The organism is Williamsia sp. z71, from assembly GCF_059553375.1.
This window is the reverse complement of sequence record NZ_JCANWX010000004.1, coordinates 170,435-227,115: the sequence shown is the minus strand read 5'-3', so window position 1 is coordinate 227,115 and position 56,681 is coordinate 170,435. Positions and strand designations below refer to the sequence as shown.

The 56,681-nt window shown below is 64.0% G+C and carries 57 protein-coding genes and 1 pseudogene (2 of these 58 running past the window's edge); 35 read left to right on the top strand and 23 right to left on the bottom strand.

Annotated features, from left to right (window positions below):
- Nucleotides 1–756: the 3' portion of an ABC transporter substrate-binding protein gene (locus AC51GR_RS11770; RefSeq protein WP_496324830.1), read on the top strand. 255 nt of this gene lie to the left of the window's left edge; the window shows 756 of its 1,011 coding nt (coding positions 256–1,011); its start codon lies beyond the left edge, outside the window; its stop codon occupies nt 754–756.
- Between the two features lie 71 nt (nt 757–827).
- On the opposite strand, the gene AC51GR_RS11765 is transcribed toward AC51GR_RS11770, so the two are convergent.
- Nucleotides 828–1,916 (bottom strand): acetamidase/formamidase family protein, encoded by a 1,089-nt coding sequence (locus AC51GR_RS11765; RefSeq protein WP_496324829.1) that lies wholly within the window; start codon nt 1,914–1,916, stop codon nt 828–830.
- A 250-nt stretch (nt 1,917–2,166) separates the two neighbouring features.
- Between AC51GR_RS11765 and AC51GR_RS11760 the strand changes: the two genes are divergently transcribed.
- The 17 genes from AC51GR_RS11760 to AC51GR_RS11680 all read left to right on the top strand — a co-directional run bounded on the left by AC51GR_RS11760 (nt 2,167) and on the right by AC51GR_RS11680 (nt 20,847).
- Complete coding sequence (locus AC51GR_RS11760; protein WP_496324828.1) at nt 2,167–3,060, top strand: VOC family protein; 894 nt, start codon at nt 2,167–2,169, stop codon at nt 3,058–3,060.
- A complete protein-coding gene (locus AC51GR_RS11755; RefSeq protein WP_496324827.1) occupies nt 3,038–4,330 on the top strand; it encodes a hypothetical protein in 1,293 nt (430 codons plus the stop codon). Before AC51GR_RS11760 ends, AC51GR_RS11755 begins: the two co-directional genes overlap by 23 nt.
- A complete protein-coding gene (locus AC51GR_RS11750) occupies nt 4,306–5,082 on the top strand; it encodes an IclR family transcriptional regulator (RefSeq protein WP_496324826.1) in 777 nt (258 codons plus the stop codon). The genes AC51GR_RS11755 and AC51GR_RS11750 overlap by 25 nt, the downstream gene beginning before the upstream one ends.
- 310 nt (nt 5,083–5,392) lie before the next feature.
- Nucleotides 5,393–6,202 (top strand): IclR family transcriptional regulator, encoded by an 810-nt coding sequence (locus tag AC51GR_RS11745; protein ID WP_496324825.1) that lies wholly within the window; start codon nt 5,393–5,395, stop codon nt 6,200–6,202.
- A gap of 184 nt (nt 6,203–6,386) precedes the next feature.
- Nucleotides 6,387–7,229: an ABC transporter permease gene (locus tag AC51GR_RS11740; protein ID WP_496324824.1), complete on the top strand. Its 843-nt coding sequence runs from the start codon at nt 6,387–6,389 to the stop codon at nt 7,227–7,229.
- On the top strand, nt 7,222–8,103 hold the full coding sequence (locus AC51GR_RS11735; RefSeq protein WP_496324823.1) for an ABC transporter permease: 882 nt from the start codon (nt 7,222–7,224) through the stop codon (nt 8,101–8,103). Before AC51GR_RS11740 ends, AC51GR_RS11735 begins: the two co-directional genes overlap by 8 nt.
- Before the next feature lie 31 nt (nt 8,104–8,134).
- Nucleotides 8,135–8,902 (top strand): ABC transporter ATP-binding protein, encoded by a 768-nt coding sequence (locus AC51GR_RS11730; protein ID WP_496324822.1) that lies wholly within the window; start codon nt 8,135–8,137, stop codon nt 8,900–8,902.
- Nucleotides 8,903–9,055: 153 nt separating this feature from the next.
- Nucleotides 9,056–10,741: an asparaginase domain-containing protein gene (locus AC51GR_RS11725; RefSeq protein WP_496324821.1), complete on the top strand. Its 1,686-nt coding sequence runs from the start codon at nt 9,056–9,058 to the stop codon at nt 10,739–10,741.
- Nucleotides 10,742–10,772: 31 nt separating this feature from the next.
- Nucleotides 10,773–11,837, top strand: a complete 1,065-nt coding sequence (locus AC51GR_RS11720) for an LLM class flavin-dependent oxidoreductase (protein ID WP_496324820.1) — start codon at nt 10,773–10,775, stop codon at nt 11,835–11,837.
- Between the two features lie 45 nt (nt 11,838–11,882).
- A complete protein-coding gene (locus AC51GR_RS11715) occupies nt 11,883–13,229 on the top strand; it encodes an NtaA/DmoA family FMN-dependent monooxygenase (RefSeq protein ID WP_496324819.1) in 1,347 nt (448 codons plus the stop codon).
- Between the two features lie 86 nt (nt 13,230–13,315).
- On the top strand, nt 13,316–14,107 hold the full coding sequence (locus AC51GR_RS11710; protein ID WP_496324818.1) for a UTRA domain-containing protein: 792 nt from the start codon (nt 13,316–13,318) through the stop codon (nt 14,105–14,107).
- Between the two features lie 239 nt (nt 14,108–14,346).
- Complete coding sequence (locus AC51GR_RS11705; protein WP_496324817.1) at nt 14,347–15,357, top strand: ABC transporter substrate-binding protein; 1,011 nt, start codon at nt 14,347–14,349, stop codon at nt 15,355–15,357.
- Nucleotides 15,358–15,363: 6 nt separating this feature from the next.
- Nucleotides 15,364–15,822 (top strand): (2Fe-2S)-binding protein, encoded by a 459-nt coding sequence (locus tag AC51GR_RS11700; protein ID WP_496324816.1) that lies wholly within the window; start codon nt 15,364–15,366, stop codon nt 15,820–15,822.
- Nucleotides 15,819–19,139: a molybdopterin cofactor-binding domain-containing protein gene (locus tag AC51GR_RS11695; RefSeq protein ID WP_496324815.1), complete on the top strand. Its 3,321-nt coding sequence runs from the start codon at nt 15,819–15,821 to the stop codon at nt 19,137–19,139. Before AC51GR_RS11700 ends, AC51GR_RS11695 begins: the two co-directional genes overlap by 4 nt.
- Entirely contained in the window at nt 19,136–19,648 is a 513-nt protein-coding gene (locus tag AC51GR_RS11690; RefSeq protein WP_496324814.1) for a hypothetical protein, read from the top strand. The genes AC51GR_RS11695 and AC51GR_RS11690 overlap by 4 nt, the downstream gene beginning before the upstream one ends.
- Complete coding sequence (locus tag AC51GR_RS11685; protein WP_496324813.1) at nt 19,645–20,235, top strand: thiamine pyrophosphate-dependent enzyme; 591 nt, start codon at nt 19,645–19,647, stop codon at nt 20,233–20,235. The genes AC51GR_RS11690 and AC51GR_RS11685 overlap by 4 nt, the downstream gene beginning before the upstream one ends.
- Nucleotides 20,236–20,391: 156 nt before the next feature.
- Nucleotides 20,392–20,847, top strand: coding sequence for a hypothetical protein (locus AC51GR_RS11680; RefSeq protein WP_496324812.1), 456 nt, complete (start codon nt 20,392–20,394; stop codon nt 20,845–20,847).
- Here the strand turns inward: AC51GR_RS11680 and AC51GR_RS11675 are convergent.
- Together AC51GR_RS11675 and AC51GR_RS11670 are read right to left on the bottom strand one after the other, a co-directional pair.
- Nucleotides 20,792–22,138 (bottom strand): competence/damage-inducible protein A, encoded by a 1,347-nt coding sequence (locus tag AC51GR_RS11675; RefSeq protein ID WP_496324811.1) that lies wholly within the window; start codon nt 22,136–22,138, stop codon nt 20,792–20,794. The two genes, AC51GR_RS11680 and AC51GR_RS11675, sit on opposite strands and share 56 nt — an antisense overlap.
- 579 nt (nt 22,139–22,717) lie before the next feature.
- Nucleotides 22,718–23,149 carry an STAS domain-containing protein gene (locus AC51GR_RS11670; RefSeq protein ID WP_496324810.1) on the bottom strand — a complete coding sequence of 144 codons (432 nt, stop codon included), beginning with the start codon at nt 23,147–23,149 and terminating at the stop codon, nt 22,718–22,720.
- 520 nt (nt 23,150–23,669) lie between these two features.
- Between AC51GR_RS11670 and AC51GR_RS11665 the strand changes: the two genes are divergently transcribed.
- Nucleotides 23,670–24,350 (top strand): GAF and ANTAR domain-containing protein, encoded by a 681-nt coding sequence (locus tag AC51GR_RS11665; RefSeq protein WP_496324809.1) that lies wholly within the window; start codon nt 23,670–23,672, stop codon nt 24,348–24,350.
- Nucleotides 24,351–24,377: 27 nt separating this feature from the next.
- Here AC51GR_RS11665 and AC51GR_RS11660 read toward each other — a convergent pair whose 3' ends face one another.
- The gene (locus tag AC51GR_RS11660) at nt 24,378–25,961 is read right to left on the bottom strand and encodes a phytoene desaturase family protein (protein WP_496324808.1); all 1,584 of its coding nucleotides are present in this window, start codon (nt 25,959–25,961) and stop codon (nt 24,378–24,380) included.
- Nucleotides 25,962–26,196: 235 nt separating this feature from the next.
- Here AC51GR_RS11660 and AC51GR_RS11655 point away from each other — a divergent pair.
- Both AC51GR_RS11655 and AC51GR_RS11650 read left to right on the top strand, forming a co-directional pair.
- Nucleotides 26,197–26,397 (top strand): annotated as a pseudogene (locus tag AC51GR_RS11655) (SDR family oxidoreductase); the annotation flags it as partial.
- Nucleotides 26,398–26,751: 354 nt separating this feature from the next.
- Complete coding sequence (locus AC51GR_RS11650) at nt 26,752–26,979, top strand: hypothetical protein (RefSeq protein WP_496324807.1); 228 nt, start codon at nt 26,752–26,754, stop codon at nt 26,977–26,979.
- 30 nt (nt 26,980–27,009) lie between these two features.
- On the opposite strand, the gene AC51GR_RS11645 is transcribed toward AC51GR_RS11650, so the two are convergent.
- The gene (locus tag AC51GR_RS11645) at nt 27,010–27,150 is read right to left on the bottom strand and encodes a hypothetical protein (protein WP_496324806.1); all 141 of its coding nucleotides are present in this window, start codon (nt 27,148–27,150) and stop codon (nt 27,010–27,012) included.
- Between the two features lie 49 nt (nt 27,151–27,199).
- Nucleotides 27,200–28,303, bottom strand: a complete 1,104-nt coding sequence (locus tag AC51GR_RS11640; protein ID WP_496324805.1) for an Rv2629 family ribosome hibernation factor — start codon at nt 28,301–28,303, stop codon at nt 27,200–27,202.
- 273 nt (nt 28,304–28,576) lie between these two features.
- Here AC51GR_RS11640 and AC51GR_RS11635 point away from each other — a divergent pair, with 273 nt between their 5' ends.
- The 4 genes from AC51GR_RS11635 (at nt 28,577) to AC51GR_RS11620 (ending at nt 33,828) form a co-directional block, all read left to right on the top strand.
- The gene (locus AC51GR_RS11635) at nt 28,577–29,398 is read left to right on the top strand and encodes a GAF and ANTAR domain-containing protein (protein ID WP_496324804.1); all 822 of its coding nucleotides are present in this window, start codon (nt 28,577–28,579) and stop codon (nt 29,396–29,398) included.
- A gap of 326 nt (nt 29,399–29,724) precedes the next feature.
- On the top strand, nt 29,725–30,873 hold the full coding sequence (locus tag AC51GR_RS11630) for a zinc-dependent alcohol dehydrogenase (protein ID WP_496324803.1): 1,149 nt from the start codon (nt 29,725–29,727) through the stop codon (nt 30,871–30,873).
- Between the two features lie 10 nt (nt 30,874–30,883).
- The gene (locus AC51GR_RS11625; protein WP_496324802.1) at nt 30,884–31,450 is read left to right on the top strand and encodes a hypothetical protein; all 567 of its coding nucleotides are present in this window, start codon (nt 30,884–30,886) and stop codon (nt 31,448–31,450) included.
- A 248-nt stretch (nt 31,451–31,698) separates the two neighbouring features.
- On the top strand, nt 31,699–33,828 hold the full coding sequence (locus AC51GR_RS11620; RefSeq protein ID WP_496324801.1) for a catalase: 2,130 nt from the start codon (nt 31,699–31,701) through the stop codon (nt 33,826–33,828).
- A gap of 11 nt (nt 33,829–33,839) precedes the next feature.
- On the opposite strand, the gene AC51GR_RS11615 is transcribed toward AC51GR_RS11620, so the two are convergent.
- Entirely contained in the window at nt 33,840–34,226 is a 387-nt protein-coding gene (locus tag AC51GR_RS11615) for an ankyrin repeat domain-containing protein (protein WP_496324800.1), read from the bottom strand.
- 87 nt (nt 34,227–34,313) lie between these two features.
- Nucleotides 34,314–35,174, bottom strand: coding sequence for an LLM class F420-dependent oxidoreductase (locus AC51GR_RS11610; RefSeq protein ID WP_496324799.1), 861 nt, complete (start codon nt 35,172–35,174; stop codon nt 34,314–34,316).
- A gap of 131 nt (nt 35,175–35,305) precedes the next feature.
- Between AC51GR_RS11610 and AC51GR_RS11605 the strand changes: the two genes are divergently transcribed.
- Nucleotides 35,306–35,923: a hypothetical protein gene (locus AC51GR_RS11605; protein ID WP_496324798.1), complete on the top strand. Its 618-nt coding sequence runs from the start codon at nt 35,306–35,308 to the stop codon at nt 35,921–35,923.
- A gap of 69 nt (nt 35,924–35,992) precedes the next feature.
- On the opposite strand, the gene AC51GR_RS11600 is transcribed toward AC51GR_RS11605, so the two are convergent.
- From AC51GR_RS11600 to AC51GR_RS11590, 3 genes are all read right to left on the bottom strand, one after another.
- Nucleotides 35,993–36,271: an SHOCT domain-containing protein gene (locus AC51GR_RS11600; RefSeq protein WP_496324797.1), complete on the bottom strand. Its 279-nt coding sequence runs from the start codon at nt 36,269–36,271 to the stop codon at nt 35,993–35,995.
- A gap of 21 nt (nt 36,272–36,292) precedes the next feature.
- The gene (locus AC51GR_RS11595) at nt 36,293–36,736 is read right to left on the bottom strand and encodes a DUF6325 family protein (RefSeq protein ID WP_496324796.1); all 444 of its coding nucleotides are present in this window, start codon (nt 36,734–36,736) and stop codon (nt 36,293–36,295) included.
- Between the two features lie 322 nt (nt 36,737–37,058).
- Entirely contained in the window at nt 37,059–37,322 is a 264-nt protein-coding gene (locus tag AC51GR_RS11590; protein WP_496325052.1) for a DUF6480 family protein, read from the bottom strand.
- 507 nt (nt 37,323–37,829) lie between these two features.
- Between AC51GR_RS11590 and AC51GR_RS11585 the strand changes: the two genes are divergently transcribed.
- The gene (locus AC51GR_RS11585; RefSeq protein WP_496324795.1) at nt 37,830–38,366 is read left to right on the top strand and encodes a hypothetical protein; all 537 of its coding nucleotides are present in this window, start codon (nt 37,830–37,832) and stop codon (nt 38,364–38,366) included.
- 53 nt (nt 38,367–38,419) lie between these two features.
- Here the strand turns inward: AC51GR_RS11585 and AC51GR_RS11580 are convergent, their stop codons facing one another.
- Entirely contained in the window at nt 38,420–39,001 is a 582-nt protein-coding gene (locus AC51GR_RS11580) for a TetR/AcrR family transcriptional regulator (RefSeq protein WP_496324794.1), read from the bottom strand.
- Nucleotides 39,002–39,089: 88 nt separating this feature from the next.
- Here AC51GR_RS11580 and AC51GR_RS11575 point away from each other — a divergent pair, with 88 nt between their 5' ends.
- Nucleotides 39,090–39,923, top strand: a complete 834-nt coding sequence (locus AC51GR_RS11575) for a TauD/TfdA dioxygenase family protein (protein ID WP_496324793.1) — start codon at nt 39,090–39,092, stop codon at nt 39,921–39,923.
- A 78-nt stretch (nt 39,924–40,001) separates the two neighbouring features.
- Nucleotides 40,002–40,601: a carboxymuconolactone decarboxylase family protein gene (locus tag AC51GR_RS11570; protein WP_496324792.1), complete on the top strand. Its 600-nt coding sequence runs from the start codon at nt 40,002–40,004 to the stop codon at nt 40,599–40,601.
- Between the two features lie 129 nt (nt 40,602–40,730).
- Here AC51GR_RS11570 and AC51GR_RS11565 read toward each other — a convergent pair whose 3' ends face one another.
- The 7 genes from AC51GR_RS11565 to AC51GR_RS11535 form a co-directional block, all read right to left on the bottom strand.
- Nucleotides 40,731–41,150, bottom strand: a complete 420-nt coding sequence (locus AC51GR_RS11565; protein ID WP_496324791.1) for a hypothetical protein — start codon at nt 41,148–41,150, stop codon at nt 40,731–40,733.
- A gap of 31 nt (nt 41,151–41,181) precedes the next feature.
- Nucleotides 41,182–41,907, bottom strand: a complete 726-nt coding sequence (locus AC51GR_RS11560) for a hypothetical protein (RefSeq protein ID WP_496324790.1) — start codon at nt 41,905–41,907, stop codon at nt 41,182–41,184.
- 142 nt (nt 41,908–42,049) lie between these two features.
- On the bottom strand, nt 42,050–42,856 hold the full coding sequence (locus AC51GR_RS11555) for a CbbQ/NirQ/NorQ/GpvN family protein (protein WP_496324789.1): 807 nt from the start codon (nt 42,854–42,856) through the stop codon (nt 42,050–42,052).
- Between the two features lie 20 nt (nt 42,857–42,876).
- Entirely contained in the window at nt 42,877–44,409 is a 1,533-nt protein-coding gene (locus AC51GR_RS11550) for a nitric oxide reductase activation protein NorD (protein WP_496324788.1), read from the bottom strand.
- A 335-nt stretch (nt 44,410–44,744) separates the two neighbouring features.
- Entirely contained in the window at nt 44,745–46,289 is a 1,545-nt protein-coding gene (locus AC51GR_RS11545) for an HNH endonuclease signature motif containing protein (protein ID WP_496324787.1), read from the bottom strand.
- Between the two features lie 149 nt (nt 46,290–46,438).
- Nucleotides 46,439–47,086, bottom strand: coding sequence for a TetR family transcriptional regulator (locus AC51GR_RS11540; RefSeq protein ID WP_496324786.1), 648 nt, complete (start codon nt 47,084–47,086; stop codon nt 46,439–46,441).
- Between the two features lie 101 nt (nt 47,087–47,187).
- Entirely contained in the window at nt 47,188–47,814 is a 627-nt protein-coding gene (locus AC51GR_RS11535) for a vitamin K epoxide reductase family protein (RefSeq protein WP_496324785.1), read from the bottom strand.
- A 130-nt stretch (nt 47,815–47,944) separates the two neighbouring features.
- Here AC51GR_RS11535 and AC51GR_RS11530 point away from each other — a divergent pair, with 130 nt between their 5' ends.
- From AC51GR_RS11530 to AC51GR_RS11520, 3 genes are read left to right on the top strand one after another with little or no spacing between them, the layout of a single operon-like run.
- On the top strand, nt 47,945–48,865 hold the full coding sequence (locus tag AC51GR_RS11530) for a TIGR03564 family F420-dependent LLM class oxidoreductase (protein ID WP_496324784.1): 921 nt from the start codon (nt 47,945–47,947) through the stop codon (nt 48,863–48,865).
- Nucleotides 48,866–48,911: 46 nt separating this feature from the next.
- Nucleotides 48,912–49,538 (top strand): PaaI family thioesterase, encoded by a 627-nt coding sequence (locus AC51GR_RS11525; RefSeq protein ID WP_496324783.1) that lies wholly within the window; start codon nt 48,912–48,914, stop codon nt 49,536–49,538.
- A complete protein-coding gene (locus AC51GR_RS11520; protein ID WP_496324782.1) occupies nt 49,528–50,094 on the top strand; it encodes a PaaI family thioesterase in 567 nt (188 codons plus the stop codon). Before AC51GR_RS11525 ends, AC51GR_RS11520 begins: the two co-directional genes overlap by 11 nt.
- Here the strand turns inward: AC51GR_RS11520 and AC51GR_RS11515 are convergent.
- Nucleotides 50,085–51,377: an amidohydrolase family protein gene (locus tag AC51GR_RS11515; RefSeq protein WP_496324781.1), complete on the bottom strand. Its 1,293-nt coding sequence runs from the start codon at nt 51,375–51,377 to the stop codon at nt 50,085–50,087. The two genes, AC51GR_RS11520 and AC51GR_RS11515, sit on opposite strands and share 10 nt — an antisense overlap.
- Before the next feature lie 263 nt (nt 51,378–51,640).
- Between AC51GR_RS11515 and AC51GR_RS11510 the strand changes: the two genes are divergently transcribed.
- Nucleotides 51,641–52,459 (top strand): NAD(P)-dependent oxidoreductase, encoded by an 819-nt coding sequence (locus tag AC51GR_RS11510; protein WP_496324780.1) that lies wholly within the window; start codon nt 51,641–51,643, stop codon nt 52,457–52,459.
- 18 nt (nt 52,460–52,477) lie between these two features.
- Here the strand turns inward: AC51GR_RS11510 and AC51GR_RS11505 are convergent, their stop codons facing one another.
- The 3 genes from AC51GR_RS11505 to AC51GR_RS11495 all read right to left on the bottom strand — a co-directional run bounded on the left by AC51GR_RS11505 (nt 52,478) and on the right by AC51GR_RS11495 (nt 55,601).
- A complete protein-coding gene (locus AC51GR_RS11505; RefSeq protein WP_496324779.1) occupies nt 52,478–53,839 on the bottom strand; it encodes a cytochrome P450 in 1,362 nt (453 codons plus the stop codon).
- 41 nt (nt 53,840–53,880) lie between these two features.
- Nucleotides 53,881–54,741, bottom strand: a complete 861-nt coding sequence (locus tag AC51GR_RS11500; RefSeq protein ID WP_496324778.1) for a mycofactocin-coupled SDR family oxidoreductase — start codon at nt 54,739–54,741, stop codon at nt 53,881–53,883.
- A gap of 80 nt (nt 54,742–54,821) precedes the next feature.
- Nucleotides 54,822–55,601 carry an SDR family NAD(P)-dependent oxidoreductase gene (locus AC51GR_RS11495; RefSeq protein WP_496324777.1) on the bottom strand — a complete coding sequence of 260 codons (780 nt, stop codon included), beginning with the start codon at nt 55,599–55,601 and terminating at the stop codon, nt 54,822–54,824.
- A 172-nt stretch (nt 55,602–55,773) separates the two neighbouring features.
- Here AC51GR_RS11495 and AC51GR_RS11490 point away from each other — a divergent pair, with 172 nt between their 5' ends.
- Both AC51GR_RS11490 and AC51GR_RS11485 read left to right on the top strand, forming a co-directional pair.
- Nucleotides 55,774–56,589: a cyclase family protein gene (locus tag AC51GR_RS11490; protein WP_496324776.1), complete on the top strand. Its 816-nt coding sequence runs from the start codon at nt 55,774–55,776 to the stop codon at nt 56,587–56,589.
- Nucleotides 56,586–56,681, top strand: the 5' portion of a protein-coding gene (locus tag AC51GR_RS11485) for a thiamine pyrophosphate-binding protein (RefSeq protein WP_496324775.1). The gene runs 1,572 nt beyond the window's last position; 96 of the gene's 1,668 nt are visible here — the first part of the coding sequence; it begins with the start codon at nt 56,586–56,588; its stop codon lies beyond the right edge, outside the window. The genes AC51GR_RS11490 and AC51GR_RS11485 overlap by 4 nt, the downstream gene beginning before the upstream one ends.

The window sequence follows — 56,681 nt, the reverse complement described above, 5'->3', positions numbered from 1 at the left end:
GGTATCGCAGCATTGCAACCCGGTGAGGTGAATCTGGCATTCACAGATCCATTCAGCGTCTTCCGTGCCGATGCGCAGGGCATCGATCTCACTGTTGTCAGCGGTGCCTACACCAGCGCCCAGCCGCCGGCGCCCGAGGCCGGTGGTGTCGCGGTGAAGAAGGGATCGGACATCTCCGGCGCCGCTGACCTGGAGGGCAAGACGGTCGCCGTCAACGAACTCGCCGGCATCAACCAGATCATGATCGAGAACTGGGTCCGCGAAGCCGACGGTGACCCCTCCAAGGTCGAGTTCGTCGCACTGCCTTTCCCCGAACTGGGACCGGCCGTCGTCTCGGGCCGGGTCGACGCAGGCCAGCTCCCGGCCTCGGCCCTGGCCATGAACGCCGACGCACTGGTCTCCATCGGCAACGCGTTCACCTCGGCGGAGGGTGGCTACGCGATCTACGCGACGTACACGGGTATGACCGGCTGGATCGAGGATCATCCGGGCGTGGAAGAGAAGTGGCTCGCGGCGATGAACGACTCGATCGAACAGATTCACGACCCTGCGAACGAGGCAGAGTCCTTCGAGATCGCCAGCGCCGTCTGTAAGACGCCGGCCGCAACGTTGCTGGAACTGCCCGGGAACACGATCACGTCGTCGATCGACATGGCGGTCCTGGCGGATATGGCCCAGATGGCGCGCGACTCGGATCAGCTCGACAGCACGCCCGACCTCGAGTCCCTGGTCAACCCGGGTGCCCAGGTCGGCTGAGGCCGACTCCCGATCGGCAGCGATGGCCCCCGGAGATCCGGGGGCCATCGCCGCTGGTGCCGGGTTCTGTTCTAGACCCAGGCCGGGAAGTCGGCCTTGCGGATCAGGCAATGCACGCCCTTGACGTCGTCGACGACCTGACTGACCACGAAATCACCTGCGGCGCTGAGATATAGGTAGGCGATGGACTCCGGGACGAAGGCGACCTGGCTGAGCAGCCGGATCGACTCACGAACGCACTTCTTCATGGCTTCGTTGAGATCTTGATCCAATCCCATGGCGATCCAGTGGGTGGGGGTCTCGCCGAACGGTCCGTCGATGGCCCCGGTGGCCGGATAGGCCTGCGGGGCAGAGAGAACCGTCAACCGGACGGTCGTGCGCAGGGAAGCCTCGAGCGCGGTCAGCGAGACCTCGCCGTTGCCCTGTGCGAAATGCGGGTCACCCATGTAGTAGCCGGCGCCGTCGACCTGGACCGGTAGGTACATCGTCGATCCCAGTCCCAGGTCGCGGACGTCCAGGTTGCCGCCGTGCGCGCCGGGCGGGATGGTGTTGAGGGCGACCTCGGTGTCGGCGGTCAGTCCGGACAATCCCATGAACGGGCTGAGCGGGAAGGTGATTCGCCGGGTGTCGCCCCAGCGCATCGTTGCGGTGAACTCGTCGACGTCCGCGGTGCAGAACTGGCTGATGATGGGTACGGGCTCACCGGTCTCATCGCTGACCGGCCGTTCGCCGGCCAACGCGCCCAATCCGTGACGGCTCGAGACGACTCCGTAGGGCACCCGCGGTGTGAGGTCCAGATACTCGATCTTGAGGATGTCGCCCGGCTTGGCGCCGTCGACGTGAATTGGTCCGGTGACAACGTGTGGGCCGTCCGGCCCCCTGGTGTGCACCACGTCGGATGCGGCGAGTTCGACCAGGTCCTCCAGGACGTCGCCGGCCGGCACACCGTGGGAAGCGAAGTAGGACAGGGGGTCCCGCCCCTGGTCTTCCATCAATCCCTCGTGAGAGATCGTGTCGATGGTGACCGTTTGGCCGGAGGCGATGGTGAGAACGGGTTCACGGTCCGGAGTCGGCAACCTCCCCCACGACACCGTCTTGGGGGAGGCGGCCACGTAATGATCGCCGAGGCGTTCCCCGGAATGTGGTTGCAAGATGGGCATGGAGGATGAACCTTTCGAGCGGGGAGATGGGAATGGGGAGCGAGCGTCCGGTGGCGGGGCGGGAGTTCTCGCCCCGCCATGGACGTTAGTGACCGATCGCTGCCGTTAGGTTACGTACGTGTTGCAATACGAGACGATGTCCCGCATTGCTTGACGGCACGTTCTGCGGCTTTTACCCTTTTCGTATCCGCTGGTGAACGGTGGTCACCCGTGGGCGTCAACGGCTTCCACGCATACGAAAGGCAGGGTCGTGTCCGAACCAGGCATCAATCGCAGGCGGGGTCCGGCAGGTGTGGCATTCGTGCGCCTTGCGGTCCCAGACATGGTCGCCACCATCGAATTCCTCGAATACCACGTCGGCCTTGCCACCGAGGGCCGCGACGAGTCCCATGCCTACCTGCGGGTCGGCCTGGAACATCACAGTATCGAACTGGTCTCCGATCCGTCACTGACCGAGTTCCGTTACGACGGTGTGGGTTTCCACGTCGCCGATGAAGATCTCGCGGATCTGCGGACGCGGGTCGCCGAGTCGGGACACGAGATCCTGCCGCTGACTGATGGGACGAAAGGGCTGTGTCAGGACGGGTTTGCCGTCCGCGACCCCAACGGCACCCTGGTCGAGTTGTTCACCGGTTTCCTCGAGTACGCGGAGGAGCCGTGGCCGGACCTGCGGCCGCAGCGGTTGGTCCACCCGTTCATCGTGACCGACAAATACGAACAGACACTTGCCTTCTACCTCGATGTCCTCGGATTCCTGCCGTCTGACCATGTCGAAGACTTCACGGCTTTTCTGCGCTGTGAAGACCGCTACCACCACAGCCTGGCGATCCGTCGCAGCACCAAGTTCGCCCTGGAGCACCTGTGCTTCATCATGGGCGACATCGACGGGGTGATGCGGCGTCGTGCACGCGCCCAGTACAAGGGCGTGAAGATTCTGGGTGACGTGGTGAACCACTCGGCGTCGACCTCGATCGCGTTCTATCTGTTCGACGAAAAGCATGGGCCCCGTTACGAACTCTGCGACGGTCACCGCGTCTTCAGTCCGGAAGAACATGAAACGCACCGTCCGCGTCGTCTCAAACGGGATCCGCGCAACATCGACATCTGGCGTGCGGAGGCCGATGACCGGACCTGGGCACACTGACTCTGTAGACGGCTTCGCCGCCGAAGAAGTCGACAGCCTCATCGGAGCGATCGGTGTCCTCACGGGGCAACCGACACCGCGGGGTGAGGAGCGGCAAACGGCGTATGCGCTCGCGGTGTGGGCCGGACGCCGCTGGCCGGCGTTGTCCTTCACGGTCGACGAGATCGGCCGCACCGGCGCGAACCTGGTGTGCTGCACACGGGCTCCGTCGCGCGATGACCTGCTGCTGTACTCCCACATCGACACGTCCCTGACGGGAATCGGGTCGCGGGATCACGAGGTCACCGGTTCGTGGGTCGACGCGTCGCCGGGATTCTCCCGACAGGCAGATACGGTCTCGGCTTTCGGTCTCGGGGTGGCGCGCGGGCCGGCGGCGTCCGCATTGATCGGATTCGCCCGGGCCGCAGCGTTGTTGCCGTCAGCCGCGCCACGCTCCTTACGGCTCGTACTGGCCGGTGGCGGAACACATGAGAACACACTCGGTGAGCGTCCCGGTTCTGCCGACGCGGCCTACAGCGGCCTGGCGCGCCATCTCGAGGCCCACCCCCGACCAGGTGCCGCGATCGTGGCGAAGTGTGGTCCACCCGGGGTCCTCTGGGAGGAGCCGGGCGCCGGATATCTACGCATTCGGGTGTCGGGCCGACGGGGCGCGGTGTTGAGCCGCGATCATGCACAGCCGCCCGGTGGTCTCCCGATTCACATCGGCGCGATGTGCACCGCATTCGAGGAGTGGCGACTACGGCTGACGCGCGACGGCCATCGTGACGGTCAGATCGGGCGTGAGGCGGGGATCGGCGCGGTCCGGACGGGTTCGGTTCGTAAACCCGATCTGCTGCCCACCCATGTCGATCTCTACGCGTACCTCGTGACGCTGCCCGGTGATGTCGTCGCCGACCTGGCCGCCGATCTCTGTTCGGCGATGTGCCGCGCCTTCGTGGGAAGCCCCCTCGAGGGCTGCACTGTCGCAGTGGAGCTGACGACGCCGCAGGCCTCGGGCGTCACGCCGCGAGATTCTGTGTTCGTGAACACGGTGCGCGCAGTGTGGCAGAGTCACCACGGAAGATGCGTCCCCGATGTGACCGGCTGGACCGGATCCACGGACGGTGCGCTGCTCCGCGAGGCCGGTGTCGAAACCGTCCGGACGGGGCCGGTTAGTGTTGCTGACGACAACGATGCCGATCGCGACGTCATGCGCGTCAGCGAGCTGATGCGCTTTGCGCATATCTACGCCGACATCGGTGGCAGATGGGCAGCTGGAGAGAAGAGGTGACGGTGGTGGCCAAGACACCGGAGGAAAAGGGTGCGCCAGTCATCCAGGCGGTCGAACGTGCCGCTGTCATCCTCTCTGCCTTCACTCCGGCTCGGCCGAGGCTGTCGCTGAACGAGATCACGGCGGCGCTGGGCACCAGCAAGGCGACCGCGCATCGATATACCAAGGCGCTGCGCGAGGTGAACCTGCTCCGCTATGACCCCACCGAAACGGTGTATTCACTTGGCCCGCAGGTGCTCACGCTCGCGGCTGCGGCTCGGTCCGGACTGCCGGTGATCAAACTCGCCGAGCCGTTGATGGAGCAACTCCTGCGGGAGGTCCAGGAGACGGTTGTGTTGAGTGTGTGGGACGGCGAGAGCCCCATCGTGGTTGCCTCCAACGACAACACCGATCACGTGGCGCGTGTCGCCGTGCGCCTCGGTGCCAGGCTGTCTCCGACCGCGTCCGCACAAGGGCGGGTGTTCTGCGCCTTTCTCCCCGACGAGGAGGTGCCGATGCTGCGCCGGGAAATCCAGTCCGATCCCGAGTTCGCCGCCGAGTTGGTGCGCATCCGCCAGAGCGGGGTATCGGTCAAATCTCCTGTTGTCAACGGACTTCGCACGCTGGCCGCTCCCGTGTTCCAGGCCGACCACGTTGTCGCGGCACTGGCCGTGGTGGCGACGTCGGTCGCGAGTGATGAGCAGGTCCAGCGAAACATCGACGCGCTCCGCAGCAGCGCCGAGCGTCTGTCGGCGGCCCTCGGCAACGCATGAGGTGCGTCGGGCATTCGCTGTCCGGCGATTGACCTTGCCGTGGTCCGGTGGTCTGAAGTGGTGTCCGGATCGGCCGGATTGTTACGGCGCTGATACGAAGTGCGATTCATATTGCGAGATGGTGTCCCACATTGACGCATGAGTGGCAGAGACTTTAGCCTCCCAATAGGACGATGTCGCGCATCGTGGTCTTTCCTGCATTCGGGCGGGGCTGCGCTCACCCGGTCGGCATCAACGGAGAGGAACCATGTGCGGTATCGAGTCGTAGCAGCCACGGACGTCCATCTGGCAGGGGTGCAGGGGGTCGGTCATGGCCGATGACCCCACGGTGACGTTCCCGACCCCGACCCCGACCCCGACCTCGGACCCCGGGACGGAACCGGAGCCCGAAGCCAAGGCCCTGCCAGCCATTCAGGCCGTCGAACGAGCGGCGACGATCCTCGCGGCATTCACGCCTCAGTGTCCTCGGATGAGCTTGGGGGAGATCACTGTTGTGCTGGGCACCAGTAAGGCCACGGCACACCGCTACACCAAGGCACTGCGGGATGCGAACCTCATTCGCTTCGATGACGGCGAATCGATGTACTCGTTGGGGCCTCATGTCATGACGCTCGCTGCGGCAGCCCGCGCCGGCCTGCCGGTCATCAAGAGCGCCGAGGTGCATATGGAGAAGTTGCTCGCCGAGGTTCGCGAGACGGTGGTCTTGAGCGTCTGGGATGGTGAGAGTCCAATTGTCGTGGCCACCAACGACAACACCGAGCAGGTGGCGCGGGTGACGGTGCGCGTCGGTGCGCGGCTTTCTCCGACGGCCTCGGCGCAGGGCCGGGTCTTCTGTGCGTTCTTACCCGAATCGGAGGCGGCGATGGCGCGTGTGGAGCTACGCACGAACCCCGAGTTCGCCGAGGAGCTCCAACGTATCCGGTCCACGCACGTGTCGGTGAAATCGCCTGTGGTCAACGGATTTCGGACCCTGTCGGCACCGGTCTTCGCCGGCGACCGTATCGTGGCGGCGCTGGCGGTGGTGGCCACGTCTGTGTCGGTCAGCGGAGACATCGATCGGCATATCGCCGCCCTCAAGTCCGCTGCGGAGGCCTTGTCCGCCGAACTCGGACCCGGTTGATTGCCCGGGCTCCGATTCCGGGGCGGATTCGCACGTTACGGGCGTGAGACACGCTGGTAAATCCTGGGATTGGGTAGCCGCTGCGGATTGACAGTACAGCCGCGCCTTGGTCGAATTGTCTCGTAGTGCGAGACATTGTCTCGCAGCAACTCCGACGCAATAGAGGGCGCACCCCATGATCACGATGACGTCGCAACAAGAGGTTGCCTCGCACGCGAAGCCCTCCGCGGGGGTCCGCACTGCCGGTGGCCTGCGAAAGGTGATGAATCCGGCTCGGGTTCGTGCCGTCGGTCTGGGCGCCCTCGGGATCGTCACCCTGCTGGCGGCGTGGACCGTGGTCGTCGCACTGGGCGTCGTGCCGTCGAGTTCTCTGCCATATCCCTCGGCGGTTGCCGCGCGCCTGCCCTCGTTGTTGACCGATGGTGAGTTCCTCTCGAGCCTCGGAGACACGATGTGGGCGTGGCTCGCCGGGTTGGTGCTCAGCTCCGTGACCGCCGTCGCGGTGGGGTTGCTCATCAGCACGATCCCGTGGCTGACATTACCGGCCACGCTGGCGGTCAACGTCTTTCGCTCGATTCCGGCGACGGCACTGATCCCGGTGGTGATCCTGATCTTCGGTCTCGGTATGGACATGAAGGTGTCCGTCGCGGTGTATGCGACGTTCTGGATCGTCCTGATCAACACCATGTACGGTGTCGCATCAACGGAGCCGATGCGTAAGGACGCCGCCCGATCCATGCAGTGGGGTTGGCTCCGGACACACGCCTATGTGACATTGCCGAGTGCGCTGCCGTCCATCGTCATCGGCTTGCGCATCGCGTCCGGTGTGGCGTTGGTTGTGGTCATCAGTGCCGAATTGCTCGGTGCCAAATCAGGTTTGGGAACCCTGATGGTCCAGTACCAGCAGGCGCTGAGGATCGACGTGGTGTACGCGATGCTGCTGGTGATCGGTGTCATCGGGATGGCTGTCTACACAGTTCTCGTGCGAATCGAGAAGACTTCGATGAAGTGGGTGCACATTGTCTAGCATCACCGAGGCAAGACCGGAATTGGTTGTCACGCGGCCGACGGCGGTGCGGCGGAGATCCCGGACCACCTTCGCCGTTGCCCGGCGGGTCCTGAGTTCGATCTGGGCGCTGTGGCTACTCGTGGCACTGCTCATCGCCTGGGAGTTGTTCGCACAGAACTCGCCGACGGTGTTCTTTCCGCCGTTGAGCGATGTTCTCGAGCAATTCCGCAAGGACTGGCTGTCGAGCGATCCGTCGATGTTATTCCTCTCGAGTGAGTTCTACGACACCGTCCCGGTCAGTCTCGGGCGGCTCGCGGCAGGATGGGGCCTGGCCGCAGTCGCCGGCGTCGTGTTCGGCATGGCGCTGGGACGCAGTCAAATCCTCTCGGGGATGTACAACCCGATCGTGCGGTTCTTCATGTCCTTGCCGAACGCCGCGTTGTTGCCGATCGTGTTCCAGATCTTCGGCCCCAACAGCTCGATGAACATCTTCCTGATCTTCTTCGGCACGGTGTGGCTGATCGTGGTCAACACCGCAGACGGTGTCGCCGGCGTCGACCCACAGTGGATTCGGAGTGCCCGGAGTATGCAGCTCGGGAAACCGGACCTCTACCGGCGGGTGCTGTTGCCTGCAGCGATGCCGCAGATCATGGCGGGCCTGCGGGTGAGCATCGGTATCGGGCTCATCTTGATGATCATCTCGGAGCTATATGCGACGACAGCCGGGTTGGGCTACAACGTCATGGTCTATCAGCAGACGTTCCAGTACCGGCAGATGTGGTCCGCCTTCCTGTTGATCGCGGTGCTGGGTATCGCGCTGAACGCCATCATGACCACCGTCGAGAAGCGGGTTCTGCGCTGGCAGCGCCGCAGTTCTTTGCGCGACCTGTAGACGATCACCGACAACGCACACAAGGAGAGTCATGAAGCTTCGAATCGACGGGGTCACCAAGACGTATGGTGAGCGTTTGGCGCTCGCCTCCACCACCGTAGCGATCGGCGAGGAGGAGTTCGTCTCGATCGTCGGACCGTCGGGATGTGGCAAGTCGACCCTGCTGATGATGATGGCGGGTCTGCTTTCGCCGACCAGTGGCCAGGTGATGCTCGGTGACCAGCGGGTCGACGGTCCTCCGTTCGGTCTGTCCGTTGTGTTCCAGGACTACAGCCGATCATTGTTCCCCTGGATGACCGTTCGGAAGAATCTGGTCATGGCTGCGGCTGCCTACAAATTGCCGAAATCGGAAGTGGCCCAACGTGTCGAACATGCGCTGACATCGGTGGGCCTGCCTGGGCAGGGTGACATGTACCCGTGGCAGATGTCGGGTGGGATGCAGCAACGCGTTGCGATCGCGCGAGCGCTCGTCGTCGAACCCAAGGTGATGCTGATGGACGAGCCGTTTGCCGCCGTCGACGCTCAGACGCGTGCTGACCTCGAAGACCTGGTATTGAGGGTCCGTGATGAGTACAAGGTCACGATTGCCTTCGTCACCCACGACATCGACGAAGCGGTCTACCTCGGGGATCGCGTGCTGGTCCTGGCGGCACACCCGGGTCACCTGGTCGCAGACATCCCGGTGGATCTCGGTCACGCCCGAGACCAGGTGAGCACCAAACTGAAACCTCGATTCGCCGAGCTGCGCACCGAGGTCTTCCAGCTCGTCATGCGGCCTGCAGAGCCCGTTGTCGTATGACCGCGTCCGCGAGGCAACTGGCGGGTGGCGTAAGTACCCCGCGGTTGACCGCAAATGCCTGCACACAGGCCCAGGGGTGACCGTCGGGATGGCGTAACCAGTTGCGCGGCAGCGCTTTACACGCCCGCAACACTGCTGGGATTAACTGTCACCATGAGTTCAGAAGACCAGTCGAGCGCGAAGAGGAAACCGCGGATCGCGGTGTTCTCCGGCCCGCGGGCAACCATTCAGAACAGCGGCGTGTTGAGGACAAGTGATTCCGTACGCCGGGACCGAGGGCTGCCGGGATCGGGGGCCGGATTCGACACCATTCGGTCTCAGCGCCTCGCGGCCTCCGCAACGGTGTACGTCGAAGCGCTGTCGGCACACCCGCTGGAGCAGGATGCCGCCGAAACACATTCCGAACCAGACGGTTTCGTCGATCCGGTGACCGGCGAGTTCAGTACGACGTCGGGGGTCGACGGTATCCCCGTATACCGGGTGACCGTCCGGCCCTCGGATGGCCCCTATCTGCTGCCCTACGCCGGACGCCAATCGGATGGCCGCCCGTGGGACACGGGATTCACCTCGGCGGGGGAGCCGCGCCAACAGTTCTATCCCGATGCGTCGCAGATCTTTTCCGAGATCGATCGATTCGGGATCGACGAGTTCGGATACAACAATCTACTCGGCGGTCTCGCGGACTTCGACTTCGTGCGCGCAGCTCCGTCGGGTGGTTACACCAAAGGGCTTCCCGCGGCCTCCCGCACCGACATCGGTGACGGCGACATCTCGCCCGAGGTGCTGGGCGAAGACTACTTTCCTTACAAGCCGACCCGGCACGAACCGGCTCTGCCCACGCTGGCGCGTCTGACCAATGCGGTTGCTCAGACCCTCGGCGGAGATGACTACGACGGAGGCATCTGGCTCGAGGGGAGCCCAACTGCCGAAGAGACGCTGTACTGGCTGAACCTGCTGATCGACACGCGGACTCCCATCGTGGGCAACGCATCCCAGTATCCCCATGGGGTCATCGGTAACGACGGCGACCACAATCTGATCCAGTCGACGAAGTACATCGCCTCGCGTGTGTGGGCCGATGCGGCCGGCGCGGACCGAGTGGGTGTCGTGATGGTGCAGAACGGGCAGATCTTCACATCGCGCGAGGTACAGAAAGCCGATGCGCGTCCCGGCGGCTACATCGCCACCGGTGGACACGGCGGCATCGTCGGGAACACCGTCTGGGACCCGGTGTTGTCGTTCATCCCGGTGGCGCGACACACCCACAACTCGGCAGTGCGCCTGACCGCGCTTCCCGACTCTGTGCAGGGTGTCAGTTCCGTCGACGGATCGACTGTCCTGGTGGATGTTCCGATCAAGGATGCCGACGGGAATCTCCTCGAGGCGGCACTGCCGAAGGTCACCATCAACCGATACGCCAACTTCGGCGCCGATGACTTCTCGGACTCCGTCGATGGTGAGGTCGAGGTGCTGGCCCGGATCAGGGCGAATCTGACGCGGTACCCGCTGTCGGGTTTCATCGCGGAAGGATCGTCGCCGTACGGGGGATTGTACGAGTCGCTGCTTGCCGCGATGAAGCTGGCGGTCTACTCGGGGATTCCGGTCGTCGCGGTGGGGCGCGGTGGCGGAGGCTACGTTTCGCGATATGGCGGGCAGGGCGGATTGTTCGTCACGGCAGGCAATCTCACCGCGACCAAGGCGCGCATGCTGTTGATGGCATGTCTGCTCAAGTTCGGCTGCGTGCCCCCGGCCGTCGATCCACAGTGCCCGACCGATGAGGAAATCGACGCGATCAGGGTGAAAGTACGCGCATACCAGGCTGTCTTCGACACACATTGAACCAACACCAACCGCACGGAAGAAGCTGACGATGAAGTATGGAGTTTTCCTCCCCGTGGGCAACAACGGCTGGGTGCTGTCGCGAGATTCACCCCAGTACATGCCCACCTACGATCTGAATCGCCGGATCGTCGCCAAAGCCGAAGAACTCGACTTCGCATTCGCCTTGTCGATGCTGAAGTACCGGGGGTTCGGCGGGGCGACGGCGCACTGGGACAACACGGTCGACCCGTTGGCGCTGACCTCGGCGTTGTGCGCCGTCACCTCGACCATCAAGCTCTACGCGACGGTCTCGCCGTTGACCATCAACCCACTGGTGGCCGCCAAGACCGCGGCGACACTCGATGATGTGTCGGGCGGCCGTTTCGGACTCAACCTGGTCGCCGGCTGGAATCAGGCCGAGTACCAGCAGATGGGTGCATGGCCGGGGGAGGACTACTACAGCGTGCGCTACGACTGGCTCTCCGAGTTCACCCACATCGCCAAGACGTTGTGGGCCCAGGGTTCGGCGACATTCCACGGCAGATACTTCCAGGTCGACGACGCCCGATGCCTGCCCAAGCCGGCCGGTCACATCGACCTGGTCTCGGCGGGTTCGTCACCCCGAGGTCGACGCTTCGTCGCCGAGTACGCCGACTACCACTTCGGTGCCGGCTCGACACCGGAAGCGGTGTCGAGGTCCAACACTGCGCTGGCGCAGGCGTGCCGCGACACCGGTAGGCACCCCACCGCGATTGCCAATGCAACGCTGGTCATCGCCGACACCGATGCCGAGGCCGACCGGGTCGTCAGTCGATATGTGGCGGGCGCCGATCACGAAGCGCTGACCGCGATGGTCGCGGAATACTCGCGGGACACCGCCACGGCCGGGTCGAGTGCCGCAGTGGCGCAGCGACATCGGACCGACATCAGCCCGTTCTACGGCGCAGCACCGTTGACCGGGTCGGCGAGATCCATCGCTGATCGGCTCAACGAACTCGCCGCGGTTCCCGGCACGTCGGGAATCATGCTCACCTTTGACGATTTCCTCGAAGGTATGGAGCGATTCGGTCGCGATGTCGTCCCGCTGCTCGACCATCCCGTCACACCGTCCTGACATCTGTTCCCTTCGAATTCTCACGCCGCCCGAGGTCGGTTTCCCATGTCTTACGAAATGAGCTTGGCGCTCGACATGTCCTTTGCGCATCACCAAGGCCGCTGGCGGTTGCCGGGATCGTGGGCGGGTGCGACCTTCCCGGATCTGAAGATGTATCAGGAAGTCGCGATGATGGCTGAACGTGGCTGTCTGGACATGATCTTCTTCGGTGACGGCACGGGCATCCCGTCGACCTATGGTGGTTCGATCGACGCCGCCGTACATTGGGGGGTCGGCTGGCCCCGGCAGGACATGAGTCCCTTCATCGCCGCCCTCGCGCAGAATACGACGGGCCTGGGGTTCGGTCTGACCTACTCCTCGACCTTCATGCACCCGTTCTACGTCGCGCGTCTGCTCAACTCGCTCGATCACATCACTTCCGGGCGAATAGCTTTCAATGTGGTGACGTCGTCGCGCGGCGCGGACGCCGCCAATTACGGATTCAAAGAGCTGGCCGATCACGATGCCCGGTACCGGCGGATGGAAGAGTTCATCGACGTCTGTCAAGCCCTGTGGCGCAGTGTCGGTCCCGACGCATTCGTCTGGGACGAGGTCACCGGTCAGGTGGCAGATTCCACGATGGTGTCGCCGATCAATCATGTCGGCGAGTTCTTCGACGTCGTCGGACCGTTGAACACCGTACCGAGTCCGCAGGGCGCACCGGTGCTGATCCAGGCCGGCGGCTCCCCACGCGGTATCGACGCGTCATCGAAGTTCGCCGATGTCGTGTTCGGTGGGGCGTGGGATCCGGCTCAGCGCATCAATCACCGCACCGCACTCGACGATGCCCTGGTCCGTGCTGATCGCGACCCGAAGAAGGTCGGGATCCTCTGGGACATCCAGGTGATCGTCGCCCGGGACCGGTCCGAAGCGCTGGCCCGGCGCGAGATGCTCCGGGATGTCCTGCCCCGCGACGGCGCCGCGGCGTTCATGTCCCATCAGACCGGGCTCGACCTCGCGGCATTGCCCGACACCTTCACCCTCGGCGACCTGCAGGCGGAGGCGAAGGCCCGCAATGCAAGTCCGATGGCCTTCCGTGATCTGTTCGCGAAGTACGACGAGAACCACGAGATGACACGGACCGAACTCATCGACAACGGCTGGCGAGAGGCGACCGGATATGACCACACGGTGGTCGGGACACCGAGCGAGGTCGCAGATTATCTGGAGGAGAATTTCGAGGCCACGGGTAGCCGCGGCGGGTTCATGATCTCCCACCCGCAATCGACACCCGGGGATGTCGTCGACGTCGTGGGACTGTTGGTTCCGGAGCTGCAGAGGCGGGGCCGGTTCCGTAAGTCATATGAGGGCGCGACGCTGCGGGAGAACCTGGGGCTGGAGGCATTCGGCTAGCATCGACGACAGCGTTGGTGGCCACATCCGGTCACCGGCCACGTCCGACTCGGAAGGGATGCGGTGACGGATCACGGTATCGGGGGATGAGTTCGCCTCCATCTCCGCCATTCCGACCGCCCCGCTTTCGTCAGGACCGGGTCAACAGCAATCTTCTGCGCCTCGAGGGCAATCGGCGCCAGGATGAGGTGCGTCGACTCCGCGATCTGATTTCGGCGATGGTCGTCACCCGGCTCGGCTCGGCCGCTCGATTGCCCGCCGACGAGGACATCGCCCGTGCGTTTCATTCGTCCCGGAACTGTGTACGCCTGGCTCTGCAGACCCTCGTCGCGGAGAACCGCCTACACCGTTCGGTCGGTGCCGGGACCTACACGACAAATGTCCATCGGCGCAGCCGGTTCGACCTTCTGATCGATTCGGCGGCCGGAGGTGTGAACGACGATCGCAACGGCATCCGGATCATCGGCTGGAAGGTCTGTTCCGACATACCGGAACCGCTGGCCGAGATCTTTCCGCCGGAAGCGGCCTCGGTCGCGATCTTCGAACGACTGAGCGTCGGTGAAGGCGTGCCCCGGCAACTGCGGACCTACTATCTCGCGCTCCGTCCGGCCGACCGATTCACCCGGGACGATGCCCTGTGCGACCTGTATCAGATTCTCGAAAATCGCTTCGGTTACGGAACTTTGACCGCTGATCGCCGTATTTCGGCCGTTGCCGCAGGTGAGTCCGCAGCGGCTCTCCTCGAGGTCGAGATCACCACCCCCATCCTGTACATGGACACCACGGTCTTCGATGAGCGCGGATACGCCGTGCTGGTTTCCCATGCCCGCTATCGAAGCGACATGGTGACCGTGGCCCTGGACCCGCCACGGGGCTGACGGCAGCGGCGTTCATTCGCCGCGGAGGCCGGAACGGAATGGCCGACAACCCGTGTCACGGCGGCGTAACACACTGTCGGGTGCCATCAGACGCAGTTGGGGGCGCTCGGATCCGCCGGTCAAGGGGCGAAACATCGCGGACATATCCGGGACCCATAACGGAAATGCAGCGTTGATGGCATTGCGTGAACGGACCGCGCCTTCACCGTGGTTGTTTCCCACATCGTCTAAGGATCACCATGAACGACGCTTTGCCCCGTCACCACGGCAGACAGATCGGTGCCGGAATCGCCACGACACTCCTGGCCGCGGTACTCGTCGCCTGCGGGTCGGACTCATCGCCGGCCCCGGCGTCGCAATCGGCGGACGGAACGCGCTCGGTCGCCGTGACAACCCTGGGCTTGTGTAACGAGATGCCGGTGTACTGGGCGCAAGAGAAGGGCATCTTCACCGAGCACGGACTCGACGTGGAGCTGGTCCGGGCCCAGGGCGGGGCGGCAGGGTTGTCCGCGTTGCAGAGTGGTGAGGTGGATCTCGCCTTCACGAATCCGTTCTCGACGATGCGCGCGCTCGACCAGGGGATCGATCTGGCCTGGATCTCGACGGCGTATGAGACTCCGACCGACGCCGCCAACAAGGCCAATGCGGTTGCCGTGAAGGAAGGTTCGAAGTACACCGACGCCAAGTCGCTGGAAGGGACCAAGATCGGCGTCAACGAAATCGCCGGCATCAACCAGATCATCACCAGCGAATGGATGCGGGCCGGCGGTGCCGATCCGTCCACGGTCGACTTTGTGGCATTGCCCTTCGCGGACCTGGGACCCGCGGTGGCGACCGGTCGGATCGACGCGGCGCAGATCACCGAACAGAACATGCTTCCCGAGTTGAAATCGCTCGGCAACCCCTACGTGGTGGCGGGCGCGGGGCAGCCGCTGGTCTTTGCCGGATATGTGGCCACCGGTGATGCCGCTCAAAGTGATCCGGAGGCATTCAAGTCGTTCCAGGCTTCGCTGATCGAGGCATCGGAACAAATCGAGCTGCCGGAGAATCAAGAAGAGCGCTATGAGATCCAGGCGAAGGCGTGCAAGCAGGATGCAGCTGCACTCAAAGCGCTGACCGAGCCCCCGTACGCGGCCGCGGTGAACATCGACGCACTCAACCGGATGGCCGAGATGATGAAAGATGAAGAGATCTTGGATGATCCGGCCGATGCGTCGAGTTATGTGCCTGATTTCGTGGTCACTTCGTAAGTCGCCGTGAAGAAGACACTCACGGTCGACGGTGCCCAGATGGTGGTGGACATCGCGCCCGGGGACACCCTGCTGGGTGTCCTCCGCGCGCACGGCGTCACCGCACCCAAGGCTGCGTGTGGCCGTGGGGAGTGCGGGGCATGCACCGTACTCGTCGGCGCCAACGCCGTGCTGTCGTGTGTCAGCCTGGCCGCCGTGGTCTCCGAGCACGTGACCACGGCGGCCGGACTCGACGACGCTGATCACGACCTACGGGAGGCGTTCGCGGACCATGCGGGATTCCAGTGTGGCTTCTGTACACCGGGACAGGTGGTCGCAGCGGCGGCTCTGCTGCGTGAGACGCCCGAACCCGGCCGAGAGGACATCATCAGCGCCATGGCCGGCAACATCTGCCGCTGCACCGGATACGTCCAGATCATCGACGCCGTAGAGTCGGTCGCGCGGCGGAGAGGGGTGGCGCGGTGACTGTCGTCGGCCGGCGTGTCCGCGCGCTCGATTGGCACGAGAAGACCTCCGGCACAGCACGATATGCGGGGGATGTACGTCCCGAGGGGATGCTGTACGCCAAGATCCTGCGGTCGACGATGGCCAGTGCACAGATCGAGCACGTCGACCTCAGCGGTGCGTTGGCGTCGCCCGGGGTGCGGGCGGTGGTCGACCACCGGGATCTACCGGCGGGCGCGCGTTATCAGCACAGTGGCGGCACGTTCTCCGATAGGACACCATTCGCGGTGGGGGAGATCCGCTTCCATGGGCAGGAGATCGCGGCGGTCGCCGCGCAGTCCCCGGAAGCAGCCGAGCAGGCCCTCGACCGGATCGTGGTGCGCTACCGGAGACGACCGGCAGCGCTGACCGTCGCCGCTGCGCTGGCGAAATCGGCGCCACGCATCCATCGGCGATCGTCGGGTTCGAACGTCGCTCTCGCATCGGACGGAAGCTGGGGCGACGTGGACCTGGGTAGGCGCAACAGCGCGCATCACGCGGGCGGGGTTTTCATCTATCCTCGTGTGTCGCATGCCTGTATGGAGCCGAACACGACTTTGGCCTGGTGGCATGACGACCGACTGGAGCTGTGGACGTCCACCCAGGCGGCGCATTTCGTGATCCATGAACTCGCGCAGCTGCTCGGGCTCCGTACTGATCAGATCGTCTGTCGGGACGTAGCTGTCGGTGGAAGCTTCGGGTCCAAATCCAAGGTCAGCGAACACGAGGTCATCGCGGCGCTGTTGTCGATGCGCACCGGGGCGCCGGTGATGGTGGAGTTCTCGCGGGCCGAGGAGCTGGCCTTCACCAAACCGCGCCATGGATTCCACAGCAAGATGACCGTTCACGCAGATGCCGACGGTCGAATCTGCCTGCTGGAGGCCGATATCGACGTCGACAACGGCGCGTTCAACCACTACGGACCATCGGTGATGAGTGCCGGCATCAAGGTGCTCGGGTCCATGTACCGTCCGGATGCTGCGACCTGGCGTGCCCGCCTGGTCGATACCAATCTCACGCCCGGCGGTCAGTTCCGCGGATACGGGCAGCCGCAGACCGCACTGGCGGTGGAATCGCTGGTCGACGAGCTGGCGCAGCAGTGCCGGATCGACCCGATCGAGTTCCGTCGATTCAACGCGAGTCTGCCGAACTCGCGGGCCCTGGCCGGTGCGCGAATCGGATCGAATCGGCTCGTGGAATGCCTCGATGCGGTGCGCGAAGAGATCGGCTGGACGGAGAAGAAGTCTGCGAAGGTGCCGTTCCGCGGAGTGGGTGTGGCGGCCGGTATGCACGGCAGTGGCTCGTACGCCTACCCCGGCGGGAACGTCAGCGCGGCGGCGGTCGAGGCCGCCGATTCCGGGCGCATCACAGTCGCATTCGGTGGTAGCGATGCCGGGACCGGGCAGCGCACAATCCTCGGGCAGCTCGCCGCGGAAATCCTCGACGTACCTCTCGATCTGGTGGACGTGGTGATGACCGACTGGGATGAGGCGCCACCGGAGATGGGGGCCTGGAGTTCACGCGGCACGCACATGGGCGGACATGCCGTGGTCAAGGCCGCGACGGCACTGCGTGAGCGCCTCGAAGAACTCGGCCGCGTCGGGTCAGGCGACTTCGCAGAGCTCATCATGCGTGCACCGGAGAGCCGGGCCGGGGTGTTGCGCGTCGAAGCCGAGTATCTCGAAGAGAAGATGGAACCCTACTGGACGGGTCTGGACCGGCCGAACATCTCGGCGTCCTACACGTACGCCGTACACGCGGTGGAAGTCGAGATCGACCCGGACACCGGTGAATTGAAAATCCTCGACTACGTTGCCGCGCATGACGTGGGCCGAGCGATCAATCCCGCGCTCGTCGATGGCCAGATCATCGGCGGCGTGGTTCAAGGACTCGGCGCCGTGGTCGGGGAACAACTCGTCTACGAGAGCGGTCGAACAGTCAACACGGGCTACCTCAACTATGCTGTTCCGCGGTCGACCACTGCCCCCGAGATCCGTTCGATCCTGATCGAAGGGCCGGAGCCGGCGGGCCCGTTCGATGCAAAGAGTGTGGCCGAGATGGCGCTCGTGCCAGTGGCGCCCGCGGTTCTCAACGCTGTCCACGACGCGATCGGGATCCGGTTCCGATCCCTGCCGTTGACACCGGACGTCGTGCTCGCGGCGCTGCGCGACAACGGTGCCGTTGCGGTCCCGGCGACCCGGCACTTTCACCTGGGCCGGCGACCGTCCCGGTGGCAGATCGAGGTCTTTCGGCGACTGTATCCGCTTGGCCTGCATCATCTTCTCGATCGGCACGGGACCCGATGGGCACGGCGTACTGCGCCCCGCGATGTCGAAACGGTGGCTTCTCCGGCGAATGTCGACGATGCGGTGACGATGCTCTCCGACGAGCCGGCCGGCGACGCCGTGCTGGTCGGTGGGGCGACCGATGTCGTGGTCCAACAACAACAGTCGTTGATCGCTCCGCGGATCCTGGTCAGCACGGCGAGCGTCATCTCGATGCGCCGCATGGTCCACAACGCGGACGGGACCTTCACGATCGGCGGTGCCGTCACACTGGCCGACCTCGCCGACTGGGCCCGAGGACCGATACCGGTGATCGCCGAAGCCGTCGACTCGATCGCATCCGCCCAGATTCGCGCTGTGGCCACGGTGGGCGGGAACCTGGTCCAGGCCAAGCGATGCTGGTACTTCCGCAGCGGATTCGACTGCTACAAGCGCGGTGGCCCGACCTGTCCCTGTTACGCCGTCGGCGGCGACCATCGGTTTCATCATGCGGCCCTCGGTGGGCATCGCTGTCAGGCTGTGACGCCCTCGGACCTCGCGACCGTGTTCTCGGGGCTCGACGCCCGAATCCAGGTCGCCGGACCCGGCCGGTCCCGGACCGTCGGTATCGGCGAGCTGTATTCAGGGCCGGGAGAACTCGATCTCGGGCCGGACGAGCTGATCGAATCGATCACCCTGCCCGCGCAGACGGCAACCCGGTCGGTCTTCGAGAAGATCCGGCTGTACGAGGGCGACTTCGCGATGTTGTCGCTGATCATGTCCGCAGGAATCGGTCCCGGTGACGAATGGTCTTCGCCGCGACTGTGTTTTGGTTCGCTGGCACCCACTCCCTGGCATCCCGCAGCGGTCGAATCGGCGTTCCGGGACATCCGACCGACCGAAAGTGAACTGGTGACGGCCATCGACAAGGAACTCTCGCATCGTGCACATCCGCTACCCGGTAACGAGTGGAAGATCCAGGCCGCGATCGGTCTGACCCGCAAGGCATACCGCCGATGGGAGGAAGGCCGATGAACACACCAACGCAGACCGGGCCGATCACGCGGAGCCTGGTCCGGGCCGGAGTGACGGTCTCGGCCTCACTGCCCGACAGTTGGCTCGGCCCGCTGATCGCCGAGGTCGAGGGCGAAGAGAGCATTCGCCACGTGTCGGTCGTCAGAGAGGACGATGGTGTCGGCATCTGCGCGGGAGCTTCGTTGATGGGGGAGCGGTCGGTCCTGATGTGCCAGAACGCCGGACTCTTGCTGGCCACCAATGCACTTGCGGGCTATGGCATCCACCATCAGATTCCGTTTGTGGTGATCGCTGCCGATCGGGGCGCTGCCGGTGACAACTTCTACTATCAGGCCTACAAGCATTCGGTCGCCCACGGTGTGATGGCCGCGGTCGGCCTGCGCGTCCACGAGGTACAGAAACCAGGTGAGAGCGCGATCTTCGAGACCGCCTTCGACGAGGCCGAGATGACACAGCGTCCCGTGGTCCTGCTGTGCACAAAACGAGTGCTGGTCGGGTCCGCGGAATGAACCGTTCATCGGTGGCGCGGGCACTCGCGCGCGGTCTCGACAAAGACGTCGTTGTCTTCGCGAGCCTGGGAACAGCCGGCCGGACCTGGCTTGAGGCGGAGGCGAGTCAGCTCACGTACTACGCGTCCGACCCCATGGGAACAGCGCCGGCGCTGGTACTCGGGGCCGCCGTGAGTCGGCCACGTTTGAATTTTGTGCTGCTGGAAGGGGACGGTGATCTGGCGATGAACCTGGGGGTTCTGCTCACGATCGCGAACACTGCTCCGCCGAACCTCCACATCGTCGTCTTCAACAACGGACGGTATGAGACAGGTGGTGGCCAACCGCTCGGTACGCACGTGACCGCGGATTTCGCCGCGATCGGACGAGGCGCCGGTCTGGGCAGCGTCGATCTGATCCCTGCGGAGACGACGGAACAGCAGCTGAGCATCTTCTTCGCCGAGTTCTTGAGCCGAACCGGTCCGGCTCTTGCCGTGGTCGAGGTGGAACCCGAGCCGTCACCCTATGGTGGACCGGGCCGGCACTCAGGTGTCCAGTCCCGCACGCTCTTTCAAGAAGCGTTACGTGCCGCGGGTGCCTTCGACTGATGTCGTCGCCGTTTCGTGGCCCGATGACCACGCGTCTGGTTATCGTGTGGTGGTGAAGAGCGAGACCGATCCGCCCCCCGTTGTGATCCGTCGGCCGCGACCGTGGACACGGATCGGCGCAGCCTTCACGGGGGCGCACGTCTTCTACGAACTGGCGTGCGGAGTCGCGATGCCCTTGTCCTCGGTGGCAGGTCCCGCGCCTGCGGCAATCGGATGGGGCGCGGCCACGGCGGCGAGCATGACGGAGCGGCCGGCCGGGCGCCGGCCAGGCACGATGCCGCCTTCGGTGTGCTCAATGGAGTGTTTCTGTCCGCGGTTGTGGCCCACTTCATCTACTGGCCCAAACGCTGGACCTACGGCGTGCCCACACTCACCGAATGTGAAGGTCTGCGCGGCAGCGTGGTCAGACCCTACAACCTGATTCTCTATCTCTCTGGCGTCGCTGCGACCGCTGGTCTGATCGAGAACGGTCGGACGGGCCTACGCAGCGGCGCCGTCGTTCCGTTGGTGCTCGTCCCGGCGTTGCTGCGGATCCAGGACCGGGAGTTCACCCGGCTCAGAGAGCAGGCCCGCGACCACCCGGCCTGGTGGAACCGGCGCCTGGGCTGCTGATCGTCCGTGCGGCCGGTGGTGGCGTATCGAGCACCTGGGCGAGCAGGTGCATCGCCGAGGTGACGGCGAGCGCGCGGACACTCGCGCGGTCGCCCGGAAGATGTTGTGTCCGGGTCACGGTCGGTCGGCCCGCGACCGCGATGGCGAAACAGACCGTTCCCACCGGTTTGAGATCGGTCCCGCCGCCGGGGCCGGCGATCCCGCTCGTGGACACCGCGACATCGGATCCGAGCCGGCGCAACGCGCCCTCGGCCATCTGTGCGGCCACCTGTTCGCTCACCGCTCCGTGTTCTGCGATCAATGCCGAGGGGACATCGAGTAGGCCGGACTTGATCGTGTTGTCATAGGCCACGACTGCGCCGGCGACGTACGCCGAGGACCCCGGTCGGTCGGTGAGCCGTGCGGCGACCAGGCCACCCGTGCATGATTCGGCGGTGGCGATCCGGTGTCCGGCAAGTCTTTCCGCCACCAGATCGTCGATGGTCGATCCGTCGGTCGAGAAGATCTGCGCCCCATGATGTTTCGCGATCAGTGAGGACAACTCGGCGTAGGCGGCGTTCGACGTCCCGGGGTAACGGGTCACCATGTCGAGCTCGCCGAGCCGCAGGCAGGTGGTGATCTCGAGCGTGTCGAACCCGGGAACATCGTGTTCCGCCGAGCGCAACGTGGCGGCGAGATCGGCTTCGGAGAGGCCGTATGCGCGGATGGTCGATTGCCGCAGCACCACCCGGCCGGCCAGGGCTTCCGCGACGGGGGCGCTCCGGATTGCCGCCGGCCACATCGCCTGCAGTTCCCGGGGCGGCCCGGGCAGCACCAGGATGGCGGGCAGGGTATGGGCCGGGATCGCCACGCCCGGAGCGGTTCCGGTCGGCGGAATCGATTGTGCGCCCTCAGGAACGAGGGCCTGCTTGTGGATGCCGGCCTGCAATGCTGCCGGATTCGGGTCTGAGGTCAGGCGGCCTCGCCAAATGCGGATGATCTCGCTGATGTGGGCCTCGAGGTCGCTGTCCAGCCGCAGGTCGCGACCACAGAACGCGGCGACCGTGGCCACGGTCAAGTCGTCGGCGGTCGGTCCGAGACCACCGGTGGTGATGATGAGATCCACGTGCTGGTCGGCGAGGAACCGAAGTTGTGCGGTGAGATCGTCGGGTCGGTCGCCGCACACGGTGATGTGGGCGATGTCGACGCCCCGATCGAGAAGCTGCCGGGACACCCAGGGTCCGTTCTGGTCGGTGATCCGCCCGGTCAGAACCTCGGTCCCGGTAACGACCACACCTGCTCGCACTGTCATCTTTCCGAGCTTAGTGCGATGGGTGGGTTCGGCCACCCCGCTCTGCTGTGGGGTCGCCGCCGAAGGATCTACGTTGTGCGGGTCGCTCGCGGGCTCGCTTGGCGTCCCGGCAACACTCCGAGCCCGATCATCCCGGAGGAGGCATCCATTACCTTGCCCATGGCCACCCGGTTCGCAGTTCTTCGATCCCATTGACGAACCTTGTGCGCTTCAATCTATGGAGGGGATATGTCCCGCTTGCGGATTCCCGATCTTGGCGGGTTGTGAACGCTACAATCGATGAATCCGGCAATGAGGTTCTGCCAAAATCCACTGCACAGCAACAGCTGTCGTCTTCCAGGGACGCGAAGGAAAAGTGCTCTTCGGATTTCGGGGCATGGCGCTCCGGCGTACCGAACAACCTGTCTTTGTCCCATTGGCGAGTGGGCGTACGGATCGTACTGCTTGGTCACGGCGATTCACCTGTCCTCGACGCAGGTGTACCTGCGTCGGATCGGGGGACTATCGGCCGCGCCGACTCAGGCTTCTTTGAATGGCGGGACGTCACATGTTGATCAGGGTGCGGGTTTTGGCGCTCGATCAGATCGGTTGGGAGATGTCGCCGAAACGATCGGCCGACGTTCCGCGGTTACCCGTCACGTCGGCGACGCGCCCGTGCAGATTCAGGATCTGCTGCAACCCCAATATGGCGATCGGACGAGCCGTGGAGCGACCCGAGGCCACAACCGCGAACCGACCGTTCACGGCCTCGATACGTTGGCGCCCATACTCGAGTGCCGCCAGGCCTGCTGCGCCGAGGAACTCTGTCATGGTCAAGTCGATGACGAGGTCTGTGGTGCCGGTCTCGAGGGCCTCGTGGATTGCTTCGATCAATTTGTCGACCGTGAGGAGGTCGAGATCGCCCCAGGGTGCGAGGATTGAAAAGGCGCCTTCTTGCCCGGTGGCGATGCTGAATGATGATTGCGCGGTCGTGGGAGAACCCTGAAGTTCAGGACCTTGGATTTGTGGCATGGTCTCGCTCCCTCGTCACAAGGTGGGAAGCGTTGGCATGATTCGACTGCCGACGCGTTGCGTGGCTAGTCATTTAACCTGCGCCAATGATCGCAGTCATCAGCCGGCTTCGCAACCCCGAACCGGATCGGCAGTCGGCGTGGACTGGGGCGATGTACTGAATGCCCTTGTGTATCCATGTGATAGCTCGACGGAGTGCGCTCTCCGACCACCTTTTTCGCTTTGTCCGAAACGGCTGTGATACGCGGGCGGCGGCCATGGTGAACCGACGAGTTGCGGCGACGGTTGATGTTGGGTAGGAGGTGAAAAGTCAAGCAGCACAACGAAATACATCCAGCCGAATACTTTTCGCCCCCCACGTCGACGATCTCGTTCTTGTTACCGCGTTCGCGTCCTGTCGGTGCGCACGGAGGTCCGGGGACGCCTCGAACACGCCGCGATAGAATGTTACGTGGGCGTATACTGACCCGCGAGTCGGTGGAGAAGTGGGCCGTGGGCCGTGGGATAGGACGGTAGGTGGATGGACGCCGAAGTACACAAGACAATTGCCGAACTCGTTCGTGACATGCACAAACTGTCGTCGGCCGAGGACAATATCAATACCTTGATCGGCTCGATCTCATCCGGCGCAGTGACCCATGTCCCAGGGGCTCAATTCGCAGGCGTCCTGTTGGTCAAGAAGAACGACTTCGAGTCGCTCGGGGTGACGGATCCGGTGGTTGAACAACTCGATCAGATTCAGAAGCAGGTGGGGGAGGGTCCGTGCCTCGAGGCCGCCTGGGAGCAGCCGACGGTGTGGATGAACGATTTCGTTGAAGAACAGCGCTTTCCTGCTTTCGCGGCAAGGGCTGTCGCCGAAACTCCAGTCAGGGCAAGCCTGTCGTTTCAGTTGTTCACCCACGAAGGTGCCATGGGGGCGCTGAATCTCTTCTCCAAGGAGGTGGACGCGTTCACCAAGGAGTCCGAAGAAGTCGGGTTTGTGTACGCAACCCACGCCGCCCTGGCCCTGTTCCGGGCCCGGCAGGAGATACAGTTCAACAGTGCGCTGGCCAGTCGCGACATCATCGGGCAGGCCAAAGGGATGATCATGGAGCGTTTCACGGTCGACGCAGTGCAGGCGTTCGAACTGCTCCGCAAACTCTCGCAGGACAGCAACATTCCGCTTGCAGATATCGCGCGGAAATTGGTGGAGACCGGATAGGGCCTCAGGCAGCCCGGACCGCCCTCCTCATCTGGTCCACAGGTCGATGGTCTTGCGGGTCAGTATGCGGCGGGGCAATCCCGTGACGCCGTCGGCGGCCAACGCCGCCCGGGCAGCGTTGCGCCCGCATATCCCGTGTACCCCGCCGCCGGGGTGTGCCGAGGCACTTCCCAGATAGAGCCGGTCGATCGGTGTCTCCGCCCTGCCCAACCCTGGTGTGGGGCGGAAGATCAACTGCTGATGAAGCTGGGATGTACCGCCGTTGACGGCGCCCGCGTGAAGGTTTGCATCGGCCTGGGTCAGGTCGGCCGGGGTCTGTACGTGACGCCCGATGAGCAGGTCGCGGAAACCCGGGGCATGTGCCTCGAGAACCTCATCGACCCGTGCGGCAAGGGAGAGCGCTGCGGAATCGTCGGTGACACCACGGGGCAGATGTGTGTAGGCCCAAGCGCTTTCGGTGCCCTCAGGTGATCGGGACGGATCGGCGGTGGTCATCTGCCCGACGATGAGGAAGGGATCACGAGGTACGACTCCGGTGTTGATATCGGCCATCCACCGCACCAGTCCCTGCATGTTCGCGCCGATGTGGACGGTTCCCGCCCGGCCAAGGTTTTCGGAGTTCCATGGAATCAGCTCGCGGACAGCGTAATTCACCTTGACAACCGGTGCGTCCCACTCGAAGTGTTCGAGGTCCTCGAGAACCCGTACGGGCACTGTTCCGGCAGGCAAGAGGTTCTGATAGAGGTTCGGGGCGGACGTGTTCGCGATGATCGCGCGGCGGGCGTGCCACAGCGTCCCGTCGGCGGTGCGGGCCGCCCGCGCCCGGCCGGCCACGGTCTCGATCCCCACGACGGGCGAATCGCATTCGATTCGCACCCCTACGGACTCACAGCGGCATACGAGCGCGTCGGTGAGGGCTCCGGCGCCGCCGACAGGGACCGGAAAGCCGGTGTCCTGCGCGAGCATGGTCAACAGATACCCCATGATGCCGCTGCCGGGCGCATCGACCGGAACGTCGGCGTGCATGGCGTTGCCCAGGATCAGTAGTCGGGCGTGTTCACTGTGAAACAACTCGGTGACCATACGGTTTGCCGGTAGCAACAGAAAACGTGCCAGCCGGGTCGCATCCCCGACCCCGAGCTTCCGCAAGATCGAGAGAAGCCCGCGCACAGGTGGGAAAGGCCCGAACAGGCTCGCGAGAAGCGCCGGTTTCAGCAGTTGCCACTGTTCGACCAACTCGAGCCACGCATGGCCGTCCCGCGGGTCGTGACGAGCCAACTGCTCGGCGGTCTGTGCGGGGTCGGGGTGCACCACCACGGCGTCGGTGTCGTCGGGTGCCAGGGCATGTCCGTACGGCACCGGCGCGTGACTCCACCGGAGTCCGTGCTCCGCAAGATCGAGTGCTCGCAATGCCGGGGAGACCGCCGCCAGCGGATGGAAGGCGCTGAACAGGTCGCTGTGGTACCCGGATTTGAGCTCCGCACTTCGAACCGCCCCTCCCGGCTCTGTCTGGGCCTCGAGCACTGTGACGTCCCACCCGGCATCGGCCAGCGTCGCAGCGGCGACAAGCCCGTTGTGTCCGCCACCGATGACCACCGCATCGGACGTCATCAGAACGCTACGATCCGCGGCGGAGTTGATGTCAGCATGCCAATGGGTAGCCGAGGGCGCGGCAGCTGAAACGTCGACGCGCCCGGTATGCGAGCGACCGACCGGGATTCGATCGCGACACGATGGGTACCCGAGGTGCGGTCGAGGACAATCAAAAGGTGGACGATGCGCAGCGCTGAAGTCGTGGTCATCACTGGCGCGGCGTCGGGAATGGGCCGAGAGCTGGCCCTCGCATCAGGTCCTGGCCGTCAACTTTGGCGGCGTCCTGCACGGCACCAGGGCGTTCCTGCCGCACCTGCTGGCCGTCGGGACGGGGCACATCGTCAACACCTCCAGTGCGTTCGGCCTGGTGGCCTCGCCGGGGCAGGGGTCGTACACCGCCTCCAAGTTCGCGGTTCGCGGTTCGCGGCTCACCGAAGCGCTGCAGCGCGAGTTGTGGACCCTGTCGCGGCGGATCGGTCGCTGAGGAGGGAGGTGGTCGGAACCGTTGTGCGCAAACATATTTGGGTGACCGAAAGTCGGGCCTGTTGATCGGCGAGCGCTCGTCGGTATGTCGACGACCGAAGGCCGGCCTATCGCCAACCCTTGCATTCAAGGTCTGTAATACTTTATTGTTGATCGTGCGGTTCATTTTCCAGCCGCGGTCGGAATTGCGTTGTCGCTACAGATTCCGAATCGGCTGCGGTGTCTCGCAACATCTTCGGACACGGTTCTGATCTCCCTGCGGCAGCCGACGCGAGCGCCCTGTCGGGGCGCGCAGTTGATGAAACCATGCTCATTTTTCTGAACGGTGAATCCATTGGAGTTCGATCAGGATCGGCGACCACAATCGCCGGAGGTACACGAGGAGTTCGATGTCGACCAAGGGGTCGTCGCGTTGGCGGCGACACTTGCGGTCGCACTCGGTGCATTGGTCCTTGTCGTCGGACTGGCGGTGAGCGGCTTGCTGACTGCGTTGCTGTGTGCCGTTCTTGCCGTCTGTGTGGTCGGACTGGCCGTGGCCATGTTGAGTCCCTGACCGGACAACAGTCGGGTCCGCCGTCGACGTTCAGATACCCGTCTCGGGTCCTTCTTGCTCGTCCGCGCGCGGATACTCGTCGTCGTCTTCCGGCCCGTCGGTGACGGGGATTTCCTGCTCGAGCGCGTCGGCGGTGTCCGAGTGTGGAATCGGCTCGTCGGGATCGGTCACGGGTGGTCCTCCTGACTGTCGTGCGATGTCTTCCTACGTGCGATGGGTGTCACGTGCTCGGCAGGTATCGCAGCAGTGCTGCGACCCCGTCATCCGGGTTGATCCGCTCATCGATCTGCACCAGAGAAGCTCCCACAGCCACTGCGGCCAGTGGGAGCGCTTCGTCTGCCCGCACCGGGCGGGTGGCGGCAGATCCGAGTTCCGACAGGGTATCCGGGTTGGTGGCGAAACGGGTGTTGTCCGAATCGGCCAGCACGGTGGCGTCCCTGAGGTCGTTGACGATCAACGTGTCGACGTTTCCTTCCCGCAGAGCCCCGCACACGTCCGCCAGCCCTTCGACGACGAGTCCGTCCGGATCGGCTCGTCCTTCCTCGAAACGTCTGGCCACCTCGCCCATGGTTGTCAGCGTTTGCCTGCGTAGTGCCTCGGCGATCTCCTGCCGGACCTGTTCATCGTCTATGCCGCTGTGCCGGGCGCCGCTGGTCAGTTCTGTCACGCGGTCATGTAAACGTTTCGGAAGGCTGGCCAAAAGGTCAGTGCGGGAACGTACTTCGCCCAACACGAAGATGTGGGGATAGTTCCATCGGTCGACGAGTTGAGCGACGGTGTGGGCCGTCGCGCGAATGTTCTTGCGCGCCGCCTCGTCAGTACGTTGCTGTGGGTCGCCGTAACCCGGTCTCTCGGCGCCCGCGGCGTTGTGGACGGGGTACCCGCCCCCGTCGACCTCTGTCGTGACCTCGTTGCCGGCGCGGTGCTCGGTGACGTCCGCACCGGTGTGGTCGACTGCGACGAGAAGATAGTCGGCCGGTTCATCGGCGTGTGCCACCAGTGGCAGCACGTACGGCAGATCCGATAAACGGACCGTCGGATAGTCGGGGGGCCGGGTCAAGTGCTCATCCAGCATCACTTTGCAGGCCGTCGCGATGAGTCCCCGGCCACTGGCGCCGATTGCCGGAGACGATTCGAATATCACCCGTTCGAGCTTGTTGACCAAGGGGGTTCCCGCGCCGTGGGCCTCGAGGTCCTTTCGGATGCCACGCCACGTCAGGTCGATCTGGTGTTCGGCATGCTCGGTGTTGTGCGAGTCATCAAAGTAGATCGAGGCGAACGGTCCGGCATCGTCAAGTAGCGGCCGCAGACGGTCTGATCTCATCTCTGCTCCTTTGCATCGCCCCGTTCAGCAATCGAATGCCCGATGCCGGCGGTGCCGAAACGCCATCTGAGAAACTTTGCGGAGCCGCGACTGCGAAGCGCAAAGGCCGCAATTCGAACTTGAACGACTGAACGGACTGCTTGCGCCGGCATAAGGTCTCGGTCTGTGACAACGGCTTCGAGGCTGCTGTTGGCGGCGTAACATGTCGACTCGAACGTCCCATGCAGCGGAGAGGTGGCACGCCCCTGCGTTTCTCTGAGGGGATCTTGAAGCTTGAGTGAATCCACAGGAATCGATCTGCATCTTCGGATCGCTGATCTGGTACGAAATGCGCAATATTCGAGGGATGGAACGGGCGAGGCGCTGCACCGACTGACGGCGGCAGCGACGGAGATCGTCCCCGGTGTGCAGTACGCCGACATCACCCGCGTGGGAAAAGGCCACCGTCTCAGTGTGGCCTCGTTCGCCGGTCGGTACGGAGAATTGCCGGCTCAGATCATGATCAGGTTCACCAGCCCCTGTGTAGACGCGAGCAAAGGCCGGCAGGCCGTCGTCTCTGCTGACCTCGAGTTCGAGGACCGCTGGCCCGACTACTGTGACGAGATCCTGGAGGCGACCCCGATCCGGACGGTTTCGTCGCTACCCCTGTGGAATCACGCGTACGTACTCGGTGTCCTGAATCTTTACGCGGAGACGCCTGGGACCTTGGATGACCGGACGGTGGCATTCGCGAGGTCTTACGCTTCGCACGCCGCCATCGCCTGGGAGTCCCTGCGGCGTGAAGAGCAGTTCGCCGGCGCCCTCGCGTCCCGCGACATCATCGGCCAGGCGAAGGGCATCTTGATGGAACGCTTCGAGGTGGATGCACAAGGCGCCTTCGAAATCCTGCGGCAGATATCGCAGGAGTCGAATACGGCGCTGGCGGCGGTTGCACAGAATGTCGTGCACAACCAGGCGTCGACACCGGCGACGGACGTCAACGGCGTCGCGCGGGCCGACTACATCGCTACACTTCGGTTTTGGCAGCCCCCTGCAGAAGGCGGTTCGCCAGAAGCGCAGTCGCGCACGCCGGACATAGCGCTGCATCAGAGCTGAGCGCCCATCCGCTGGTGTAGCCCGTTTCGATCGCGACGGCGCGATCGATGATGTGCGGCATCGGCAACGTGCGTTCACACGTATCACAGCGCAAGTTCATGATTTCCTCTTGTTGCCCGGCGAGTATGGGGAGCGAAGCGTGCACCTCGTTCCACAGGTGTCAGGCTGCAATTTTCAACCGAACCGAATCTTGGTGTATCCCGTTTCGCCGGGGTTTAAACAGCAGGGGACCGGGGTTTTCCCTTTCTTGAAGCAAGCTGCGGGTTCGTGCGGTGTGGATGGGCGCATTCGCGGGTAGGCCACACAAGATCACCGAGGGAGGTCTGATGAAGTCCATGGTTTATCGAGGTCCATACCGGATACGCGTCGAGAACAAAGAGATGCCCCGGATCGAACACCCCAACGACGCGATCGTGCGGGTGACCAAGGCGGCGATCTGCGGCTCGGACCTGCACCTGTACCACGGCATGATGCCGGACACCCGGGTCGGCATGACCTTCGGCCACGAGTTCGTCGGCGTGGTCGAATCCGTGGGTCCGTCGGTGGAGAGGCTCACACCCGGCGACCGGGTCATGGTGCCGTTCAACATCTATTGCGGGTCCTGCTACTTCTGCGTGCGGGGGTTGTACTCGAACTGCCACAACGTCAATCCGAACGCCACCGCGGTCGGCGGCATCTACGGTTACTCACACACGTGTGGCGGCTACGACGGCGGCCAGGCGGAGTTCGTGCGCGTTCCGTTCGCCGACGTCGGGCCGAGCATCATCCCGGAGTGGCTGGACGAAGAAGATGCACTTCTCCTGACCGATGCAGTCGCCACCGGATACTTCGGTGCGCAACTCGGCAGCATTCGCGAAGGAGACACCGTCGTGGTGTTCGGGGCCGGCCCGGTGGGGTTGTATGCGGCGAAATCGGCGTGGTTCATGGGCGCGGGCCGGGTGATCGTCATCGACCACCTGGAGTACCGCTTGGAGAAGGCGAAGACCTTTGCCCACGCCGAGACCCTCAACTTCGCCGAGTACGACGACATCGTTGTGCAGATGAAGAAGACCACCGACTATCTGGGTGCCGATGTCGCGATCGAGGCAGTCGGTGCCGAAGCCGACGGGAACTTCTTGCAACACGTCACCGCCGCCAAGTTCAAGTTGCAGGGTGGGTCTCCGGTCGCGCTCAACTGGGCGATCGATTCGGTGCGTAAAGGCGGGACGGTGGCCGTGCTCGGCGCCTACGGTCCCATGTTCAGCGCCGTGAAGTTCGGTGACGCCTTGAACAAGGGACTCACCCTGCAGATGAACCAGTGCCCCGTCAAACGGCAGTGGCCGCGCCTGCTCGAACACATCCAAAATGGCTTGCTCAAACCGAATGAGCTTGTCACCCACCGGATTCCACTCGAACACATCGGCGAGGCCTATCACATCTTCTCGGCGAAGCTCGATGAGTGCATCAAGCCGGTCATCACCGTCGGAGAAGGCTAGGAGCGGAGATATGACGTACACCGGAGAACCCCGAAGGGTCCCGACCGACGAACTGAAGGCAACCATTCCCGGGTGGGGTGTCGATCTCGACCCCGTTGACCGGCCGTCGGTGCCCCAGGAGCGGTATGACCCGAATGCCACTGGCGCGCACTGGGATTTCCCGGAACGCCAGGAAGAGCGTTGGCCGCGAGAGCGCTCCATCGAGCACAAATTCCTGACACCGGTCTTCGGGACCTCCGTGCCGCCGAGTGGGTTGTCCGGTGCGATACGGAGGTATGCGTACCGATACAGCGAAGCCCGTGCGGCGCACTGGCTGTTGTTGCTGGCGGCGGATCGTGTCAATGTCGTCGAAAGCCGTGTCAGTGCAGTGACGACGCACCGCGATGTCGTCGGTGATACAAGCGGCGCCGGCCGGACGGTGCAGGGGGCTCTCGCTCGCAGCGGCACCGATCGGATCGACCGCAAACATGCCTGGATTGATCCCATCATGGTGACCGGGCCATGGTTGGTCGCCGGTGGCACCGTGGTCGGTGTTCTCTACGGCATCGCGAGGAAGACCGGGTTGGTCGGTCGCTGACGCGGACTGCCGTGGGCTTAGCGGCAGCGTGCACCGGGTAACCCCCGCCGGCGACCTTCCCGTCGATGTCCAGGGCAACTACCGCCCGCTGACGCCGGGGTGTGCTTAGAAATCGGGCGGGCGGGGTACACGGGCACTGCACGGTTCAGCAGTGGTAGCCGGCGGTCGCCGTTGTGTATTCACACTTCGCACGGCGACGACTTTTCGACGAGTGCAGCTCGTACTACTTCGAAGAAAGCTGAGTGAACATGCCTCCTTCACCCCGTCCGGATCAATCGGCACCGGCACCTGTCGGCCCGACCGGAGCCCCGGACACCCGCGCCCAAGAGGGGCGGTTTCTCACCACCGCCCAGGGCGTTCGTCTGCCGGACACCCACCACTCGCTCAAAGCCGGAGAACGAGGGCCCACCCTTCTCGAGGACTTCCATCTGCGAGAGAAGATCACTCACTTCGACCACGAGCGCATCCCGGAGCGGGTGGTCCACGCCCGGGGCGCGGCCGCGCACGGAACCTTTGAGTCGTACGGCACTGCCAAGTCGGTGACGAAGGCAGGCTTCCTCGCGGACAAGAACCGTAAAACGGATGTCTTCGTGCGCTTCTCGACAGTGTTGGGATCACGGGGCTCGGCGGACACCGTCCGCGACACGCGTGGCTTCGCCACCAAGTTCTACACCGAGGAAGGCACCTTCGACCTCGTTGCGAACAACATCCCCGTCTTCTTCATCCAGGACGGCATCAAATTCCCCGACGTCATCCATGCCGGTAAGCCCCAACCCGACATCGAGTTGCCGCAGGCCCAGTCGGCCCACGATGGGTTCTGGGACTTCGTATCCCTGCACACCGAGGCCACCCACCACGTCATGTGGAATATGAGTGACCGCGGTATTCCGCGCTCCTACCGGACCATGGAAGGCTTTGGTGTCCATACCTTCCGGCTGGTCGCCGCGGATGGCACCACCAGCCTGGTGAAGTTCCACTGGAAGCCGGTGGCGGGAGTGCACTCGCTGGTCTGGGAAGAAGCTCAGATCGCAGCCGGCGTCGACCCCGACTTCCATCGGCGTGACATGGCCGACGGCATCAAGGCCGGGGCGCCGCTCGAATACGAGCTCGGCATCCAGGTGATGCCCGACGACGGCACCGAGACCTTCGAGGGTATCGACCTGCTCGACCCCACCAAGCTCGTGCCCGAAGAGCTCGCACCGGTGCAGATGATCGGGAAACTGACACTCAACGCCAATCCGACCAACTTCTTCGCCGAAACCGAACAGGTCGCCTTCCACACCGGCCACCTGGTTCCGGGTATCGAGGTCACCAACGACCCGTTGATGCAGGCGCGCCTGTTCTCATACCTCGACACCCAGCTCACCCGTCTCGGCGGACCGAACTTCGCGCAGCTGCCCATCAACCGACCGCATGCCCCGGTCAACGACATGCATCGCGACGGATTCCATCAGACCGCGGTCCACACCGGACTCGCGCCCTACCGCGACAACAGCATCGACGGCGACGAGCCGGTGTTCGCCGACGTCGAGGATGGTGGGTACGTGCAGACCGAGCGGCCCATCGAAGGCCGTGCCGTCCGGGCCAATCCGGTGTCGTTTGATGACCACTTCACGCAACCGGCGATGTTCTACCGCAGTCTGACCGCGATCGAACAGGACCATATCGTCGAGGCCTTCACCTTCGAGTTGGGCAAGGTGTTCGAGCAATCGATCAAGGAACGCCAGCTGCAGGTGCTCGCGAACGTCGACACCGATCTCTGCGAACGTGTTGCTGCCGGTCTGGGTCTTCCGGCGCCCAAGGGCGAACCCGTTGCCAACGTCGTGACGTCGCCTGCTCTGTCCCAGATTGTCCTCGAACCCGGACCGATTGCGGGACGCAAGATCGGGGTCATCGCAGATGAGAACTCTGATCTGAGCGGGATCGGGAAACTGCGGTCAGCAGCTGAGGCCGAGGGCGCGACCGTGCACGTCATCGCACCCGTCGGCGGCTTCCTCGGCAAGGCGGCGAACAAGCAGGTCGTCGAGCGCACGTTCCTGACGGTCCGGTCCATCGAGTTCGATGCGCTGGTTGTCGCCGGTGGTACCACGCCGTCCACCGACATCAAGTTGATGCTGCTGTTGCAGGAGGCGTTCCGGCACTGCAAGGCGATCGGTGCCTGGGGTGATGGTGCGGCGATTCTCGAGGCCGCGGGCATTGCGGTGGACGATCCCGGTGTGGTGGTTGGTGATTCGGCCGTCAAGGCGTTCAACGAGTCGCTGCTGGCCGCGCTGGGGCTGCACCGGGCATGGGATCGTGCCCCGGCCGTGATGGCCTCAGCGGTTCCGCCGTCCGTGCCAGATCGACCGGCACGGAAGGCGAACGCCAAGAAGGACTGACCTTCGGCGGATCAGGGCTCGGTCAGCAGGGTGGTCATGTCGTCGAGTTGAAAGAACTCGGCGACGGACACCGCTGACCGAGCCCCTCCGTGCGGGTCGGCCCCGGCGGCGAGCAAGGCCCGGACGGCGGGTTCGCATCGACGGAACACCGCCGATCCCAGGGCTGTCTGCCCGTTGTCGTTGACCCGCTCGACGTCGGCGCCCGCGGCGAGTAGGACCTCGACAGCCTCGGTATGGCTGTAATACGCCGCGAGGATGAGCAGCGTGTCCCCGCGGTCGTTGGTCAGATTGACCGGCCCACCGATGTCGAGGAACGACTGCAAGGCGGCGCTGTCGCCGCCACGCGCCCAATCGAAGGCGCTCCGAAACAGTTCGAGTTCTTGCTCCGTGAGATTCACGCTGTCCTCCTGGTTGTGGGCATGCCGCGGAGTACCCAGTGGCAGCGCAAACAACACCGGGTCGTCGGAGTCGGTCTGGCGACCCGGTCAGTTCAAGGCAGCTGCCAGGCGGCGCCACTGCTCGCGAGGGTAGGCCTTCGGGTCGGCATCGAGAACTTGCACGCACACGTGGTCGGCGCCGGCGGCATGATGTTCTCGGACCCGGCGGAGGATGGTCTCTTCGTCGCCCCAGGCGATGATCGCGTCGAAGACCCGGTCACTGACGGTGTCGAGGTCTTCCTGGGTGAATCCTGACCGCAGGAGATTGTTCGCGTAGTTGGGAAGCCCGAGGTAATTGCGGAGCCACTCGGTGCCGATGGCGCGCGCCTGGTCACGATCGTTGGTCAAGATGGCGGTTTGCTCGGGAAGGAGCAGTGGCCCCGAGCCGAGTGCTTCTCGGGCTTGCGCGGTGAAATCGGGGGTGACCAGGTACGGATGGGATCCGTTGGCGCGAGTTGCCGACAGGTGCAACATCTTTGGCCCCAGCGCGGCGAGTACCCGTCGATCGAGGGGGACCGGCTGCTCGGTCGCGTCGATCGCCTCGAGATACGCCTTGGTCGCAGCCAGCGGCTTCTTGTAACGGCCCGGCTCACTGGCGTCGATCAGTGGCGCGTGGCTGACACCGATGCCGAGCAAGAGACGGTCGCCGTACTCACCGACCATGCGGTGGTAATCGGTGGCCACATCCGCCGGCTCATGCATCCAGAGGTTGAGGATGCCCGTGGCCACCACCGTCTCGTTGGTTGCCTGTAGGAGATTGCCGACGGAGTCGAACACCGGCCCGCCGACGTCGGGTATCCACAGCGCGGTGTATCCCAGTGACTCCAGTTCGGCGGCAGCTTCTGCGGATTCGGCAGGATCGCCGTAGCGCAACTGTGAACTCCAGACGCCTACCCCATTGAGCTGCATGACTGCCTCCTCGTCCGACGCCATCCGGGCGCCGTCGGTGTTATCGGTCGCTGCCTGTGCACGCTATCGGAACGACCCGACGATTTGGAGCCGGGTCCCCACATCGGGCACTTTGTCCGGATAATGAACGGGTGCCCGACAACACGGCGAAACGCCCGCGGATCTCGGTGCGAGATGCCTTCATCCCCAGGAAGCGGTCGTTGACCACCGGCGAGATCGACTATGCGCGCGATGTTTTCGCCGACAGCCTCGACTACAGCGCGATTCGCCTCACCCGTGGCAGCCTGTTTGCGATGGGGTCGCCGGTCACCCTGGGTACGACGATCCATCTCAAGGCGGCGTGGGGACTCTTCGACGGAGATGGCCTCGAACTGACCCGGCGAGGCAGACAGATACTCATCCACGAGATGGTGCATGTCTGGCAGTACCAGAACGGCGGATTGGCTTACATCTTGCGGAGTTTGACCGCCCAGGTGCTTGCGACCCTGCGTGGCGGTGACCGTGGCGGTGCCTACAACTGGCGCGCAGCGCACGACGGGCAACGTCCATGGTCGACGTGGAACCCGGAACAGCAGGCGGCGGCAGTGGAGGACTACAACAAGTTGCTGCGCAAAACACGCAACGGTACGGCGACGCCTGCTGACGGCACGGAACTCGCCCTCCTCGGCGACTACATCGGCTCCGTGCGGAGACGCGAGGGTGCGACAGGCTCACGAAGAAGAATCTTCCGTCATCGGATGAGGAAATAGGTCTACGCGCCGAACTGGAATGCCGGATGGTCCCAGCCCGTTTGCTCGCGCAGTCAACGGGATTCGCGGTCAGCTGTTGAGGATCTTGGCCTTCTCGGCGGCGAACTCGGCCTCGGTGAGGACGCCCTGGGCCTTGAGTTCGCCGAGTTGCTGCAGGGCGCCGATCCGGTCGACAGGAGGCGCCGCGGGCGGTGGCGGCGCGTACTGGGGTTGTTGCGGGGGCTGCTGTTGTGGTTGGGCCTGTTCGGCCCAACGCTGACCTTGACGCCGTGAGACCCGGTTGGACACCGAGGTTGCGGTTCCGGCGATGACAGCAGTGCGGGCGACTCCGCGAAGTAGTCCGGGCATGATGTTCCTTGGCCTTTCGGTTCAGGCGTCCAGCGCGTCGAGGGAAGCCAAGATGGCTTGGGTTTGGATCCGTCCGGAGGCGACCAGTTGCGCGCCGTTGTGTCGTAACCTGGCGGCGAAGGGTGCGGCCCAACGATTTTCGTAGATCAGGACGGCGCCTGAGCATCCCGGTTGCAGGACCGAGGCGGCCTCGTCGAGGTCGGTGCGGTCGATGAGACCGGACGTCGCCTCGGCGAACAGGGTGACGTCGAAGTCGCCGGTCAGTCCGAAATCCTCGATGGCCACGCCGCTCACCGACCCATCGAGTTCCTTGCGGACGAACGTCAGATCCAGGACCCGGATCACCTCGCGTTCCACGAGATCGACGAGCAGCGGAAGCGCTGAGCCATCGGGAGTGCGATCGGCCGGGAACTCGATCACCAGATAATCAACTGGGCCGAGGTCATCGAAATCAAGTTCGGTCATGGTCGGGTTCTCCGATCGATCGGGGTGCACCGCGCCCACGTGGCGAGTGCTGCCGAATCGATTGTGCGCGGGCTCCGCCGACCGGACCTCACCTGTTTTGGATGAGATCTCTGCAGGCCGGGGGTCGCCGACCGGGCTCAGCTGTCCTGGGCACCGATACCGGTGCGTACCTCTTTCAGACGCATTGAACCCCGATCGCATCCGACCACCCGGGTCTACGGATTCGCGGTCTCGGAGCCCTCGAGCCGGGGCCTGGGAGCAGCCCACGTTCGGTTTTCTTTGCGCAGCGTCGTCAATCACCCGCTGTTTCAGGAAATCAGTGTCAAGCAACCATCATGACGATGAGGGTTACTGCGACGACCAGAAAGATGACGACGAAAACGATCACGCCGGCGATGGTCGCAACGCCCGTCGGCGGGAAGTGTCGTGAGGTCCGGGGCTCGTGTTCTGACACTCCAGACGTCTGTGACGCCTCCGGGGGTGTCGCCCCCGGTTCGACGCCGGTGGCGCCCTCCAACCCTGGCGTGCGCTCCGGGTCTGTACCACTATCAGGTAGGTCGTTCACGTGGTCCTCCCAACGATCCATCGTGTGTGTGTTCCAGTACGACGTACCCAATTTGTCAGCGATGAACCAAGCGATCGGGGTCACGGCGTTGCTCAGCCTGTGCGGCATCGACGGTGAATCCCTCCACGATCATGCCTTCGGCCTGACCGATGACGTCGCGCGAGGCCGGCGCGGAGTGCGTGGACAACAGATCGGGAACGCGAACCGTGAGGTGCTGCGCTTCTTTTTCGTGAGGGTGATGCCTGCTGAAACCGCGCCGTCGATCCCGTCCGACGCGGACACGGCGATGTCTGCCAGAACGGCCTTTTGGACCCATCCGGGTTTTGGCATGCAGAGTGCGAGACCACGCGCGGATGATCCTGGCGGCGCAACGCGAGAATCCACGAAATCCGGGGACCGCAGGCGGTTTTCGACTCGCCGGAGCTACCGATTCCGCCACGGATCGATCAGCGACCAACTCACCGACGCTGTGGGAGGCTCGGGCGTTTGTCGAGATGGTGACCACCGGGGTATGCCATGCTTCCCGCTATGAAGGAGAGATTTCTTCGGCTGGTGAACCGCACACCGTTCGTCGGCGGCAGTTCGTTGACGCGCGAGCAGATGGCAGCCCGGATCAGCGCCTACATCTACGGCAACATCCTGGTGCTGGCGGCGCTGATCCCGGTCACGGAGTCGCACGACAGGTTCGGCATCGCGGTCATCGTCGGTGCGGCCGTCACGACCTTCATCGCGCACTATTTCGCTGAACTCGTCGGCCGGTCGGTTCGTGAACATACGACAACCACCCGCGAGGACCGGCTGGCGGAGTTGCGCGACAGCCTGCCGATCCTGATCGCGGCGGTGATCCCCAGTCTCATCCTCGCCCTTGCGGTGGTGGGTCTGTTCGAGCCGAGGACCGCACAACTGATCGCTGAGCTGTTCATGGTTCTTCGCATCGCGACGATCAGCTACGTGATCGTGCGGATCCGCAGAGAGCGGGTGACCTCGAGAACCCATTGGACCGCGATCGGTCTCGGGGCGTTGGCCATGGTGATCGTCGCGTTGAAGTTGGCGTTCGGGCACTAGCCGCAGGTCGATAGATCAGTGATCCGTCCGGGGTGAGATCATTTCGCGAATGCTCATTTCGGGGACAGGCCCCGGAGAAGCGCATCGATGATCTCGGTGATGAACCGATCGTCCAGCGGGTCGATGGTCTTGTTGTTCGCCATCACGGAAATGCCTTGCAGCGTGGCGAAGAACAGGGTTCCGACCGTTCGCGCTCCGTCCACGAGCTCACCCTGCGATTGCCCGCGGTCGATCATGGCGGCCGCCGGGGCAAAGCTTGCTGCGCGCACATGCCGTAGCTCGTCCGAGACGTCGCCCCTCCGATACGTGGACATCAGATCGACCAACGACGGGTTGTTCGTGGCAAACCGGACGAACGCCACCGCGACGTCGTGCATCGTGGTCGTGAAGGATCGATGGTCAGGTGCTGCCGCGGTCTCGAGAGCGGCACCCAGTCGCCGAAATCCTTCGATGGCAAGCGATTCCAGCAGCGCCGCCTTGTCGTCGAAGTGCCGGCGGGGTGCTCCGTGGCTCACCCCGACCGCCCTTGCCAGTTCGCGTAACGAGAGGGCTTCGATGCCGGACGTTCGGAGTATTTCTTCGGCTTCGACAAGGAGGGCGGCCCGCAGATCTCCGTGGTGATAGGCCCTGTCCATGCGTGGGACTCTACCAATCAACGATCAATGTAGTCATTGACAACATTGGTTGATCGGTCCTAGTGTTCCCCCATCGACCAGGAGGGACATGGCCATGATCACCAGCGAGATATCACCATCGATCGGTGTCGAGGTGACCGACGCGTCGCCGTCGATGTTCAGCGATCCGGGGACGGCTGCCGAGTCGCTACGGCTACTGGCCCGTCACGGCGTCGTCGTCTTCCGGGAGGCGCACATCGGTGACGCCGACCTGGTCGCGTTCAGCCGCATGCTGGGCGATGTGGCGGTGGGCAAAGTCGGTGGGCTGCCGGATCATCCGGAGGTCTCACCCATCACCCTCGATCCCACCAAGAGCAAGCTGGCCGCGATGCGCCGCAGCACCATCTTCTGGCATGTGGACGGCCTGACCGATGATGTGCCACAAAAGGCGGCGTTGCTCGCGGCGCGTGAGATCGCCGACGACGGCGGCGATACGGAGTTCGCGAGTACCTACGCCGCGTACGACGCGCTCCCGGAGAGCCGCAAGGTCGAGCTGGCCGGTTACCGGGTCGTCCACAGCATGGCCGCCGCGCAGCTACTGGTTCATCCCGACGCCACCGACAAAGAGAAGGCCGTCTGGGACCGGCTTCCGTCACGCGAACACCCGCTGGTCTGGAAGCACCGCGATGGACGCCATTCACTGTTGATCGGCGCCACGGCCGGTGAAGTCGTCGGTCTGAGCCCGGCAGATGGGCGGGCGTTGCTGGACAGTGTCCTGGAATGGTCCACGCAGCCGCAGTTCGTCCTGCGTCACCGTTGGCGGGTGGGAGATCTCGTGATGTGGGACAACACCGGCCTTCTCCACCGGGCGACGCCGTATGAGCCGACGTCGAGGCGGCTGATGCATCGGACGACTCTTGTTGGCGAAGAGGCGGTTTCGTAGTGGCGGCAACCGGATCTACCACGCAGCGAGTTCTGATCGGGCACTTGATCCCGGTGAACAGTGGAGGGACGACCTGACATGGCGCGAATCGAGCCCTTACCGCTTCGTGAGTTCCCGAAGGAGATGCGCCAGGCCCTCGCCGCGATGACACCGCCGAACCCTCGGCATCCGCAGCCCCCTACGCAGGACCGGCCCAAAGCGCTCAATACGTTGGGGACACTCGCGCACCACCCGGCCTTGGCGCAGGCGTTCTTCACCTTCAATGGGCACCTGTTGATGGCGACCACTTTGTCCGAGCGGCAACGTGAAATGCTCATCATGCGGGTCGCAGCGGTCCGCGACTCGGGATACGAGTGGATTCAACACCTCTTCATGGCCCGCGATGCCGGGCTGACCGATGAGGAGGTCGGCCGAATCGCCTACGGCCCCACGGCGCCTTTCTGGGACGAGTTGGATGCTGCCATGCTCTCGGCCGTTGATGAACTCATCGGCGACGGTTGCATCGGCTCGGCGACCTGGCAGACGCTTGCCGCGCACCTGGACACCCGGCAGATTCTCGATCTGATCTTCACCGTTGGTGCATACGACACGTTGGCGCGGCTGTTCAAGTCACTGGAACTCGAGATCGACTCCGACATACCAGATCTGTTGAAGCGGGCCGGCTTTGGCGCAACCTGACCCCACCGACCGTGCCGATATCACCGTCGAGCGTGCCAAAGAAACCGTCGAGCGTGCCGAAACTGCCCGTGCGGTAGCAACTTTGGCACGGTCGACGGCGATATCGGCACGGTCGACGGTGGGGCGCGACTAGTTTCCGGCGGCCTCGCGGGCTTCGCGTTCCTCGTGGTTTCGGACGAGTTCGCGGAAGCCGATCGGGTCCCAGCCAGGTTTCGGCTGGACGCCCCACTCGTCTTCGGCGGTCTGTTGGCCGGCACCTTCGGGTGGTCCGAACAGCGGGTACGGGTACTCACATTCGAGGGTGTCATCGGAGTAGCGGACCTTCAACATCTCGCTGCAGATCTCCTGGAACGACAGGGTGGGGTAGCCATACCAGATCGCCAGTGCCGGAACGGTGAACGCGCCTTCGATGACGAGCGCGAAAAGGCAGACGAACACTCCTCGTTTGATGAACCTGTGCATGCGGGCATAGGGGGGCGTTGTACCCAGTGGCAGGTCCTCGTCGGGTGACTCGCCGGATGATGGAGATTTCGGGGACTCTGCGGACATGATGTCCTCCTTCTGGCGGTTGGATGGGCACTCAGTCGGTGAAGATCTCTCGATTCACCGTGTGCAGGTAGGGGATCGCCAAAAACGGGGTGATGTAGAAGATGTCGTACAGCCACCAGCCGATCACCGGGAGCACCACCCCCGAGTAACGCACATCGGCGTACATCGTCATGTTGAACGTGTAGCCGATCCAGATGACCACCCCGAACCAGCAGGTGACGATCATCCATTGGTGGCCCCAGCGCTTCATCTGTAGGAAGGCGATGCCGGCCGCTATACGCATCGGGAAGACGGTGAGCATCAGGGCCACCTCCCAACCCTTTTCGCCCGGGCCGCCCGCGCCGCCGATCCACAGCTCGTTGTAATGCCAGAAGTAACCCGCGTCGAACATGTTTCCCCAGGCGGTGAGGATCACGCGGTTGATCAGGGTGTGGTTTGCGATCAGGTCCAGTGCCCAACCGAGGCTGTTGAGCGCGGCGTCGAGGATCACCAGGTAACCGATCAGTGTGACGAGGATCGGCCGGACCGACAGGCCTTCTAGTTGTGCGCGGCGCTGGAGCCACACGCCGCGCAGGAAGACGGGCAGACCGAAGATTCCGAGGACCAGCGTTCCCATCAGCAGCGTCCCGATGGTGAGCCACCAATCGGTTTCGCGTTGTGCACGCCGCGAGTCGTCCTGATGTTCGTCGTAGGAGGTGGAGGTGGAGGTATTGCCTGTGCTCTTTTCGCGCCGCAGGTTGATCGAAGGGAGATTCATTGCCGGCCTACCAATCCCGAACGGTGTACATATAGAGCTGGATCAAGAACTGTGACAGCAGGAAGCCGTATACGAAGATCTGGAAGACGATCAGCGCCCGTTTGCGCCGCCTGTCCTGTTCGTTCATGAACCGCTCCCTCGATCAATATGATTGTGATTCTTGGTATTCGGTGGCCTTCAGACTTGCCGCGGCGACTTCTTTGAGGCCGCTGCTGATGGCGCCGTCGGTGCTCAGCGGTGCCAGGATCGATGCCTCGGCGGCCTGCATCTCGGACGCTCCCGCGGCGATGAGCCTTGCAGCGGTAACCAGCACACGCGTCGACGGTGGTTCAAAGTGGTATACCTCGTCCGCCTCGCGGATGCTGTTGGCGCAGCGGACAAGTCGGTTGGCCGTGGCGATATCAATGCCGGCTTCGGTCACCAGGACGGCGGCTTCGCGGTCGGGTGGGAGGTAGTGCATCGGCAGGGTCACAAACCGTTGCCGGAAAGAAGGTTTGAGATCCTTGAGTGAGCTGCGGTACGCCGGGTTGTAGGAGCAGACGACCATGAACGACTGCGGTGCCTGGACGACTTCGTTGGCGCGGTCGAGATACAGGGCCCGGCGGTGGTCGGTCAGCGAATGCAGGATCGCGAGCGAATCGTGACGGGCTTCAACCACTTCGTCGAGGTAGCAGATCGCACCCTCCTTCACCGCACGGGTCAGTGGGCCATCAGTCCACAGCACGTCACCACCGGTGACCATGAATCGCCCGACGAGGTCCGAACTGGTGAGATCATCGTGGCAGCTGATGGTGACGACGGCAGTGCCCAGCAGTTCGCCCATGTGCTCGACGAACCGGGTCTTACCGCAACCGGTGGGGCCGGTCAGCATCACCGGAAGCTGTTGGCCGAAGGCGCGCTCGAACATCTCGATTTCGTTGCCGGTGGGGAGATAGAGGTCGGTGGTCAAGGTCTTTGTGCTCCAATCGGTCAGGTGCTGACGAGTTCTCGGTGAACATGGGCCAGCACGCGGGGGAGTTGTTCGACCTGTCGGATTCGCTGGGAACGTCGGGGGCCAAAGACTTCGGGCAGTGGATCGACTCGGGCCGGACCGACACCGATGTAGTAGACCGATATCCCGGCCTCGTCGGCCTCTTCGAGGGCGTGTGCGACGTCGGCCCAGGCATAACGCCCCTCGTAGCCCTCGTCGGAGATCAGTCCGTCGCCGATGACGATGAGTAGTCGCCGCTCGCAGGGCTGGGCCAGCAGGCGGCTCGTGAGGTGTCGGATAGGGGCGCCGAGCCGGGTATAGCCACCGGTTGCCAGGCCTGAACCACTCGGAACGACCACGTGTTTGTCGTCGAAGTCCTTGAGGCAGTTCACCTCCACGCGGTGGCGGGTGTTACCGCTGAAGACGAACACTCCGTGGCGTTCTCGGGCAAGCATCATCGCGCGCGAAAGTGCGTCTGCACAGGCCAGTTCCAACTCGAAGACCTCGCCACGGCGAATTCCGAGTGAGGAGCTGCCATCGAGGAGCAGAGCGGTGGTCACGTCTCGCGACATGGGCAACAGCTCCCGGAACACTCGGGGCTCGCCGGCTTCTCCGGTGATCAGATCGATGTGGTGGCTGACGTACGAGTCGATGTCGAGGTCGGATCCGTCCTCCAGCCGACTCCTGATCGATCGGTGGGTGTGTTCGGCGAACCACCGCCGTAGATCTGTCGACACCGGTGACCCCGGCCGGCCGGTACCTCGGTGCTTTCGTTCCAGCACCGCAACATGGTCGACGAGGAAGCTCTCGCGCCATGCGTTCCACTCGGGGTATGGGATACCCACCCGTTGGTCCGGCCGGATCTCGATGTCCTCGTCCTCGGGTCGACTCGGTGGTGGAAGGTTCGAATTACGCAGTCCGCCTTCACCCCCGACCGGGATTGACAGCAGTCGCTGGGCATCGCTGCGGGGAGAAGTCCACGGCATCCGGCTGTACGCCCTCTTGACCGCGGCAGCCAGGCCGCGGCCGGCCGGAGCCCGGAGCGGTAGTTGTCCGAGAAGCGGGTGCGGGTCGATTCTCTCGCGCGATCTGGCCATCATGTCCGCACGCCGGAGCATCTCGGTGGCGTTGAAAGCGCTGTCCGCTACCGATAGTCCGGTCAGGACGCGATCTAGTTCCGCTACCAGTCCGGGCCAGTGGTCAGCGATCCAGCGCAGCGCGACCTCGGCCTCGACGATGGACAATGCCGCCAGCTCACGAGTTGAGAGTTCGTGAAGCGGATAGCGTCCGATGTCGTCTTTGGACGGCGAACACTGCAGTGCGACACCGCAGGTCAGCGTTCGTGTTGTCCAATCCGTCAAGATCGGCGGGTAGGGCACCGTGACGATGTCCTGAAGGCGGTTGAGTCCGAACGTTCGATGCTCGCCTGACATCAGTCGGGCACCGCTCCGGCGTCGCCCCGAGAAGGCAACGGCAGTCAGGCCGCAGCTGCGCTCGAGGCGCAGCGCAGCTGGGATCGGCGTCGCGTTCATCGTGAATCAGTCGCGTCGCCAGCTATTTTCGCTCCGCCGAGGATGGCCATCAGAACGTACCGATGTTCTTCATGACCCAATACCAAAACGCGATCACGGCGCCCATCGCACTCCAAGCGACCACCAGTCGCAGAATGTCCAGCCACATATCCAGGACCCCATCTCGATCTCGGCGGATATGTCAGTTCTAGACCAGTTCGCTGACTGATGTCAATGAAAAGTGTCAATGGGTGGAGTTGGCGGGTCAGACGCAGCGCACGCCTGTCGTCGCGGTGGCCGCACTTCCGACTCTGCGTTTGACCACCTTGTTGCCCGAAACGTGCTTCCAGTGACGGTTATTCGACGCAACCGGGATCTGGTGGGATGTCAGATTCGTCGTCGGTCAGTTCCGCCAGCTTTTCGGCCAACACCGCCCGGCGATCGGCCAGTACCTTCTCCCAGGCTGCTGCGAGGGTTTCGTTGACGTGTTGGGCCCGGTTGACCCGCGGTTTTCTTTCCGGATCCACCGACGCCGGGGGTATCCACCCGACCCGACCCGCGTCGGGGCCTTCGGTGATCATGATCGTCTGCCACTGATGCGGTCCGTCACCGATGAGTTTGTGGTGCGGTGGGCACGCCGATCCCATCATGTCGATGTCGGTCAGGCCACCGTTGATCCAGGCAAGCAGATGATGGGCCTCGACCCAGGTCGCCGGATTGGTACAACCAGGATGCGAACACCCCCGATCCCGGACGAACAACGCCAACCGTTGCCCCTTCTGCGCGGTCCGTTTGGTCCGGCCGAGATACAACACCTCAGCGGAGTGGTCAGCGAACACGGCCAGATATTTGTCCGACCGGGCTGCCAGATTCAGGGCCTCTTTGACCGGAATATCGACTCCCGACGCCGTTCGGGCGATCCCCGCGCACTCGTCAAGCTGCTGCTTGGTCATCGTGACGATCAACTGGGCCGGCAAACCCCGATGCGACTTCCCCAGCAGATTGCACTCCAAAATCGTCTTGAGGATCGCCTTGAGCGCGTCGTGGAATTGTTGGCCTTTCGAGCGGGTATCGCGTTCGGCCGCAGCTCTGACCAGCTCGTTGTCCTGTTTCGGATCATCACTGGCTCCGGTCGGCGAGTTGGGGTCGGCTGGATTGTTCATCCCCGGTGCCGCCCACACGTCCATCACCGTCCTCAACAGGGCGAGGGTTTCGGGGTCGAGGGTGCCGGTGATCTTGGCCATCAGATCCACACCCTGATCCCCGATACCCATCGACCGTTTACGGGCCCGATCCGAATCGTCGGTCAACCGGCCATCAGGGTCGACCCGGGCCAACACCGCGCGGCCGGCCGCGGTCAACTGGGTGGGATCTTGGCCGACGGCCTCTTCGGTCATCCAGTGATCGACCACGTCATAGACTGCCGGATCCGAGGCCGACGGGATCTGTTTGCGCACATCGAGCATGACATCCATGTGCGCCGCCCCGATCAAGCCTTTCGACCATGCCTGCTCGGCGGCAGGGCATTTCGGCGCCAACTCTTCACCCTGCATCGTATGGAATCGGCCGACCGCCTCCAGGGCCCGGATCCGGGACATGGTTTGCCCTTTGGTCAGCCGCAACTCGCTACGGGTGAAACCGAACAGTGACGAATATCCGGCTTCGGTAAACGATGACCGATCCGAGACCCGCAACAGGTGACGCAACCCGGTGAACTCGACCTTACGGGCGATCCGTTCATGCACCCGCACAAGCTCATTGACTTCCGCGCCAGACATATCGGAATCAGCGCAGTCCGCGATATCGGCAACGAGCAACTCCAACTCGAGGTACTTGCGCACCAGTACCGGAACCGGCGAGGAATCAACCGCAGAGTCAACAGGTGGATCGTCAGTCATCATGCCCCCCAGCACATCTGATCAAAACGCTTACGATCAGGATACACCGGAAATCCCAATGTGTCGAATGTTTGTTCGAGTAACAGGCTCTGTGCTTGAGCACCCCTGCGCGGCAACGTGTTGCGCACGGGGCTGGGCAATCGCGCAGTCGGTCAGCGGGGTTCGAGGCCTCTCATCACGCCGGCCACGTACTGGTCGAGTGCGTGGGGATCCTGTGGTCCTTCGTGACTCACGGTCAGGTAGGCGTAGAGGCCGAGGAAGAAAAAGAGTGCGCTGTGTGCGGGGTCGACGTCGGCATGGATCTCACCACGATCGCGGGCCTGTTCGATCTGCGTGATGACCAGTTCGATGACGGACAGTCCCTTGGCGGGGGCGGGATCGAGCTGTGGTCGGGTGGGGGAGAAGTAGAGGGCCAGGACGTCCCGGAACAGCTTCTTTCCCAGCCTGCGCTTCGCTGATTTCGTCAGGCGGACGGTCTCATAGAACACTGCGGACAAATCGGTCGACTTGGCGATGAATCGCTCGAGATCTCGTGCTGCCCTGGCAACCTCGGCGTTCTCGATCTCGATGAGTACGTGCTCTTTGCTGGGGAAATGGAAGTAGAACGTGCCGCGTGCGACGCCTGCTGCAGCCACGATGGCACCGACATCCGCGTCGGCCACGCCGGTTCGTTTGAACTCGGCCACCGCTGCATCGAAGATCCGTCGACGTGTCTCGAGGCGCTGTGCCGCACGCCCATTCGGCTTGTCCGGGGTCGGTGGTTCTGGTTTCTTCTCCGCAGCGTTGCCTTGACCCGTCATCTGTCCGAGTCTAGGTTGCGATCACGCGTGTGCGGTTGTTCTCCACCGCGAACCCGATCGCGGTGGTGGTCTGATCTGGGCGGGCGCTTGACCGCTCGGTATCAGATCAGCGTCGACCAGTACCACCAGAAATGCTGTCCGATCAGGCCGGCGATCACGAGAATCCACACGACCGGGATCAATGAATGGATGCTCAGGGCCGCGTTCACCATCGTCCGCCCGAAACCGTCGGGGATGTGGTCGTCGGCATTGCGCAGGCTCACGTAGCAGAAGGCAACGATGGTCACGACCCAGACGACCATGCAATACGGGCACAACGCGTCGATGCGGTAAAGGCTCTGGAAGATAAGCCAGTGCACGAAGACGACGCCGGCGGTCAGTCCGACCTGCATGCCGAGCATCACCAGGGCAGATGGTTTACGTCCCATCATGACGGCGATCGCCAGCAGGGCCGAGAATCCGATGAGTCCGATCAGCGAGTTCGGAAAGCCGAAGAGCGCCGCCTGGGACGTGTCCATGATCGAGCCGCAATTCAATACCGGGCTGATATCGCAACTGGTCACGTAGTCCGGGTTCGCCGTCAGCTCGAACTTCTCGACGGTCAAGGTGAACGACGCCGCCAGCCCGAGGACCGCGCAGATGCCGAGGATCCAGGGGAGTAGTCGAGGGAACAGGACCGGTGGTGCGTCGTCGGTGCTGTCCGAAGTGGACACGTCTGTCGCTGTCATCGCCACATCGCCTCGCCGTTCATGCCACGAATCTACGCTGACCTGCAGGCGAGCCGGTCGGGGTGCGGGGGGATGCCATACAGTCGTATAGGCTGGCGGGATCACCTTCAACAGGCAGGTTGGCAGAGTTATGCGAATTGGATTGACCGGCGGGGCTTCGTCGACAGACAAGATTGTCCAGCAGGCCGAGCGGGCCGAGGCGGACGGTTTCACCTCCCTCTGGTACGCCAGCACCGTCGCGGGTGATCCCCTTGCCGCACTGGCGGTGGCGGGCCGGTCCACCTCCTCGATCGAGCTGGGAACCGCTGTCCTCCAGACCTATCCGATCCATCCACTGCTGCAGGCCAACCGTGTTGCCGCGGTCGCCGAGGCGATGGGACGACCCGGTTTCACCCTGGGGTTGGGGCCGTCCCACGGACCTCTCATCGAGGACGTCTACGGGCTGTCGTACGAGCGACCCGGGCGCAATACCGAGGAGTACATCCAGATCATCGCCGCGCTGCTGCACGGCGAGGACGTCGATTTCCGTGGAGACGACTGGACCGCCAAGAGTGCAGGCCGGATGACAGCGGTCAAACATCAGGTACCGGTGCTGCTTTCCGCCATGTCACCCCGGTTGCTGCGGGTGGCAGGGCAGTACGCCGATGGGACCGTGCTGTGGATGGCCTCGGCGAAGGTCATCGAATCGCAGATCGCCCCGGCCATCAGTGCTGCGGCTGCGCAGGCGGGCCGGCCGACTCCCCGGATCGTGGCGGGATTGCCGGTGGCGGTTCACGACGATGTCGACGAAGCTCGCGCCGCCGTAGCCGCGACGTCGGGCATGTATGCCGGAATGCCCAACTACCAGCGCGTCATCAGTGCCGGGGGTGCCACCGATGCGGCCGAGGTCGCCATCGTCGGCAACGAAGAATCGGTGCGCCTGCAACTGCAGAATCTCATCGATTCGGGTGCCACCGATGTCTGGGCGGCGATCACCCCGGTGGGTCCAGACCCTCGTGGATCGATGCGGCGCACCCGTGACCTGCTCCGCGAGCTGGCGTCAGCCGGGTAGCGTTTGCACTCAACGACCGCCAGTTCGTGTCGACAGGAGATGAAACGTGACCTCCACCGCTGATGCGGAATGCCATCTCGATGACGGTGGTGACGGCGGCCTGACCGCTCGGGCGGTGGCGGCCGTGCGACGGACGGCAGTGGCGCTGATCGGCGCGGATCCCGGTGCAGATCTCTCGGAGGTAGCCCGACGGATCCATGCCCTCGCCGACGACCTCGAGGCCCGCGCTCCCTCGGCCCGTGATCGGATCGAATCAATGGATCGCGAGGGCAGAGGTTCGCTGTACAGCCCGGTGGTCGGTGTGCACAATGCGATCGCTCCGCCCGTCGACCTGGGAGTGAGCGCCGATGGGGCCGACGGAACGGTGTCCTTTTCGACCGCCTATGAACGTGCGCCGGGTGTCGTCCACGAGGGTGCCGTCGCCTTGGTTCTCGACGTCGCGCTGGCCAACGCCAACGCCTTGGCCGGCGTCGCAGGGATGACGGCGCAGCTCAACATCCGATTCCATCATCCGGTGCCACCCGATCGGGAGCTGACGATCCGGTCGCGCCACGAACGAGTCGACGGCAGAAAAGCGTATTCGAGCGCGGAGGTCTGGCTCGACGACGAACTGTGTGTGAGTGCCGACGGGTTGTTCATCGCCTCGAGAAAGCGAGTGCCCCATGCCGGGTGACGGTGCGCAACAGTCCGATGGCATCGCGTCGGCGGCGGCCGGGTTGCGACGACTCACCGAACTACTCCTCCGGGTCGACGCCGCCGACCCCGGGCTCGGCGCAGTGGCCGACGAGCTCGACCTGATCACCGAGCAACTCGACGCGCACCGCGGCTCGTCGAGCGAGCGTGACCCGGTGTCGGGTCGGGGGAATCCGATTGCGCCGCCACTTGACCTCGCCGTCGACGGCGACGGGAATGTTGCGGCGACAGGTCGTCTCGGACTGCAATATCAGGGGCCGAAAACGTTGGTGCACGGCGGCATGTCAGCGATGATGCTCAGCCATGTCGTCGCGGCGGCCGGTGGGGCCGGGACAGAGCAGGCGGTGGTGCAGGAGCTGTCGGTGCGGTATCACCGGCCGACGCCGTTGCTGACGGAGCTGCACCTCTCGGCGGAGCGCACTGATCCGTCCGGCCGGCACGTGCACGGGGCGATCGTCGTCGATGGGACGACCACCGTGTCGGCGGAGGCGCGGCTCGCGCCTTCCGCCGCCCCGGTGGACGTCGATCAATCCTGAACGCCCGCGATCTCTTTGGCCTTCACGGCGAAGTCGGCGAAGCTGGCGCCGGACTTCTCGCGGGTGCTCCACGCGCGGGTCTGCACGTCGTGTCCTTCGGCGGCCTTGCGTAGCGCGCCGACCGTGGCCTGCTCCTTCGGGACGTCCTTGAAGGGATCGAACGAGTACCACTTCATCGCGTTCTGGTAGGTCATCTTGTTGATCTCATCGTCGGTGACGTCGTATTTGGCGAAGACCCCCTCGAGTTCTTCCGGCGCGTTCGGCCACATCGAATCGCTGTGCGGGTAGTCCATCTCCCAGCAGATGTTGTCGATACCGATTTCGTTGCGCAGTTGCACGCCGACGGGGTCGGAGATGAAACAGGTCAGGAAGTGGTCGCGGAAGACCTCGGAGGGAAGCTTGCCCTTGAAATCCTGGTTCGTCCACGTCGAGTGCATGTCGTAGGTGCGGTCGATCCGTTCGAGGAAGTACGGAATCCAACCGGTGCCGCCCTCGGACAGGGCGATCTTGAGGTCGGGGAACTCTTTGATGGGCGCGGACCACAGGAGGTCGGCCGCGGCCTGCACGATGTTCATCGGTTGCAGGGTGATCAGTACGTCCATCGGGCTGTCGGGCGAGGGGATCGACAGGCGTCCGGACGAGCCGATGTGGACGTTCATCACGGTGTTGGTGTCGACCAGCGCCTTCCACAGCGGATTCCAGTAGTCACTGTGGAAGCTGGGATAGCCCAGCGCCGAAGGGTTTTCGGTGAAGGTCAGTGAGTGCACGCCCTTCTCGGCGACCCGACGCACCTCCTGGGCGCAGAGCTCGGCATCCCAGATCGGTGGCAAGGCCATCGGGATGAACCGTCCCGGATGGGCGCCACACCATTCGTCGATGTGCCAATCGTTGTAGGCCTGCACCAGGGCCAGGGAGAAGTCGGCGTCATCGGTGGCGAACAGTCGGGCGGCGAAACCGGGGAAGGACGGGAAGTTCATGGTGGCCAGCACACCGCCGGCGTTCATGTCCTTCACCCGCTCGGCTGCGTTGTAGCAACCGGGCCGGATCTCGTCGAGACCCTGCGGTTCCAATCCGTACTCTTCCTTCGGTCGCCCGGCCACCGCATTGAGCGCGACGTTGGGGATGACCGTGTCGCGGAACTGCCAGGTGTCGCTGCCGTCGGGATTGTGCACGAGTCGCGGCGCCTCTGCCTTGTATTTGGCCGGCAGATGGTTCTCGAACATGTCGGGGGGTTCGATGATGTGGTCGTCGATACTGATCAGGATCATGTCGTCTTTGTTCACAGCCACGCCTTCCGCTGGGGGGCCGGCCGTCGACAGCCGGCGCATACTGTACGAGTGTATTGGGATGGGTGACCCGTGTGGTCGGATTCTTCGAATTGGCCGACGGGAGTGGATGCGTGGGTATTCTTTGGAGGCGAACCCCGAAAAGTGCTCTGCGCCAATGCGCGGAGCAGTGGGAGCCGGTCGGTCGACAATGTATCGAACCGCGCTGGAATTTCGAAAATCGTTACACACGAGAGCATTTCGCGAATGTGGAGGACACGATGCGCATTGGGTTCATAGGTCTGGGAAGTCAGGGCGCGCCGATGGCCCGACGGATCGTGGAAGCGGGCTATGACACCACGCTGTGGGCCCGCCGATCGGCGTCGCTGGAATCCTTTGTCGACACCGAGGCGAGAGTGGCGGACTCACCTGCCGAACTGGCGGCAGCCAGTGATCTGGTCTGCCTCTGTGTGGTCGATGACGCCGATGTGCGGCAGATCGTGACCGGTGAACTCGGAGTACTCGCCGGCCTGGCGCCGGGCGGGGTGATCGCAATCCACAGCACCATCGCGCCCGACACCTGTCGCGAACTGGCCGGAAAGGCGGCGGCGCAGGGGGTCACGGTGATCGATGCGCCGGTCAGTGGTGGTGGCCACGCTGCCGCGGCGGGCAATCTCCTGGTCATGGTCGGTGGCGAAGCGGGGACGGTCGAACGGTGCCGTCCGGTCTTCTCCACGTACGGAGAACCGGTGGTCCACCTCGGGCCACTGGGTTCTGGCCAGGTGACCAAACTTCTCAACAACGTCGTCTTCGCCGCCAACCTCGGCATCGTCGTCGATGCGTTGGCCCTGGGCGGGTCATTGGGGTTGGATCCGGAGCGTCTCGGCGAGGTGATCGCCAAGGGATCGGCGAACAGCTACGCCCTCGGCGCCATCGCGGCCTCCGGCGGAACGATCGATGCGATCGCCTCCCTCGCGGGGACACTTCTGCAGAAGGATGCCCGATTGTTCGCCGGTCTGGCCGGCGACGCCGGGGCCGAGTCGACGGCGGTGCTGGCCGCCGCCGACTCGACACTCGAAGCCATGGGCCACCCGCGCTGATCGCGCGTCGACCGCACGTCAGTCGTGGATGCGCGCGGGTTCTTTGCGCTCGGTCACCGGCCGGGCCAGCTCTTGTTCGACGCAGATGCGCTGCAGTTTTTCCAGTGTTTCGTCCAGGCCTGCGCCGACTCGTGGGGCCGGAGTGAATGTTGCCGGCAGGTACCGCATGCCCTGGATGACCCCGATGGTCTCGTAGTGGACGGTCCCTTCGGGGACGCAGCGATAGTCCGGCATCCGATCGAGCACCGCGGTCACCATCGACTTGAACACGGTGCGGGCAAGGTTGGAGCCGATGCACCGGTGCATACCCACACCGAAGCTGAAGTGTCGGTTGCCGCCGCGGTCCAGGACGATGTCGTTCGGGTCATGGAAGATGTCAGGATCGCGGTTGGCCATGGCCCACGACAACCAGAGGCGATCCCCTTCCTTGAGCTGCCTGCCGTCGAGTTCGATGTCGGCAGCGATGGTCCGGCCATCCCCGGGCGCAGGTGTGTAGAAGCGCAGGAACTCTTCGGTGGCCGGATCGAGCAGCTCGTCTCGCTCCCGACTGAGCACCTCGCGCTGATCGGGATTCTCCGACAACCACTCCAGTGCGTGGGCCGTCAACGCGGTGGTGGTGTCGAACCCGCCGCCGATGAGAAGGTTCAACATCCCGAGCAGCTCCATGTCGGGGGCGGGCTCACCATCGACCCGGAGCCCGGCCAACGCGTTGATGATCCCCGGGCGCGGACTCTCGCGGATCTCGGCCAGGTTCGTGAACAGATCCATCCCCATCGCCAGGTACAGATCCAGCACGCGTGGTGCATCCGGCGAATCGGGTGCGGTGTAGACCGACGCGTGGGCCGGTTCGTTGTAGATCTCCCACTTCTGCAACGGAATTCCCAGCATAGCCAGGGTTACCACGGCCGGGACGATATTGGCCAGGTCCTCGACGAAGTCGATGTGGCCGGTTTCTGTCTTCTCGTCCAGGCAGGCGCGCACCACATCGTCGATGAACGGTTCCCACCGCTTGATCGCGGCAGGTGACAGATACGGATTGAGTGCGCCGCGATAGATCTTGTGCTCGGGATCGTCCATCTCCAGCAGGCCGCCCCGGATGCTGACCTCCATCATCTTGGGTATCGAAATGCCCTGGTAGCCACGACGTTCACCGTTCACATCGTGATCGGCGGAGACATCCGCACTGCGGGCGAGCTCGAAGACCGACCGGTTGTCGGCGGCAACCCAGTGCCCGTTGTAGGTATCGGTCCACGCGAGGGGGCATTTGCTCTGCATCTCCTCGGTGATATCGGTGAAACGTTCCCGGTATTCCGCGGTGTGCCGGTCGAAATGGAACCGGGGCGATTTCCGGTCGCTGTCGCTGCCGTGGTCAACGCTCATGACTCATCTCCCTGTCTCCGTTCTGTTGTGGACGGTCCGCCTCAGAGTTTGAAGTCGTACCACTTGAGGTATCCGCCGCCGTCGATCCGCAACTGCATGCCGGTCATGTACCTCGACTCGTCCGAGGCCAGGAACAACACGGCGTTGGTGATGTCCTCTGGTTCGACGTAGGGAATCGGCATTGCCTGCATCACAGCGAATCCGGGTTCGGCGTCGGCACGCGTGGGGTGTTCGAGGTCGGGACGGAACGCCTTGTACATCGGTTCACTCTGGAGCATGTCGGTGTTGCAGTTGGTCGGATGGACCACGTTGGCGCGAATGTGCCTCGGTGCCATGTGCAGGGCGACCATGTGCATGAACTGCGTCAGTTGCCGCTTGGCCAATACGTATGCGGCGCCGCCGAGTTCGGTCCCGGGGGCTTCGGTTTTGCTCACGTCTATCAGGGCAGCGGTGGAACCGGTGGCGATCAGGGACGCACCGGCTTGCAGGTGCGGCAACGCCGCCTGCACCGCATTGATCACACCGAGCAGGTTGGTGTCGATGGTGTCGATCCAGGCGTTGACGCCGGGTTCACCGGTCATCGCGGCGATCCCGGCGTTGGCGACAACCACGTCGACCTTGCCGAACTCGGCCAGTCCCTGGTCCAGTGCCGCCACCATCTGGGCACGTTCTCGAACGTCGGCCTGAACCGTGACGATGCGACGGTCATGCTTTTCGACGAGCCGGGCGGTCTCGGCGAGATCATCGGGGGTGGCAAGGGGATAGTTGACGGTGCTGAGGTTTTCGCACAGGTCGACGGCGATGATGTCGGCACCCTCTTCGGCCAGCCGCACCGCGTGACTGCGACCCTGGCCGCGGGCGGCTCCGGTGATGAATGCGACCTTGCCTTGAACACGTCCCATGCTTTGTTCCTTCCAGGGGTTTCTGAGTACTGATGTGGTGAAGAGCCGAAAATTGTTCTGCCGCAACGTTGCGTCGGGTGCTATCCCGACATCACGGCCCCTCCGTTGACGGCAATGACCTGGCCGGTGATGTAGCCGGCGGCGTCAGAGCACAGGAATGCACACGTCGCGCCGATGTCGTCGCCGCTCCCGACCCGGCCGGACGGGATGACCCGCGAGATGTATTTGGCATCGGGGAGATGCTTGGCGTCCTGCGCGGCACGCAACATCGGGGTGTCGATGGTGAAAGGGGGAACGGTGTTGACGGTGATCCCTTTGGCGGCGTATTCCAGGGCCAATGTCTTGGTGAATGCGATGACGCCACCCTTGGTGGCCGAATAGTGTCCCTGGCGAAGGGCGCCGGTTTGCCCGGCCGCCGAGGAGATCGTCACGATCCGGCCCCAGCCGGCGTCCACCATGTCGCGGATCGCGGCCTGGGCGCAGAGGAAGGTGCCGGTCAGATTCACCGCGATGTACCGGTTCCATTCATCGAGGGTGATGTCTTCGAACGGTGTGAATCCGGAGACGCCGGCGCTGGTCACCAGGATCTCGATCGGTCCGAATTCGCTCCTGGCCGTGTCGAATGCGGTGTTGACCGATGCTTGGTCCGCGACATCCACGGACACCGTCAGAGCCTTTGCGCCCTGCGCCCGCACGTCGGCCGCGACCCTCTCGGCGGCCGCGGTGTCGCGATCGAGGATGGCCACGTGGTGACCCTGCCGGCCCAGATGGTGACAGATCGATTCGCCCAGACCCGATCCGCCGCCGGTCACCACGGCGACGCGTCCGGTCGGATCGCTTTGTGCAGCATCTGGATTCATGGGACCTCCTGTCGCTGCTGTACGTATGTACAGCAATCGGTATGTGTATAGCACAGCAACGATGCGGCGCAGGCGGAAATGGAGACTCTCTTTCGGGACCGTCCATCCTGAAGTGGCCGGTGCCGGACTACCGTGAAAGGCATAGCCAACACGGAAGAACCGAGGTGCTCTGATGACCGTCCCCGATACCACCACCGCCCTGTCGAATTTTCTCGACGGCATCCTGACCGGCAGCCTCGAGGTCATCGATCTGACCACGCCGCTGAGCAGTTCGACTCCCGCGTTGCGCCTGCCCGAACCGTTCGCGAACCTCATCGACTTCAGTCTCGAAGAAGTCAGCGCCTACAACGAGCCCGGACCGTACTGGCGTCACAACAACATCCACACCGGCGAGCACATCGGCACCCACCTCGACGCGCCGGTGCATTGGATCACCGGTCGCGACGGCGATGACGTCTCGCAGATCCCGGTGCAACGACTGATCGGTCCGGCCGCCGTCCTCGACCTGTCCACGAAGGTCGCAGATGACCCCGACTACCTTCTGAGCATCGCCGACGTCGAGGAGTGGGAAACCGCCAACGGGCCGCTGACGGCGGGGACGTGGTTGCTGCTGCGCACCGGCTGGGAGTCGCGGGGTGGTTCGCAGGCCGAGTTCCTCAATGCCGACGACACCGGTTCCCACACACCGGGCGTGGCGGTCGACTGCGCGCGCTGGCTGGCCACCGAACGGGAGATCACCGGCCTCGGCGTGGAGACCGTCGGGGTCGACGCCGGTCTCGCCGGCGGTTTCGACCCCGCATTCCCGGTTCACAACTATTTCCTGGGCAACGACAAGTACGGCATCACCTCACTACGTAACCTGGGTCGTCTCCCCGCCACCGGCGCGGTGCTCGTGGTGAGCCCGCTGCCGATCGTCGGTGGGACCGGCAGCCCGTCCCGGGTCCTGGCCGTCGTCGCCGGATCGGGCGCAGACGGAGCGGGTGCGTGAGCACATACGGTCCCACTGTTGCCGACGTCGTCGGACATGCCCTGGCCGACCTCGGTGTCGGGCACGTGTTCGGCGTGGTCGGTAGCGGAAAC

Coding starts and splice junctions, on each gene's coding strand:
- AC51GR_RS11765 (WP_496324829.1), bottom strand. CDS start 1,916: ATGCCCATCTTGCAACCACATTCCGGGGAACGCCTCGGCGATCATTAC.
- AC51GR_RS11755 (WP_496324827.1), top strand. CDS start 3,038: ATGACCGGACCTGGGCACACTGACTCTGTAGACGGCTTCGCCGCCGAA.
- AC51GR_RS11750 (WP_496324826.1), top strand. CDS start 4,306: ATGGGCAGCTGGAGAGAAGAGGTGACGGTGGTGGCCAAGACACCGGAG.
- AC51GR_RS11745 (WP_496324825.1), top strand. CDS start 5,393: ATGGCCGATGACCCCACGGTGACGTTCCCGACCCCGACCCCGACCCCG.
- AC51GR_RS11740 (WP_496324824.1), top strand. CDS start 6,387: ATGACGTCGCAACAAGAGGTTGCCTCGCACGCGAAGCCCTCCGCGGGG.
- AC51GR_RS11730 (WP_496324822.1), top strand. CDS start 8,135: ATGAAGCTTCGAATCGACGGGGTCACCAAGACGTATGGTGAGCGTTTG.
- AC51GR_RS11725 (WP_496324821.1), top strand. CDS start 9,056: ATGAGTTCAGAAGACCAGTCGAGCGCGAAGAGGAAACCGCGGATCGCG.
- AC51GR_RS11720 (WP_496324820.1), top strand. CDS start 10,773: ATGAAGTATGGAGTTTTCCTCCCCGTGGGCAACAACGGCTGGGTGCTG.
- AC51GR_RS11715 (WP_496324819.1), top strand. CDS start 11,883: ATGTCTTACGAAATGAGCTTGGCGCTCGACATGTCCTTTGCGCATCAC.
- AC51GR_RS11710 (WP_496324818.1), top strand. CDS start 13,316: ATGAGTTCGCCTCCATCTCCGCCATTCCGACCGCCCCGCTTTCGTCAG.
- AC51GR_RS11705 (WP_496324817.1), top strand. CDS start 14,347: ATGAACGACGCTTTGCCCCGTCACCACGGCAGACAGATCGGTGCCGGA.
- AC51GR_RS11690 (WP_496324814.1), top strand. CDS start 19,136: ATGAACACACCAACGCAGACCGGGCCGATCACGCGGAGCCTGGTCCGG.
- AC51GR_RS11685 (WP_496324813.1), top strand. CDS start 19,645: ATGAACCGTTCATCGGTGGCGCGGGCACTCGCGCGCGGTCTCGACAAA.
- AC51GR_RS11675 (WP_496324811.1), bottom strand. CDS start 22,138: ATGACAGTGCGAGCAGGTGTGGTCGTTACCGGGACCGAGGTTCTGACC.
- AC51GR_RS11670 (WP_496324810.1), bottom strand. CDS start 23,149: ATGCCACAAATCCAAGGTCCTGAACTTCAGGGTTCTCCCACGACCGCG.
- AC51GR_RS11665 (WP_496324809.1), top strand. CDS start 23,670: ATGGACGCCGAAGTACACAAGACAATTGCCGAACTCGTTCGTGACATG.
- AC51GR_RS11660 (WP_496324808.1), bottom strand. CDS start 25,961: ATGACGTCCGATGCGGTGGTCATCGGTGGCGGACACAACGGGCTTGTC.
- AC51GR_RS11640 (WP_496324805.1), bottom strand. CDS start 28,303: ATGAGATCAGACCGTCTGCGGCCGCTACTTGACGATGCCGGACCGTTC.
- AC51GR_RS11630 (WP_496324803.1), top strand. CDS start 29,725: ATGAAGTCCATGGTTTATCGAGGTCCATACCGGATACGCGTCGAGAAC.
- AC51GR_RS11625 (WP_496324802.1), top strand. CDS start 30,884: ATGACGTACACCGGAGAACCCCGAAGGGTCCCGACCGACGAACTGAAG.
- AC51GR_RS11620 (WP_496324801.1), top strand. CDS start 31,699: ATGCCTCCTTCACCCCGTCCGGATCAATCGGCACCGGCACCTGTCGGC.
- AC51GR_RS11610 (WP_496324799.1), bottom strand. CDS start 35,174: ATGCAGCTCAATGGGGTAGGCGTCTGGAGTTCACAGTTGCGCTACGGC.
- AC51GR_RS11600 (WP_496324797.1), bottom strand. CDS start 36,271: ATGCCCGGACTACTTCGCGGAGTCGCCCGCACTGCTGTCATCGCCGGA.
- AC51GR_RS11595 (WP_496324796.1), bottom strand. CDS start 36,736: ATGACCGAACTTGATTTCGATGACCTCGGCCCAGTTGATTATCTGGTG.
- AC51GR_RS11590 (WP_496325052.1), bottom strand. CDS start 37,322: ATGGATCGTTGGGAGGACCACGTGAACGACCTACCTGATAGTGGTACA.
- AC51GR_RS11585 (WP_496324795.1), top strand. CDS start 37,830: ATGAAGGAGAGATTTCTTCGGCTGGTGAACCGCACACCGTTCGTCGGC.
- AC51GR_RS11580 (WP_496324794.1), bottom strand. CDS start 39,001: ATGGACAGGGCCTATCACCACGGAGATCTGCGGGCCGCCCTCCTTGTC.
- AC51GR_RS11575 (WP_496324793.1), top strand. CDS start 39,090: ATGGCCATGATCACCAGCGAGATATCACCATCGATCGGTGTCGAGGTG.
- AC51GR_RS11570 (WP_496324792.1), top strand. CDS start 40,002: ATGGCGCGAATCGAGCCCTTACCGCTTCGTGAGTTCCCGAAGGAGATG.
- AC51GR_RS11565 (WP_496324791.1), bottom strand. CDS start 41,150: ATGTCCGCAGAGTCCCCGAAATCTCCATCATCCGGCGAGTCACCCGAC.
- AC51GR_RS11560 (WP_496324790.1), bottom strand. CDS start 41,907: ATGAATCTCCCTTCGATCAACCTGCGGCGCGAAAAGAGCACAGGCAAT.
- AC51GR_RS11550 (WP_496324788.1), bottom strand. CDS start 44,409: ATGAACGCGACGCCGATCCCAGCTGCGCTGCGCCTCGAGCGCAGCTGC.
- AC51GR_RS11545 (WP_496324787.1), bottom strand. CDS start 46,289: ATGATGACTGACGATCCACCTGTTGACTCTGCGGTTGATTCCTCGCCG.
- AC51GR_RS11540 (WP_496324786.1), bottom strand. CDS start 47,086: ATGACGGGTCAAGGCAACGCTGCGGAGAAGAAACCAGAACCACCGACC.
- AC51GR_RS11535 (WP_496324785.1), bottom strand. CDS start 47,814: ATGACAGCGACAGACGTGTCCACTTCGGACAGCACCGACGACGCACCA.
- AC51GR_RS11530 (WP_496324784.1), top strand. CDS start 47,945: ATGCGAATTGGATTGACCGGCGGGGCTTCGTCGACAGACAAGATTGTC.
- AC51GR_RS11520 (WP_496324782.1), top strand. CDS start 49,528: ATGCCGGGTGACGGTGCGCAACAGTCCGATGGCATCGCGTCGGCGGCG.
- AC51GR_RS11510 (WP_496324780.1), top strand. CDS start 51,641: ATGCGCATTGGGTTCATAGGTCTGGGAAGTCAGGGCGCGCCGATGGCC.
- AC51GR_RS11505 (WP_496324779.1), bottom strand. CDS start 53,839: ATGAGCGTTGACCACGGCAGCGACAGCGACCGGAAATCGCCCCGGTTC.
- AC51GR_RS11500 (WP_496324778.1), bottom strand. CDS start 54,741: ATGGGACGTGTTCAAGGCAAGGTCGCATTCATCACCGGAGCCGCCCGC.
- AC51GR_RS11495 (WP_496324777.1), bottom strand. CDS start 55,601: ATGAATCCAGATGCTGCACAAAGCGATCCGACCGGACGCGTCGCCGTG.
- AC51GR_RS11490 (WP_496324776.1), top strand. CDS start 55,774: ATGACCGTCCCCGATACCACCACCGCCCTGTCGAATTTTCTCGACGGC.